The organism is Serratia sp. (in: enterobacteria) (assembly GCF_051654945.1).
GTDB lineage: Bacteria > Pseudomonadota > Gammaproteobacteria > Enterobacterales > Enterobacteriaceae > Chania.
This window is the reverse complement of sequence record NZ_JBOFZA010000023.1, coordinates 173015-230685: the sequence shown is the minus strand read 5'-3', so window position 1 is coordinate 230685 and position 57671 is coordinate 173015. Positions and strand designations below refer to the sequence as shown.

At 53.6% G+C, this 57671-nt stretch carries 49 protein-coding genes and 1 tRNA gene (1 of these 50 cut by a window edge); 23 read left to right on the top strand and 27 right to left on the bottom strand.

Features of this window, described 5'->3' with window-relative positions; translation table 11 throughout:
• The 10 genes from ACRDCA_RS01450 to ACRDCA_RS01405 all read left to right on the top strand — a co-directional run.
• A protein-coding gene (locus ACRDCA_RS01450) for a tape measure protein (protein ID WP_438687989.1) crosses the window boundary here: on the top strand, nucleotides 1–2956 show its 3' portion. 455 nt of this gene lie to the left of the window's left edge; the window shows 2956 of its 3411 coding nt (coding positions 456–3411); the start codon falls outside the window, past its left edge; the stop codon is at nucleotides 2954–2956.
• The gene (locus ACRDCA_RS01445; protein WP_438687988.1) at nucleotides 2956–3309 is read left to right on the top strand and encodes a phage tail protein; all 354 of its coding nucleotides are present in this window, start codon (nucleotides 2956–2958) and stop codon (nucleotides 3307–3309) included. The genes ACRDCA_RS01450 and ACRDCA_RS01445 overlap by 1 nt, the downstream gene beginning before the upstream one ends.
• An 8-nt stretch (nucleotides 3310–3317) precedes the next feature.
• Complete coding sequence (locus ACRDCA_RS01440) at nucleotides 3318–4070, top strand: phage minor tail protein L (protein ID WP_438687987.1); 753 nt, start codon at nucleotides 3318–3320, stop codon at nucleotides 4068–4070.
• Nucleotides 4071–4072: 2 nt separating this feature from the next.
• Complete coding sequence (locus ACRDCA_RS01435; protein WP_438687986.1) at nucleotides 4073–4771, top strand: C40 family peptidase; 699 nt, start codon at nucleotides 4073–4075, stop codon at nucleotides 4769–4771.
• 77 nt (nucleotides 4772–4848) lie between these two features.
• Nucleotides 4849–5073, top strand: a complete 225-nt coding sequence (locus ACRDCA_RS01430) for a YebO family protein (protein WP_438687985.1) — start codon at nucleotides 4849–4851, stop codon at nucleotides 5071–5073.
• 53 nt (nucleotides 5074–5126) lie between these two features.
• The gene (locus tag ACRDCA_RS01425) at nucleotides 5127–5549 is read left to right on the top strand and encodes a hypothetical protein (RefSeq protein WP_438687984.1); all 423 of its coding nucleotides are present in this window, start codon (nucleotides 5127–5129) and stop codon (nucleotides 5547–5549) included.
• 52 nt (nucleotides 5550–5601) lie between these two features.
• Nucleotides 5602–6198 carry a tail assembly protein gene (locus ACRDCA_RS01420; RefSeq protein ID WP_438687983.1) on the top strand — a complete coding sequence of 199 codons (597 nt, stop codon included), beginning with the start codon at nucleotides 5602–5604 and terminating at the stop codon, nucleotides 6196–6198.
• 65 nt (nucleotides 6199–6263) lie between these two features.
• On the top strand, nucleotides 6264–9644 hold the full coding sequence (locus ACRDCA_RS01415) for a host specificity protein J (protein WP_438687982.1): 3381 nt from the start codon (nucleotides 6264–6266) through the stop codon (nucleotides 9642–9644).
• A gap of 51 nt (nucleotides 9645–9695) precedes the next feature.
• Nucleotides 9696–11492 (top strand): prophage tail fiber N-terminal domain-containing protein, encoded by a 1797-nt coding sequence (locus ACRDCA_RS01410; RefSeq protein WP_438687981.1) that lies wholly within the window; start codon nucleotides 9696–9698, stop codon nucleotides 11490–11492.
• 140 nt (nucleotides 11493–11632) lie between these two features.
• Entirely contained in the window at nucleotides 11633–11890 is a 258-nt protein-coding gene (locus ACRDCA_RS01405; RefSeq protein ID WP_438687980.1) for a hypothetical protein, read from the top strand.
• A gap of 125 nt (nucleotides 11891–12015) precedes the next feature.
• Here the strand turns inward: ACRDCA_RS01405 and ACRDCA_RS01400 are convergent.
• The 3 genes from ACRDCA_RS01400 to ACRDCA_RS01390 form a co-directional block, all read right to left on the bottom strand.
• A tRNA-Pro gene (locus tag ACRDCA_RS01400) sits at nucleotides 12016–12092 on the bottom strand.
• 75 nt (nucleotides 12093–12167) lie between these two features.
• On the bottom strand, nucleotides 12168–13955 hold the full coding sequence (gene yejM, locus ACRDCA_RS01395) for an LPS biosynthesis-modulating metalloenzyme YejM (RefSeq protein ID WP_438687979.1): 1788 nt from the start codon (nucleotides 13953–13955) through the stop codon (nucleotides 12168–12170).
• 9 nt (nucleotides 13956–13964) lie between these two features.
• Entirely contained in the window at nucleotides 13965–14192 is a 228-nt protein-coding gene (locus ACRDCA_RS01390; RefSeq protein ID WP_438687978.1) for a YejL family protein, read from the bottom strand.
• 161 nt (nucleotides 14193–14353) lie between these two features.
• On the opposite strand from ACRDCA_RS01390, the gene yejK reads away from it, so the two are divergent.
• Nucleotides 14354–15358: a nucleoid-associated protein YejK gene (gene yejK / locus ACRDCA_RS01385; RefSeq protein ID WP_438687977.1), complete on the top strand. Its 1005-nt coding sequence runs from the start codon at nucleotides 14354–14356 to the stop codon at nucleotides 15356–15358.
• An 84-nt stretch (nucleotides 15359–15442) separates the two neighbouring features.
• Here yejK and rplY read toward each other — a convergent pair whose 3' ends face one another.
• On the bottom strand, nucleotides 15443–15727 hold the full coding sequence (gene rplY / locus ACRDCA_RS01380) for a 50S ribosomal protein L25 (protein WP_025120596.1): 285 nt from the start codon (nucleotides 15725–15727) through the stop codon (nucleotides 15443–15445).
• A 150-nt stretch (nucleotides 15728–15877) separates the two neighbouring features.
• Nucleotides 15878–17635 carry a DEAD/DEAH box helicase gene (locus ACRDCA_RS01375; protein WP_438687976.1) on the bottom strand — a complete coding sequence of 586 codons (1758 nt, stop codon included), beginning with the start codon at nucleotides 17633–17635 and terminating at the stop codon, nucleotides 15878–15880.
• Nucleotides 17636–18186: 551 nt separating this feature from the next.
• Here ACRDCA_RS01375 and rsuA point away from each other — a divergent pair.
• The 3 genes from rsuA to ACRDCA_RS01360 all read left to right on the top strand — a co-directional run bounded on the left by rsuA (nucleotide 18187) and on the right by ACRDCA_RS01360 (nucleotide 21204).
• Nucleotides 18187–18900, top strand: coding sequence for a 16S rRNA pseudouridine(516) synthase RsuA (gene rsuA / locus ACRDCA_RS01370; RefSeq protein ID WP_438687975.1), 714 nt, complete (start codon nucleotides 18187–18189; stop codon nucleotides 18898–18900).
• Nucleotides 18901–18930: 30 nt separating this feature from the next.
• Nucleotides 18931–20127, top strand: coding sequence for a Bcr/CflA family multidrug efflux MFS transporter (locus ACRDCA_RS01365; protein ID WP_438687974.1), 1197 nt, complete (start codon nucleotides 18931–18933; stop codon nucleotides 20125–20127).
• Between the two features lie 732 nt (nucleotides 20128–20859).
• Nucleotides 20860–21204 (top strand): YejG family protein, encoded by a 345-nt coding sequence (locus tag ACRDCA_RS01360; protein WP_021805874.1) that lies wholly within the window; start codon nucleotides 20860–20862, stop codon nucleotides 21202–21204.
• Nucleotides 21205–21214: 10 nt separating this feature from the next.
• On the opposite strand, the gene yejF is transcribed toward ACRDCA_RS01360, so the two are convergent.
• From yejF to ACRDCA_RS01320, 8 genes are all read right to left on the bottom strand, one after another.
• Nucleotides 21215–22810 carry a microcin C ABC transporter ATP-binding protein YejF gene (yejF, locus tag ACRDCA_RS01355; RefSeq protein ID WP_438687973.1) on the bottom strand — a complete coding sequence of 532 codons (1596 nt, stop codon included), beginning with the start codon at nucleotides 22808–22810 and terminating at the stop codon, nucleotides 21215–21217.
• Between the two features lies 1 nt (nucleotide 22811).
• Complete coding sequence (locus ACRDCA_RS01350) at nucleotides 22812–23837, bottom strand: ABC transporter permease (protein WP_438687972.1); 1026 nt, start codon at nucleotides 23835–23837, stop codon at nucleotides 22812–22814.
• Nucleotides 23834–24928: a microcin C ABC transporter permease YejB gene (locus tag ACRDCA_RS01345; RefSeq protein WP_438687971.1), complete on the bottom strand. Its 1095-nt coding sequence runs from the start codon at nucleotides 24926–24928 to the stop codon at nucleotides 23834–23836. The genes ACRDCA_RS01350 and ACRDCA_RS01345 overlap by 4 nt, the downstream gene beginning before the upstream one ends.
• Before the next feature lie 11 nt (nucleotides 24929–24939).
• Nucleotides 24940–26748: an extracellular solute-binding protein gene (locus tag ACRDCA_RS01340; RefSeq protein WP_438687970.1), complete on the bottom strand. Its 1809-nt coding sequence runs from the start codon at nucleotides 26746–26748 to the stop codon at nucleotides 24940–24942.
• A gap of 89 nt (nucleotides 26749–26837) precedes the next feature.
• A complete protein-coding gene (locus ACRDCA_RS01335) occupies nucleotides 26838–28427 on the bottom strand; it encodes a cyclic di-GMP phosphodiesterase (RefSeq protein ID WP_438687969.1) in 1590 nt (529 codons plus the stop codon).
• A gap of 341 nt (nucleotides 28428–28768) precedes the next feature.
• Nucleotides 28769–29350: a bifunctional murein DD-endopeptidase/murein LD-carboxypeptidase gene (gene mepS / locus ACRDCA_RS01330; protein ID WP_414825304.1), complete on the bottom strand. Its 582-nt coding sequence runs from the start codon at nucleotides 29348–29350 to the stop codon at nucleotides 28769–28771.
• 409 nt (nucleotides 29351–29759) lie between these two features.
• Nucleotides 29760–30470: a phosphatase PAP2 family protein gene (locus ACRDCA_RS01325; RefSeq protein WP_438687968.1), complete on the bottom strand. Its 711-nt coding sequence runs from the start codon at nucleotides 30468–30470 to the stop codon at nucleotides 29760–29762.
• Nucleotides 30471–30515: 45 nt separating this feature from the next.
• The gene (locus ACRDCA_RS01320) at nucleotides 30516–31490 is read right to left on the bottom strand and encodes a CobW family GTP-binding protein (protein ID WP_438687967.1); all 975 of its coding nucleotides are present in this window, start codon (nucleotides 31488–31490) and stop codon (nucleotides 30516–30518) included.
• A 290-nt stretch (nucleotides 31491–31780) separates the two neighbouring features.
• Between ACRDCA_RS01320 and ACRDCA_RS01315 the strand changes: the two genes are divergently transcribed.
• Both ACRDCA_RS01315 and ACRDCA_RS01310 read left to right on the top strand, forming a co-directional pair.
• The gene (locus ACRDCA_RS01315) at nucleotides 31781–32089 is read left to right on the top strand and encodes a type 1 fimbrial protein (RefSeq protein ID WP_438687966.1); all 309 of its coding nucleotides are present in this window, start codon (nucleotides 31781–31783) and stop codon (nucleotides 32087–32089) included.
• Between the two features lie 306 nt (nucleotides 32090–32395).
• The gene (locus ACRDCA_RS01310; protein ID WP_438687965.1) at nucleotides 32396–32707 is read left to right on the top strand and encodes a type 1 fimbrial protein; all 312 of its coding nucleotides are present in this window, start codon (nucleotides 32396–32398) and stop codon (nucleotides 32705–32707) included.
• Between the two features lie 64 nt (nucleotides 32708–32771).
• On the opposite strand, the gene ACRDCA_RS01305 is transcribed toward ACRDCA_RS01310, so the two are convergent.
• On the bottom strand, nucleotides 32772–34253 hold the full coding sequence (locus tag ACRDCA_RS01305; RefSeq protein WP_438687964.1) for a mannitol dehydrogenase family protein: 1482 nt from the start codon (nucleotides 34251–34253) through the stop codon (nucleotides 32772–32774).
• Nucleotides 34254–34593: 340 nt separating this feature from the next.
• On the opposite strand from ACRDCA_RS01305, the gene uxuA reads away from it, so the two are divergent.
• Nucleotides 34594–35784: a mannonate dehydratase gene (uxuA, locus tag ACRDCA_RS01300; RefSeq protein WP_438687963.1), complete on the top strand. Its 1191-nt coding sequence runs from the start codon at nucleotides 34594–34596 to the stop codon at nucleotides 35782–35784.
• 39 nt (nucleotides 35785–35823) lie between these two features.
• On the opposite strand, the gene yeiP is transcribed toward uxuA, so the two are convergent.
• The 6 genes from yeiP to ACRDCA_RS01270 form a co-directional block, all read right to left on the bottom strand.
• Nucleotides 35824–36396, bottom strand: coding sequence for an elongation factor P-like protein YeiP (yeiP, locus tag ACRDCA_RS01295; protein WP_021805861.1), 573 nt, complete (start codon nucleotides 36394–36396; stop codon nucleotides 35824–35826).
• Nucleotides 36397–36583: 187 nt separating this feature from the next.
• Nucleotides 36584–37828, bottom strand: a complete 1245-nt coding sequence (gene mtr / locus ACRDCA_RS01290) for a tryptophan permease (RefSeq protein WP_438687962.1) — start codon at nucleotides 37826–37828, stop codon at nucleotides 36584–36586.
• Between the two features lie 383 nt (nucleotides 37829–38211).
• A complete protein-coding gene (locus ACRDCA_RS01285; protein ID WP_438688001.1) occupies nucleotides 38212–38505 on the bottom strand; it encodes a DUF1240 domain-containing protein in 294 nt (97 codons plus the stop codon).
• 192 nt (nucleotides 38506–38697) lie between these two features.
• Nucleotides 38698–39177 carry an Hcp family type VI secretion system effector gene (locus ACRDCA_RS01280; RefSeq protein ID WP_438687961.1) on the bottom strand — a complete coding sequence of 160 codons (480 nt, stop codon included), beginning with the start codon at nucleotides 39175–39177 and terminating at the stop codon, nucleotides 38698–38700.
• Nucleotides 39178–39203: 26 nt separating this feature from the next.
• Complete coding sequence (locus ACRDCA_RS01275; RefSeq protein ID WP_438687960.1) at nucleotides 39204–39599, bottom strand: DUF1240 domain-containing protein; 396 nt, start codon at nucleotides 39597–39599, stop codon at nucleotides 39204–39206.
• A 2-nt stretch (nucleotides 39600–39601) separates the two neighbouring features.
• The gene (locus tag ACRDCA_RS01270; protein WP_438687959.1) at nucleotides 39602–40555 is read right to left on the bottom strand and encodes a hypothetical protein; all 954 of its coding nucleotides are present in this window, start codon (nucleotides 40553–40555) and stop codon (nucleotides 39602–39604) included.
• A gap of 142 nt (nucleotides 40556–40697) precedes the next feature.
• Here ACRDCA_RS01270 and ACRDCA_RS01265 point away from each other — a divergent pair, with 142 nt between their 5' ends.
• Nucleotides 40698–40952, top strand: coding sequence for a YkgJ family cysteine cluster protein (locus ACRDCA_RS01265; protein ID WP_438687958.1), 255 nt, complete (start codon nucleotides 40698–40700; stop codon nucleotides 40950–40952).
• Here the strand turns inward: ACRDCA_RS01265 and setB are convergent.
• The 4 genes from setB to ACRDCA_RS01245 all read right to left on the bottom strand — a co-directional run bounded on the left by setB (nucleotide 40916) and on the right by ACRDCA_RS01245 (nucleotide 46631).
• Nucleotides 40916–42127, bottom strand: coding sequence for a sugar efflux transporter SetB (gene setB / locus ACRDCA_RS01260; RefSeq protein WP_438687957.1), 1212 nt, complete (start codon nucleotides 42125–42127; stop codon nucleotides 40916–40918). The two genes, ACRDCA_RS01265 and setB, sit on opposite strands and share 37 nt — an antisense overlap.
• 161 nt (nucleotides 42128–42288) lie before the next feature.
• Complete coding sequence (gene torA, locus ACRDCA_RS01255; RefSeq protein ID WP_438687956.1) at nucleotides 42289–44769, bottom strand: trimethylamine-N-oxide reductase TorA; 2481 nt, start codon at nucleotides 44767–44769, stop codon at nucleotides 42289–42291.
• Between the two features lie 12 nt (nucleotides 44770–44781).
• Entirely contained in the window at nucleotides 44782–45942 is a 1161-nt protein-coding gene (locus tag ACRDCA_RS01250) for a NapC/NirT family cytochrome c (protein ID WP_438687955.1), read from the bottom strand.
• A 227-nt stretch (nucleotides 45943–46169) separates the two neighbouring features.
• A complete protein-coding gene (locus tag ACRDCA_RS01245; RefSeq protein WP_438687954.1) occupies nucleotides 46170–46631 on the bottom strand; it encodes a nucleotide triphosphate diphosphatase NUDT15 in 462 nt (153 codons plus the stop codon).
• Between the two features lie 209 nt (nucleotides 46632–46840).
• On the opposite strand from ACRDCA_RS01245, the gene fruB reads away from it, so the two are divergent.
• From fruB to fruA, 3 genes are read left to right on the top strand one after another with little or no spacing between them, the layout of a single operon-like run.
• Nucleotides 46841–47974, top strand: a complete 1134-nt coding sequence (gene fruB, locus ACRDCA_RS01240) for a fused PTS fructose transporter subunit IIA/HPr protein (protein ID WP_438687953.1) — start codon at nucleotides 46841–46843, stop codon at nucleotides 47972–47974.
• A complete protein-coding gene (fruK, locus tag ACRDCA_RS01235) occupies nucleotides 47971–48909 on the top strand; it encodes a 1-phosphofructokinase (protein ID WP_025120619.1) in 939 nt (312 codons plus the stop codon). Before fruB ends, fruK begins: the two co-directional genes overlap by 4 nt.
• Nucleotides 48910–48923: 14 nt before the next feature.
• Nucleotides 48924–50612, top strand: coding sequence for a PTS fructose transporter subunit IIBC (gene fruA, locus ACRDCA_RS01230; RefSeq protein ID WP_438687952.1), 1689 nt, complete (start codon nucleotides 48924–48926; stop codon nucleotides 50610–50612).
• Between the two features lie 63 nt (nucleotides 50613–50675).
• Here fruA and nfo read toward each other — a convergent pair whose 3' ends face one another.
• Nucleotides 50676–51515, bottom strand: a complete 840-nt coding sequence (nfo, locus tag ACRDCA_RS01225) for a deoxyribonuclease IV (protein WP_438687951.1) — start codon at nucleotides 51513–51515, stop codon at nucleotides 50676–50678.
• A 111-nt stretch (nucleotides 51516–51626) separates the two neighbouring features.
• A complete protein-coding gene (locus ACRDCA_RS01220) occupies nucleotides 51627–52706 on the bottom strand; it encodes a YeiH family putative sulfate export transporter (protein WP_438687950.1) in 1080 nt (359 codons plus the stop codon).
• 270 nt (nucleotides 52707–52976) lie between these two features.
• Here ACRDCA_RS01220 and yieE point away from each other — a divergent pair, with 270 nt between their 5' ends.
• Together yieE and ACRDCA_RS01210 are read left to right on the top strand one after the other, a co-directional pair.
• On the top strand, nucleotides 52977–53870 hold the full coding sequence (gene yieE / locus ACRDCA_RS01215) for a DNA-binding transcriptional regulator YeiE (protein WP_438687949.1): 894 nt from the start codon (nucleotides 52977–52979) through the stop codon (nucleotides 53868–53870).
• A gap of 129 nt (nucleotides 53871–53999) precedes the next feature.
• The gene (locus tag ACRDCA_RS01210) at nucleotides 54000–55481 is read left to right on the top strand and encodes an amino acid permease (RefSeq protein WP_438687948.1); all 1482 of its coding nucleotides are present in this window, start codon (nucleotides 54000–54002) and stop codon (nucleotides 55479–55481) included.
• A gap of 199 nt (nucleotides 55482–55680) precedes the next feature.
• On the opposite strand, the gene ACRDCA_RS01205 is transcribed toward ACRDCA_RS01210, so the two are convergent.
• On the bottom strand, nucleotides 55681–57666 hold the full coding sequence (locus tag ACRDCA_RS01205; RefSeq protein WP_438687947.1) for a ligand-gated channel protein: 1986 nt from the start codon (nucleotides 57664–57666) through the stop codon (nucleotides 55681–55683).
• Between the last annotated feature and the right edge of the window lie 5 nt (nucleotides 57667–57671).

Genomic DNA, 57671 nt, shown 5'->3' with positions numbered 1-57671 from the left:
ACTTACCGATGCACTGGCCACCGGCCTGCAAGTGTCCGGTGCGTCAGCAGACGAAACGGCATCACTAATCACCCAACTATCGCAGGCTCTGGGGCGTGGCGTTCTGCGTGGGCAGGATTTTAACTCTGTTGCGCAGTCTGGCCAGCGGATCATGAAAGCGTTAGCTGATGGTCTGGGTGTGGCTCAAAAAGACCTGAAAGGCTTGGCTGATGCTGGCGAACTGACCACGCCGAAGATCGTGCCTGCACTGATCAGCCAGCTCGGGCAGTTGCGTAAAGAGTTCGACACGATGCCAAACAGCGTTAGCGCGGCATCAACCCGTATCAATAACGCATTTATGGAGTGGATTGGCGGGCAGAACCAGGCGGCAGGGATTACAACCACCCTTGCCGGTGTTATGGATGGGCTTGCGGGTAATATCGATAATGTGGCCACTGGTTTAGGTGTGCTCGTCGGGATCGGCGCGGTGCGTTACTTCGGCAATTTGGCCTTGGGTGTGCAAACCGCTACGGGAAGAATGTTGGCAGCATATCGCACGGAGGTAGCTGTTGCGGCGGCTCAGGTTGAAGGAGCAAAAACAGCGACAGCAGCAGCTCGAGCCACGCTTTACCGTGCTCAACAAGCCAGGGCTGCGGCGGTAGGGATTGAGGCGCAAATAGTTGCCGAGCGACAATTAGCTATAGCTCAACGTCAGGTGTCCGCAAGCGTGGCAGCAAGAACTACCGCCCAGGGTAGTCTGAATGCGGTTACATCACTGGGGACTCGCCTGGGTAGTGGTTTATTAAGTGCCGTCGGCGGGATCCCTGGAATTGTGTTGGGGATAGGTGCGGCCTGGTACTACACGCATCAAAAAAATGAGCAAGCCAGGAAAACAGCGCTGGCATACGGGAATACTGTTGAGCAAGTCCGCAAACAGATGTCTGATATGTCGATCGCCGGGCTGCAATCAACAGCTGTAGACGCTGGGAAGTCCATAACGGCCCAAAGGACAGAAATAGCTAAGACGGAAGAGGAAGTTCGTAAGCTGAAAGACAGCCTGTCTGCACTGAAAAAAATGGAGGCAGATGCTAAAGAAAGCCCGTGGATGAGCCGGATAAATACGCTGATGTCACTTGAAGACATTCAGCAGGCAATGATTGAGACGCAGGGGCAGTTAAGCCAGAAAAATTTCGCACTCGAGCAGCAAACGGAAACATTACGTAATACCGAAGCCCTCCGTACTCAGGCGCTCAATGAGTCGATAAATAAGACCGCATCGCTGGCGGGAGCTGTTGGCGGCCTTGCGGAAATGTACGCACAGCTTAACAGGGTAACGGGCCTGGCTACGTCAGCAGCTCCTGCGGCATTTTCAGGTATGCAATTGCCGAAACTGGACGATAAGCAACAAAAGGCAATGCTCAAGGTACAGCGAGATCAGGTGCTGGCCGGATTGAAGGGGATTGCAAAGGCCGAACAGCAGGCAGTTTATGAGGCTGATGATCTAAAGCTTCCTCCTGGTCACTATGAGGCTTATGTTGCGGGCAAGGTTGATGCCGAGCGGAAAACCGAAGCCCTCACTGCTGCGACGAAAGCTCAGCAAAAAGCCGAGCAAGACGCCGCATCCGCAGGTAAACAATCTGCGAGTGTGGCGGCGGATTACCAGCAAAAAATCGCCAACCTGAACAAGGAAATTCAGATTGAAGGTGTCCGATTAAAAGAAGGTGATGCGGCGGCATCGCTGTTTTCTGCGTCATTGGAAGCCGGTACAAAGTGGACTAACGAACAGCGGGCAGGGCTGGAACGTTTGAACAAGACGTTAGCAGAGGCAAAGCAACGGTGGGAAGACCACAACGCGGCTATAGCCTCCGATCCCTACCGAGCGGCTGCGGATACCCAGAAAAAGGCTAACGAGCAGCTACAGCGCCAAATTGCTGACGGCGAAATCAAAAGCGCCGAGGAACTCTCCCGCCGCAAGCAGGATATCAACACGACCTACTTGCAGGCGAAGGCCGAGGCCGATCAGCGTTACGCTGTTTCCGGTACCGCAGAGCTGGCCGGTAATGTCGATCCTATCCAGAACCTCGAAAACCAGCTTGCTAAACGGCATGCACTGATCGAGAGCTATGCCACGGCGGGTGTAGTGTCGCAAAGCCGCGCCAATCAGCTCATTGTGGCGGCGGATCGTGAGGCGATGCAAGAGCGTTACCAGGCATCACTGCAACTGTACGCTGCGCAAGGTGATATGCAGAAGATGGCCGTCGATATGTTCCAGGCCACCACAGAACGGGCAAGCAATATGCTTACCGGTCTGCTGACAGGTACCCAAACGTTCAAGGAGGGGGTGACTAACCTCTTCGCTTCCCTAACTCAATCCATCGTTCAAAACCTTATCGATATGGCCGCGCAGGCGCTGGTTACCAGCTCCATTATGCAGACGATCACCGGTGTAGTTGGTGGGCTTGCTGGTGGTATCGGCGGGGCGGCATCCGGAGTTAGTGGCGCAGCAGGATCGGCAAGCACTGGCGCAATGGGGCTGAGTACAAACTTTGCAGCGTATGATCTTGGCGGTTACACAGGCGTTGGCGGTAAATATGAACCCGCTGGTGTGGTACACCGTGGCGAATTCGTGATGACCAAAGAGGCTACGGAACGGATCGGCGTGGATAAACTTTACGGCATGATGCGTGGTTATGCTGATGGCGGGTTGGTTTCTTCTTCACCGGTTGCAGGTGGTTCGCTGGGAGTTCGGGCGCTAACAGCCAGTCAGCCTATCGGTTATGGGGGTGGCGGTGGTACCGGTGGAAATGTTTACGTAACGATTAACGAAAACGGCTCTACATCGGTCTCTGGCGGTGGAGAGAACGAGAGCTTTGCGCGTGAGTTTACGGCAATTATTCAGAGGGAATACGTCAAACTGCGCAATAAGGATTTGAGCCAGGGCGGGGCAATCAATAGCGCAATCAGAGGGGGCAGATAATGGCGCTGGAAACGTTCACTTATGCCGCCAGGGTAAACCCGACAGGCGAGCACTCCTTTCGTGTACGTGAAGTGCAATTTGGCGATGGTTATAAACAGCAAGTTGGCGATGGGCTGAATACTGAGCTCCAAAGCTGGTCTTTGACTTTCGTCGGTAACTGGAAGCGCACTTTTGAGATTAGAAGTTTTTTCAAGCGCCATGCCGGTTATAAATCCTTTAAATGGATGACGCCAAATTTTGAATTGGGGTTGTTCACATGCAAAACATACCAGGTAACCGCGCTGGGAAAAAATGACCGCGGCGATCAGATGTACCAGCTCGCGGCCACGTTCGAAATCGCATTCCATCCGTAGGTTAAATTATGTCTATAAATGCTGATCACCAGGTTCTGGAACCTGGGAGTAAAATCCGCCTGTTCGAAGTTGACGGTAGTCAGTTCAGCGGGCCTGAGTTGTATTTTCACAGCCACCCAATCCCCTTCACCCCGGCAGAATTGGAAAAGGCCGGTGATGATCCGGCCAAACTACCTGCAAAATCCATCTGGTTCGGAGGCCGAGAATATAAGCCGTGGCCGGTAGAGATCGAAGGGCTGGAAGTCACGAGCGACGGCACAGCACCGAGTCCTACGCTGTCTGTAGGTAATATCGATGGCACCGTGGGTTCAATGTGCCTTGCATACCAAAACCTAGCAATGTTTAAGGTTACGATCCGCGACACGTACGCTCACTACCTCGATGCCCGAAATTTTCTGGAGGGTAACCCGGAGGCTGACCCGACGCAGGAAAAGGTTGCTGTGTGGTATATCGATCGCAAGATCAGCGGCAGCAATACCGGCATCCAGTTTGCACTGTCTTCGCCCGCCGATCTGCAAGGCATCATGATCCCCACCCGGCAAATTCACAGCCTTTGTACCTGGTGCATCCGTGGCCAGTATCGCGGGGCATCATGCGGGTACACCGGTACAAAGTATTTTGACGCTGACGGCAAGCCAGTAAGTGACCCGTCGAAAGATGCTTGTTCTGGCCTGCTGTCCACCGGCTGCGAACCGCGCTGGGGTAAGGGTAATCCGTTGCCGTTCGGTGGTTTCCCAGGCTCCGCATTGTTGAAGAGGTAGCTATGAGAAAGCACATTATTAGCGCCATCATGGCGCATGCCGAAGAAAGTCACCCGGCAGAATGTTGTGGGCTGGTGGTGCAACATGGCCGCAGCCAGCAGTATCTTCGCTGTCGAAACACCGCTCCGGAGCCGACAGAGCAATTCAGCATGCATCCGGGGGACTACGCAGCAGCGGAGGATGCAGGGGAGATCGTCGCTATCGTTCACAGTCATCCGGATGCAACCACGCAGCCGAGCCAGCTCGACCAGGCACAATGTGACCTGTCACAGTTGCCGTGGATTATCGCAAGTTGGCCGGAGGGCGATATCAGAACAGTTATTCCCACCGAGGGTGTTAAACCGCTACTGGGCCGCCCGTTTGTACACGGCATATGGGACTGCTACGCGATCGTGCGTGATTGGTACCGGCTGGAATGCGATATCGATATCCCCAACTTCGACCGTTCAGATGGCTGGTGGAACCGCGGTGAAAACCTCTACATGCAGCACTATGGTGAAGCTGGGTTTAAACCGGCAACTAGCGACCTGCAGATCGGCGACGTAATCATTATGCAGGTGCGAGCAGATGAGCCTAATCACGCAGGGGTGTATCTTGGTGATGGGGTGATGCTCCATCACATGTATGGGCAGCTTAGTAAACACGTCCCGTATGATGGTTATTGGCAGGAAAGAACGGTTATTGTTTTGAGGTATCGCTGAACGGAATGATTTTTAACCTTTTTTCATTGAGAGAAAATTGTTACGATTAACGTCCTATTTATAGAGAGGGTAGAACAATGGAAGGGGCTTTTTTTCTCTGGTATCTTGTCTTTACAGTTATAACTATAGTTATCTGGTACTTCCTGAATAGGGCAAGCGTCAGGGCGAATAAACAAATTGAGCTGTTGGAGTCAATTGATAGTAAGCTATCAAAAATACTCGATCCAAACTTTGAAGCAACAAAATGCGATAACTCGGCAGAGGGATATCTTGAAGAGGCTAGAAAGAAAGCCGGGTTGTGATAAATAGTTACTGTGAACCATGTTTTTGTGGATGAATCTGGAGGGATAACAGAATGCGGAAGTTACTTTTAGCCTTTGCGGCTACAGCTCTATTATCTGGATGTGCATCATCTCCGGTACCTTTAAGTGAAGCTAAATATGCACCTGCAGATAGGGTTTTTTTATTCCAATCTCCGATAGCTGAAGGCGCTCAAATTACCATTATCAGAGACGGTGGCTCTATCGGCATGGCATGCTCGATTGGTGCGTATATTGATGGAAAGCTTGTAGCTAACCTTGATATGAAGGAGAAAGCCACTTTCTATGTTAAACCAGGTGAGATAATGATAGGCGCCGCGCATGATGGGAAGGGATTGTGCTACAGCGGAAAAGGGATTCAAGAGCGAGAAACTATTGTAAAAACTGGTCAGCATAAGGTTTTCCGAATTTATACAGGTGCTGATGCTGAGTTAGATATAAAGCCATCAAGCCTTTAAGTTTAATAAATAAGTTGAGCCCGCCATGCGCGGGTTTTTTTATGGGGTTTATATGAAAAATATATCTGATGAGTGTAGGGTTGTTAGACTCTATGGTGTGCTTGGGGTAATGTTTGGCCGCGTTCATAACCTCGTTATTGATACACCGAAAGAAGCTATAAAAGCGCTCTCAATAACCACTCCGGGATTTGAACGATTCTTACAGACAGCAAAGGGAAGGGGGCTGACATTCTCCGTTTTCGTTGGGAGAAATAATATTGGTAAAGATGAGCTAGAGTTTTCCGGCTGTGATGATATCAGGATCGCACCAATAATTATTGGCAGTAAAAAAGCGGGAATTTTTCAAACCATTCTAGGGGCCGTTCTTGTTGCAGTTGGGTCTATAGCTGCGGGTGTTTACGGTCAGCCGTGGGGTGTTAATATGGCGATGATGGGCGGGGCCATGATGCTTGGCGGCGTAGTGCAAATGTTGTCCCCCATGCAGGGCGGTCTGGCGCGACGCGAAAGCCCGGATAATAAGCCATCGTATGCCTTTGGTGGGCCAGTGAACACTATTGCTCAGGGCAACCCTGTGCCGATTCTCTACGGCAAGCGGCGGATCGGTGGTGCCATCATCTCAGCGGGGATCTTCGCCGAAGACCAGCAGTAAACAATCCAATCTGAATTCCTTAATGACCAGCCTCGAGCTGGTTTTTTTACACCTGGAGAAAATCAATGTCTGTGATAGAAGGCCGCAAGGGGGGCGGCGGTGATGCCCACACGCCTGTCGAATCCCCCGACTCCCTGCAATCTACCTCTTATGCAAAAATCCTCTTGGCGTTGGCAGAGGGTGAATTGGCCGGTGGCTTGGATGGTAAAAATATTTTTCTCGATGGCACTCCGATCATCGGCCCTGATGGCACGGAAAACTTTCCCGGTGTGAAGTGGGAGTTTCGTTCTGGCACCCCCGACCAGGACTACATTCCCGGCATGCCGGATGTCGAAAACGAAATCACAATCGCGACAGAGCTGACTAGTGCTAACCCTTGGGTGCGTTCGTTGACCAATACCCAGCTTTCCGCCGTTCGTGTGCGCTTTTCGTGGCAGCAACTTCAGCGGCAGGAGGAGAACGGCGACGTGAACGGTTATCGCATCGAGTACGTGATCGACGTTGCGACCGATGGTGGTGCATATCGTGAAATGCTGAAAACGGCGGTTGATGGCAAAACTACGACAAAATACGAGCGCAGTCACCGCATAGATTTACCCAAAGCCAGCACTGGCTGGCAGGTGAGGGTGCGCAGGATCACGCCGAACAGCACCAGTAACCGCATCGCCGATAAAATGGTTATTGAGTCGATTACAGAGCTGATCGACGTGAAGCTCCGTTACCCAGAAACCGCGCTGCTTTTCGTCCAGTTCGACGCAAAGCAGTTCCAGAATATCCCACAGGTTTCCTGCGAGCCGAAAGGCTCCGTGATCCGTATCCCCACGACATACGACCCGATCAAGCGCACCTACACCGGCACTTGGAACGGCAGCTTTAAATGGGCATGGACGAATAACCCCGCCTGGGTGTTTTACGATCTGCTTATCAACGACCGCTACAGCATCGGCAGCCGCGTTAAGACTGAGAACCTGGCGCTCACCAAGTGGGATTTGTACGCCATTGCGCAATATTGCGATCAACTGGTACCCGATGGTCGCGGTGGCAGCGGTACCGAGCCGCGTTTCCTCTGTGATGCCTACATTCAATCGCAGGAGGAAGCCTGGACGGTACTGCGCGACTTCGCCAACATTTTCAGGGGCATGACCTACTGGGCCAATAACAGCATGAATGCGCTGGCGGATATGCCCCGCGATGTCGATTACATCTACACCCGCGCCAACGTCAAAGACGGGCTGTTTACGGACAGCAGTGCCAGTGAGAAGACACACTATAGTGTGGCAATGGTGAGCTGGAGCGACCCGGCAAACGGCTATCAGGACTCTGTAGAACCAGTCTTTGATAACGGGCTTATCCGCCGCTACCAGGTCAAACAGGCTGATCTGACTGCTATCGGCTGTACCCGTCAGACTGAGGCCATTCGCCGCGGCAAGTGGCTGCTGCTGACCAACGACAAAGACCGGGTGATATCCTTCACTGTGGGCATGGATGGTAATATTCCGCTGCCGGGGTGGATCATCGGGGTTGCAGATGAAGCGATGGCAGGGCGGCCACTTGGCGGACGTATCAGTGCAGTATCTGGCCGTAACCTCACACTGGATCGCGTGTCTTCGGCGAAAGTCGGCGAGCGGTTAATCGTGAACCTACCCAGCGGAAAATCACAGGCCCGGACGATCAGCGCAGTGAGTGGCAAGGTAGTAACGGTCTCGACCAACTACAGCGAAGTGCCAGCGGCAGAATGCGCGTGGGCTGTCGATGCTTCCGACCTCGTTATTCAGCAATTCCGTGTCACCGGTATTACGGAAAACGAAGACGGTGTTTCGTTCGATATCACGGCCATCGAGCACGACCCGGACAAGTACGCACGTATCGACACCGGCGCACGTATCGAAGACCGCCCGATCAGTGTGATTCCTCCGGGCGTACAGGCACCACCGGCTAACGTCCGGATCAGAGAGAACTCTGCGACGATCCAGGGGTTGGCGGTGGCCACGCTCTATGTGACTTGGGACAGAGCCGAGAGCGCTATTGCATACGAAACGGAATGGCGCAGGGATAACGGCAACTGGATCCCCGGTCCGCGTGTTTCAACACTGGGCTTTGAAGTGCAGGGCATTTACGCTGGCCGGTACCAGGCGCGTGTCCGGGCAATAAACCCGGCAGAGATTTCGAGCGTGTGGGCCAATGCCCCGGAAATGGTCTTAAAGGGCAAAATCGGAGAGCCGCCAGCACTTGCCAGCTTCACGACTACCGGCCAGGTCTTTGGCATCGTTTTGAATTGGGCTTTCCCGCCTGGTGCTGAAGATACGCAGCGGACGGAGATCTGGTATAGCCGAACCTCAAACGGTAGCGGCAAAATGCACTTGGGCGATTACGCCTACCCGCAGCGCAGCCACACCATGACCGGCCTCGCCGCTGGCGTGAATTTCTGGTTCCAAGCTCGCCTGGTTGACCGGCTGGGTAATGCCGGGCCATGGACAGCGTGGACGCAAGGCACATCAAGCAGCGACGCTAGTGACGTTCTGGACTACCTCACAGGCCAAATCACCCAAACGCAGCTCGGCCAGGACTTACTAGGGCCGGTTGAGGATGCCAGCAAACTGCAAGATATGTGGTCTGTCAAAGTGGGTAAAACGCAAGATGGCAAGCTATACACGGCAGGGATCGGCGTTGGTGTCGAGAACACTCCGGAGGGCATGCAATCGCAGGTGCTGGTAGTCGCTGACCGTTTCGCCATTCTGAATACTGCCAGCGGCACCGGCTCGGCGGTATCGAGTCCGTTCGCGGTCGAGGGTGGTCAGGTGTTCATGAACTCTGCATTCATAAAAGATGGCTCAATTATGAATGCGAAAATCGGGGAGTATATTCAATCCGATAATTATAATTGGGATAATCAAACAGGGTGGTCTATTAATAAGAATGGTAATGCTGTTTTTAATGGCGTAACTATTCGTGGTCATCTTGAAGCCTGGAGCGGCTACTTTGCTGGTGAGCTACGGGCATACAATGGTTACTTCGGTGGTGAATTACGCGGAGCGGATGGGTACTTTACCGGTACTGTCTACGCAGAAAAAATCCTAGGCGATGTCGTTTCCGCTGGTGTGTGGGATGCAATAAACGTTGTGGGCGTGAATGGATACAACCACCGGTATTTTAGTGGTGGACTACCTTATGATTCTATCGTGGTTGTGCCGTATGTGAATATTGAACTCAATAGTCAGGGTTCCGGTTCCGGAACTGTGTTTATAAAAGTTAATGGTGTTGATTATTGGCGCGGTAGTGCTAACCCACTGTATGGAAAGTTTACCGGAGCTATCGTTATCAACGTTCCCCCAAATGGCACTTTAGATTTAGAGTTTGGAATTACCGGTGCGCAAAGCGGCCAAACATGGTCAAGCGGTAAAATGTCCGTGATGGCATTCCGGAAAGGTCAAAACCGTTTCTCTTAGTAGTTATGGAAAACTAACAATCACTATCACCCGCTTCGGCGGGTTTTTTTATTGGAGAGTAAAAATATGGCAGTAATCAGCGGTGTATTAAAAGGCCCAATGGGTGATGCACGAGTTGGCGTAGTAATCGAATTACGTGCCGTCAGAACGTCTGCAACTGTGGTTATCCAGGCACGTTCTCAATCTGTTACTGACGCCACAGGCCGCTATGCGCTGAGCGTTGAACCTGGTCAGTATGATGTAATGATTACTGCCGCAGGTCGCCAGCCTGAGCGCGTGGGCGGTATTCAGGTGATGGTAAACTCAGCAACAGGGACGTTAAACGACTTCCTGACGATCCCTGGTGAAACCGATCTAAACCCGGCGATTGTGGCCACTGTAGACCAGATGCGAGCAGACGCAGCAGCATCAGCAGCAGCGGCAAAAGTGAGCGAAACCAACGCAGCGGCAGCAATGACCAATGCTCTCAGCAAAACGGTTATAACAGACCAAACTGTTGCTGGGATGGTGACATTTAACAAAGGTTCGGTCTCGCTTGGTGCTGTAGATTCAAAGGCATCTAGCCCTACAAATAATCCTGCTATGCGTTTTATGACCGATGCGAATGTAGAAAAAGTAGCAATTATTGCCGAGCAAGATCCAGTTGGAATACAGATTCGGTGGGCTGGGAAATCTCAGAGTGCTTTGTTTTATAATGATGGAACTGTTCGGTTCCCTGGCGCGGTGCAGAGCGGCACAACGCCATTATTGAAAGCTGGTGAGTTTGGCGTGGGCGGTTCTGCATTACCATTCTCTGGAAATATTGACGAACTTACTCTTGCAAGTGGCTTTTATTATGCATTGCCGGTTTCAACAGGAACTAAGCCGCCAGGTTCACCGGGGGGGCATTTAACTATATCTAGAGAGGGGATCACAGGAACTACGGTTAGCCAGAAGTGGACTCCGAACAATGATGACACGCTATATGTCAGGCGTTTCTATCCGGGTGGCTGGTCTACATGGAAGAAAGTTTGGAGTGAAGGAAGTTTGCCAAACCCTCTTAAAGTTGGTGATTACGGACTTGGTAATCCATATACGCCAACAATAACTGACCTTGCGGCGCAGTTAACCAACCAATGGTGGCATACTAGCGGTATAGCTACAGCGCCTAATACTGGGCTGTGGGCTGGGATATCTGGTGGTTATGACGCCGTATCTCGCTGGAATATGGCCTTTCTTCAAGGTGGTACGACGGTAGACTTTCGTGTTCAAGTAGTAAAAAGCGGGACTGCCGGGGCGTGGGCTACGGTATGGCACACCCTAAACACCACCGTAGACGCCAACGGCTTTATCAAGAAAGCCTCCCCGATCGTTAAGCTGTTCGGTACCGGCGAGAGTGAGCTCAACGATCAGAGCCAGGGCGTGACCACCGAGCGGGTTTCCGAAGGGGTTTATCGAATCTCTGGCACTCTCGGTTTTAATGCGGATGCAGAGTGGGGCGGGGTTGATGGTGGTATCGAAATCCCGACAGACCGCAATAAGCTTCCGCTGGTCTGGGTAGATTACGAAGTGGATGCAACCGGTGATCTGCTGATCAAGACGTTCCACCGGGTTAACTCTTCAGCGCCGAAGTTCGCCCAGAACGTTAAGGTCGGATACAAGGAAGGTCAGCCGATCGACATCCCAGCCGGTCGCTGGATTGATCTGCGTGTCGAAATGCCTGGTGGTGATGAGCCGGAGTATGTCCCAGAGCCTGAACAGGAAGATGACGTTATGCTTGAACCTGAGCAGCCCGATGTAACCGAGCCGGAAGGTGGCGAAGAACCGGCACTAGGTGAAAGCGAGGCGACTGAAGAGCCTCAGGAGTAGTAACAGGGCCGGGAGAAATCCCGGTCATATATCTTTCTTTATCGATCAGCATCCTATCATTCACCATCCAAATCGATCTTCACACAATGATTACGGTATGTTTATACTGTATGCATGAACAGTGGTTGTGTGAGGGTTGTATGGGTAGCAAAGACCTTGGGTATGACATCCTGTATCGCGGAGAAACGCGGGATTACATCCCGCCCGGCAGGGTAATACTCATCGAGCGGACAAAGGAATGTGGCGGCGGTTACTGGTTGGGGAAAGCATATGATAATGCCTTTATCTTTGAGATTGAGAGACCGGTGTCACTTAGTGAGGGACTCAGCTATATCTCGGTTCTACGAGGTATTGAAAAGCATGCTGATGAGTTTGATGATAACTTCACGCTTTTTTGATTTTGAACGTCGTTAAAATGGCTTTTATGTCGGCAATTTTACCACCATTTTACCATCGTTTTACCATTTCCAAATTCCAGACATAAAAAAACCAACCCTAAGCGGTTGGTTTCTCTATAAAAGTTTGGTCGGCATGAGAGGATTCGAACCTCCGACCCCCGACACCCCATGACGGTGCGCTACCAGGCTGCGCTACATGCCGACGCAGAACCCTATACTACCCATTTCAGATGCAAATTCAAGCAGCTACCTTGCCGATCGCTTCAGATTTAAGCAGTTAGTTGGCAATAAAGCGTTTTACATCGGTCAGCACCTGCAACAGCAGGGCTAACTGGGGTTTCTCGTCTTTAAGCTCGTTATCGTCTTGATCGTAGGCACGATAGTTGCCGTTGCCATCCAACGTCAGCGTCTGGGTGGGCGTGGTGATCACCAACTGGCTGCCGGTACCGGTGGCGAGCCAATTGTTCTTACGCTGTGCGGCAAACAGGTCTTCGCCCTGTGAGTAGTCATTAGCTGGCGTTTTCACATGCAGCAGACGTTGCATCAGCGTACGCATCACATCGTTGTGATTGGTCAGCTTGTTGATGGTCTGCGCAGGCGTGCCCGGCCAGTGAATGACCAACGGAACTTGCAACTGGCTACGGTTAAAGCTGGTGCCTGCACCCCAGTGGCCCTTGCCCGTATCGTTGAACTCGATACCGTGCTCGGCGGTGATCACCACCACGGTTTTATCCAGCATGCCTTTTTCTTTCAGCGTGGCCAGCACCTGCTCAATCTGTGCATCGACGTCTTTAGCGCCGCTGCGATAGCGTTGGGTAAACGCCTCAGGCGAGAGCTTATTATTATCGCCCTCAGGCAATTTGGCTCCGCTGAAATTGATATAGGAGAACCAAGGGCTATTGCCGCTCTGGGTGGCCAGCCAGTTCTGCCACTGATGAGTGGTGGCGGCGTCGCTCTGCACGAAAGGTTCCGGCGGTAGCGAGAAATCGGTCAATAGCGCCTGGCGGTAAAGCGTGGCGTTGAAACCGTCTGAAGAGAACAGGCCGAACTGATAGCCTTGATCGCTCAGCGCGCTAATCAACGCGGCGGGTTTGCGACCAGCCAGGATCCCATCCAGATAGGTAGGCGAAATACCATAGAACAGGCCAAACAAACCGGTATCGGCGTGATTGCCGGAGCTGTAATGATCGCTGAAGCGGATGTTCTCCTCGGCAAAACGGCTCAGGCCCGGCATGTCTTGCGCCATATCCTGAGTACGAACACCGTTCACGACGATCATCAGCAGGTTATAACCGCTGCCTTTATCGCTGTAGTTCAGGTTGTTGAGTGGGTATTCCACGGCTGCCGCTTCCGGATTGCCCTGTTGCATCAGACGGCGTTCATACTCTTGCGGATCGAGCAGGCCGTGTTTTTCCAGGAACTTACGCGCGGTCATCGGGTAAGAAAGTGGCAGATTGGCGCGCTGCATGGTGATCGGCCGATAGAAATTGGCGTCTGCCCAGATATAAATCAGGTGCGAAGCAAAGAACGAACAGATGAACAGCACCGCCAGCGGCTTGCCGAAATTGCGCCGGTTCAGGCTGCGCAGTTTCTGCCAGCTCCAGGTGGCAAACAGCATTTCGACCAGGAATATCACCGGCACGGCGATAAATACCAACTGCCAGTCGCGTGCCAGCTCACTCTGGTCCGGGTTGACGACCAGCTCCCACACCACCGGATTAAGGTGCAGGTGGAAGTGGGTAAACACTTCGCTGTCGACCAGCAGCAACGTCAGCCCGGCGGTGGCCAACGTCGCGGAAATAAATCGCAGCAGGCGCTGCGACATCACCACAAAGGTGAGCGGGAAGATGATCAGCAGGTAGGCGGCAAAGACAATAAAGCTGAACTGCCCGATCAGGCTGACTAACGCATAGACGCGCCCCAACAAAGAGGACGGCCAGTCGGTAACAAACAGGTAGCGGCTGCCCAACCCGATACTGAGCAGAATATTAAATAAGGCGAACCAGTGCCCCCAGCCAATCATCTGGGAGACTTTTTCACGATAACGCTGACGGTTTGTCACCATAAGTAATTATTAATGCGCTTTATCTTCACGGATAGAAGCCTGTAGGGCTTCAGCAAAGGATCTGGCCAGTCTCTTCCGCTGGGCGGGAGCGATGCTGGTGTTGATCAAATTGGTTACCATGTTGCCCAACACCATCAAAGAGAGATCGGTGGGAGTATGGTGTTTTTCTAAAACATTGACCAGCTCAGAGAGCAGTTGTTCAACGTGTTCGTCACTATAACGAGATGATTGTGGCATAAAGATTGTGCTCAAAGCTCGACAAAGTCCCATATCTTACCGCATAGGGGCGTGATTTTCCGCTCTTTTATAGCGTGAAGATCGTTAAGGGATTGCCATGCCCGTTGTCTTTCGGCTTCTTCAGTGCTTGAATACGCGCTCAAAGAACAGGAGGAATGATCATGAGTGTGGATATCGAGCAGATTGCACTGCACCAGTTGGTAAAACGCGATGAGCAGACGCTGGAAGTGGTGCTGCGCGATTCCCTTCTTACCACCAATGCGGCGGTGGAAGAGATGATGGCAGAGTTGCATCGCGTATACAGCGCCAAGAACAAGGCTTATGGCCTGTTCAACGAGCAGAGCGAACTGGCGGATGCGTTGCGGAACTGCCGTAAGGGTGATGAAGACTTCCTCGCATTTAGCCGTGCCGCTACGGGCCGTCTGCGTGACGAACTGGCCAAATACCCGTTTGCCGATGGTGGCGTCGTGCTGTTCGCCCATTACCGCTATCTGGCGGTGGAATACTTGCTGATTACCGTACTGAACAGCTGCAACAGCACCCGCGTCAACGAAGAGTTGGATATCCGTACCACCCACTATCTGGATATCAACCACGCGGACATTGTGGCACGCATAGATCTGACCGAATGGGAAACCAACCCGGAATCGACCCGATACCTGACGTTCCTCAAAGGGCGGGTAGGGCGCAAGGTTTCCGATTTCTTTATGGACTTCCTGGCGGCATCGGAAGGGCTGGATACCAAAGCGCAAAACCGTGGCCTGTTACAGGCGGTGGATGATTACTGTGCCGATGCCCAATTAGGCAAGCACGAACGCCAGAACGTTCGTCAGCAGGTTTATACCTACTGCAATGAGCAGTTGCAGGCGGGGGAAGAGATCGAGTTGCAGGAGCTGTCGAAAGAGATTGCCCCGGTGGGCGAGAAGGATTTCCTGCAGTTTTCCAGCGAACAGGGCTACGAGCTTGAGGATAGCTTCCCGGCCGATCGTGGCACGTTACGCCAGTTGACCAAATTTGCCGGCAGCGGCGGTGGCATCAGCCTGAACTTTGATGCGATGCTGTTGGGCGAGCGTATTTTCTGGGATGCGGCCACCGATACCCTGACGATCCGGGGTACGCCACCGAACCTGCGCGATCAGCTGCAACGCCGTACGGGCGGTAAGTAAGCTGTTGCCGAATCGCAACCAATAAAAAACGCCGCAATTGCGGCGTTTTTCACTTCGGCGTCCCGAAAATCGAAAACGTAGCGATTAAACGCGAACGAAGTCGATGTGAGCCAGTTTTGGCTTGAACGGGTGACGCTGTACAGCCTGAACCTTAACTTTGGTTTCTTTACCGTCGACAACCAGAGTTACTGCTTCGCTGTAGAATTCTGGTTTAACTTCCATGTTCTTGACAGAATCATGGTCTAGTTCGATAGCAATCGCAGCTTCTTCGCCACCATAGATGATAGCTGGGAATTTGTTTGCTGCACGCAGGCGGCGGCTCGCACCCTTACCCTGGTCTTTACGTACTTGTACGTTGATAGTGAACATTGTTTTTTCTCTTGAAAGAAAATTTATCCTGCTACAGGCGACCCAGTAACAGGCTCGATAACCTGCTTTCACGCTGGGCGAACCCAGGTAAAGCGGGCGGCATTTTAACGGAAAGCCGCTCTGCGGGCAATCAAAACCTGCCGCACAGGCCTAATACAGCTCATTGGCACGGCGAAAGCGGCCCTGATAATCAAAAACTTTTTCGCGTATCTGCCAGAACTGGCCGCGTTTGCGGGCGACGACGAAGTCTGGATGGCGCAACAGCGCCTGTTGGGCCAGCACGTCTGCCGCGTTTTGCCAACCGAAGGGGATGCCGGGCGCCCGTTGGTGCGGGCGCAGGAACAGCATCTCGAAGGCCTTGCGTTGCGCGGGCGTTTGCAGGCGAAAACGTTCGCTGGTGCTGGTGCCATCTTCGTCATAATAAGTGGCCTTCAGCCACTCGCCTTTATCGTCTTTGCCGCTTTGCAGCTCCATGCCGCCACAGCGTAGCACCAGCGCATCTTTCAACTTCAGCGCCGCCTTCAGCATGTCATCCGGATCGACCAGCACTTCCTGGCATTGATGGCAGCGACGTGCCGCAATGTCATTCTCCGCGCCGCAGTGCGGGCAGCATTTGAAACGGAAGCGATAGTCACACTGTTCGCGATGCCCCTCATCATCTTCCAGCCAGCCCTGGCAGCGGCGACCGTAGTGCTCGATGATGTCGCCGCTCTCGGTGCATTTGCCCCAAAACAGGTTGGCAAAGCCGCAGCCGGGGCAAAATACCTGCACCGGTTGGCTGTCTGAATGAGGTTTGCTGACGCCCACTTCCGGCGTGAACAAATCGTGGGGATTACCGGCGTAGTCCAGGATCAGGCAGTCGGTCTTGCCCGGTGCCAGCCGTAATCCACGCCCAACGATCTGCTGATACAGGCTGACGGACTCGGTGGGCCGTAAAATCGCGATCAGATCGACATGGGGCGCATCGAAGCCGGTCGTCAGTACCGCCACGTTAACCAGGTAGCGCAACTGCTGTTGTTTAAAAGCTTCGATCAGCGCGTCACGTTCACCTGGCGGCGTTTCGGCACTTACCAGCGCCGCTTCTCCACTTGGCAGCAGGCCATAAACTTCGCGGGCGTGTTCCACCGTAGAGGCAAAAATCATTACGCCTTTGCGGGTCTCGGCGTATTCGACGATCTGGCTGATGATGTGCGGCGTAATGCGGTTTTGCTGCTTCAGCTCACGGTTGAGATCGACCTCGCTGAACAGGCCGTTGCTTCTGGCTTCCAAGCGGCTGAAATCGTACTGCACGATCGGCATATCCAGCCGTTCTGGCGGCACCAGAAAGCCGTGCTTGATCATATAGCGCAACGGCAGTTCATAAATGCAGTCGCGGAACAGGCTGTTGCCGTCGCCGCGGGTGATGCCGTGGTAGTGATATTGATAAATCCAGCCTTTGCCCAGCCGATAAGGGGTCGCCGTCAGGCCAAGCAGGCGCAGCTGCGGGTTGGTTTTTTGCAGATGTTGAATAATCTGCTGGTATTGACTGTCGTCATCGTCGCTGATGCGGTGGCATTCGTCGACGATCAGCAGTGAAAATGCGCCGTCGAACAGCGGGAGATTGCGCGCCACCGATTGCACGCTGCCAAACACCACTTTGCCGCTGCTCTCTTTTTGCTGTAGCCCGGCGGCGAAGATGTCTGCCTCCAGGCCGTAAGCGCAGTATTTGCTGTGGTTTTGCGCCACCAGTTCCTTGACGTGGGCCAGCACTAACACCCGGCCACGGGCGCGCTTCGCCAGTTCGGCAATCACCAGGCTTTTGCCCGCACCGGTTGGCAGCACGATCAGGGCCGGTTCGGGATGCTGACGGAAATGCTTGATGGTGGCGTCAACGGCCTCAACCTGATAGGGGCGTAGGGTAAAAGCCATGGGTTAGTATCGCTCGCTGAAGTGGGCTGTAACATTCCACTGAAATTGTGACATTTTGCTCCTCAGACGGCGGAAAAATTTCTATTATTATGCCCTCTGTGGCTACGCAGTGCGAGAAGCATGGAAATTACCCCTGTTATGGCATCGTTTCCGTCGCTATGCTAGGCTGTATCCCTTAATTGAACGTGGTGCCGTCGCAGTCCCAAAAGCCCGTAATCAAGGCGGAGGGTGCAGGGTCTAGTGGGTCTAAGTTCAAGCCCGACAACGCTGAGTACGGGCTTTTGGGGCGCGACCCTTCGGGCTGGGGCCATTTGGACGCGTATCTGCGTTTCTCCCCGCTTATTTGGGCCCACCAAACTGCGCGGCTCGTGCCTTGTTACGCGTCCAAATGACCTCCAGCGGCGCTCACGTGCAATTAAGGGATACAGCCTTAGGGCTTCCCACGCGAACAATCCTCTTCGATCCTGTTTTTGCACCAGGTGCGGCAACGGGGCGTCATATTCAGCAACCAGATCAATGCGATCATAACAACGACAGGCAAAGCAGATTCAATGCGACTGGACAAGTTTTTATCTCAGCAGTTGGGTATCAGCCGTGCGCTGGTAGCGCGTGAACTCCGTGCAAAACGTGTCACCATCGACGGTGAAGTGGTCAAAAGCGGGTCGCTCAAGTTGGCTCCGGAACAGGAAGTGCGGTTTGATGGCAACGTGTTGTCACAGCTGAACGGGCCACGTTACTTCATGCTCAACAAGCCACAGGGCTACGTATGCTCTACCGACGATCCGGATCATCCGACCGTACTCTATTTCCTGGAAGAGCCCGTTGCGTACAAGCTACACGCGGCAGGGCGCCTGGATATCGATACCACCGGCCTGGTACTGATGACCGATGACGGCCAGTGGTCGCACCGCATCACCTCACCGCGGCACCAATGTGAGAAAACCTATCTGGTGACGTTGGAACATCCGTTGGCCGCCGATACCGCTCAGCAGTTTGAGCAAGGGGTGCAGCTGCATAACGAAAAAGATCTGACCAAACCGGCGAAGCTGGAACAAATCGAAGATACCCTGGTTCGTCTCACCATCAGCGAAGGGCGTTACCATCAGGTGAAGCGCATGTTTGCCGCCGTGGGTAACCGGGTCATCGAATTGCACCGTGAGCGCATTGGCGCCATTGTGCTGGATGATGATTTGGCCCCGGGGGAATACCGCCCGTTAACCGAAGAAGAAATTGCCAGCGTAGGCGCACCGCACCTGCTGGATTAATTATTGCGACCGACCAAGGAGTCGTTGAACGTGCAACAGAACCGGACCTCCCACCTCGGTTTGATCTTTATTCTGGGCCTGCTGTCCATGTTGATGCCGTTGGCGATCGACATGTACTTGCCCAGCATGCCGATAATCGCCCAGGAGTTTGGCGTGGAGTCGGGCCGGGTGCAGATGACGCTCAGTGCCTACATGCTGGGCTTTGCTGTTGGCCAGTTGTTCTATGGGCCGATGTCCGACAGCATTGGCCGCAAGCCGGTGATCCTGTGGGGCACGCTGATTTTTGCTATCGCGGGCGGTGCCTGTGCAATGGCCCAATCGGTGGAGCAACTGATCAACCTGCGCTTCCTGCATGGGCTGGCTGCAGCGGCGGCAAGCGTGGTGATCAACGCCCTGATGCGTGACATGTTCACCAAGGACGAGTTCTCGCGCATGATGTCGTTCGTGATCCTGGTGATGACCATTGCGCCGTTGCTGGCGCCGATGATCGGTGGTGTGCTGCTGCTCTGGTTCAGCTGGCATGCCATTTTCTGGACGATGGGTGCGGCAGCGCTTTTGGGGTCAGTGCTGGTGGCGTTCTTTATCAAGGAAACGTTGCCCAAGGAGCGGCGGCAAAAATTCCACCTGCGCACCACGCTGAGGAATTTCGGCTCGCTGTTCCGCCACAAACGCGTGTTGAGCTATATGCTGGCCAGCGCCTTCTCGTTTGCCGGCATGTTTTCTTTCCTCAGCGCCGGGCCGTTCGTCTACATCGAGCTGAATAACGTTTCACCGCAGCATTTCGGCTATTACTTTGCGCTGAACATCGTGTTTCTGTTCCTGACGACCCTGATTAACAGCCGCAACGTGCGCCGCCTGGGAGCGGTGAAGATGTTCCGCCTTGGGCTGTTTGTGCAATTGACGATGGGCGTGTGGTTGCTGGCCGTCACCGCCAGCGGACTGGGTTTCTGGGCATTGGTGCTCGGGGTTGCGGTCTACCTCGGCTGCATCGCCATGATCTCGTCGAACGCGATGGCGGTGATCCTGGACGATTTCCCTCATATGGCGGGTACCGCCTCTTCGCTGGCCGGGACTTTGCGTTTCAGCATTGGCGCACTGGTTGGGGCAATACTGTCCTTGGCCCCTGGCAAAAGCGCTTGGCCGATGGTTTCATCGATGGCGTTGTGCAGCATCGTTGCGGTGTTGTTCTATGTCTATGCCAGCCGTCCGCGCAATAATCCCGCCTGATTTACCCCTCACCCTAACCCTCTCCCACAGGGAGAGGGGACTGTACGTGCCACAGGTTAAGTCCTGTATCTGACTTCAACACCGAATATGCTAAGCGGGCATGCACCGCCCCTACAAATGCTACAGATTGGCTTCCGTACCTGACAGCGGCTCCATGCTGGCTGCCTCTCCCTATGGGAGAGGGCTGGGTAGACTCCGTTTCTCCCTCCTGCAAGCTCAAGTTTGTTGCTAAATGTATGCAGACTAACTAAACGCCAACCAAACGAACTGTAGTTTTTTTGTTAAATATGGCGGCGCAATTTTCCCTGGTGGCCAGAGGTGCAACCCGCTGGCTGACAGGTGAGTCTCATCGCGACTAATTGAGCTAATATTATTTTAAATCAAAACATTATCGATTTTACCTGCTTGGGGTGTTTGAGCGATATGTTTGTACAATGTAAAATTATACCGATTGTAAAGTAACTGCATTGCAAGAAAAAAATGTTGAGATTGCGGCGGGAAAGGGTTACATATAACGCAAAAATGCGAGCTGAGTCGCAAAACACCTGATGAGAACCTTCTACGGTGAACAAAAACTGAGTGATATCAGCAAGCGCAGGGTGTAGTTAATTGTTTGTTGCAAATTTTACTTAAAAATAACATTTGTGGGCAGCAAAGTCGGGTGATCCCGGCTATAACTAAGTCATCCTGTGATGTAAAAAGTGTTTCATCTTTTCATACTAGGGATTTCATGTGGATAGTTTCCAGCTTTCGGTAGTGCATCGCTTGCCGCAAAGTTATCGTTGGCTATCAGGTTTTACCGGCAGCAAGGTTGAACCGATTCCGCTTAGCGGCATAGACGAAGATAACGATCTGATCGGCCTGAAGCTGCTCAGTCATGACGGGCGTGAGGCCTGGCGGGTCATGCAGCAGCTCAACCTGTCTCTACAAGAGATCCAGGTCAACTGCTCCATCGTCGAATGGGAAGGTGAACCTTGCCTGTTCGTACATCAATGCGATGAAAGTGCTGCCATGTGCCGCTTAAAAAATGTGGGTGCCGCGATTGCCGAGCAGCTCAGCGCGCAGTACCCCTTCTAGAATCATGCCGCTAATCGACCAACTGCAATAACTGCTGCGTATAGGCAGCAGCAGGTGCGTTGAAAATCGTCTGACAGTCACCCTGTTCTACGACTTCTCCCTGGCGCAGTACGATCACCTGATGGCACAGCGAGCGCACCACCTGCAAATCGTGGCTGATAAACAGATAGGCCAGCCGGTGGCGATGCTGTAGCGACTTTAGCAGCGTCAGGATCTGCGCCTGCACCGATTTATCCAACGATGACGTCGGTTCGTCGAGGATCAGCAACTGCGGTTGCAAGATCAGCGCACGGGCTATGGCGATACGTTGGCGCTGTCCGCCGGAAAACTCCGTAGGGTAACGATAGCGCAGTGCCGGATCCAGGCCGACCTCCTCCAACGCTTCTATCACCCGCTGTTCGCGTTGCTCGGCGGTCAGTTGCTGGTGGACCTCCAGCCCTTCGGCGATGATTTGCAGCACGTTCAGGCGTGGGTTCAGTGCGGAGTAGGGATCCTGAAATACGATCTGCATCCGGCTGCGGTAAGGCAACATCTGCTGGTTATTGAACTGATGCAGCGGCTGGCCTTCAAACAAGATTGTTCCTTTCGAACTCAACAAGCGCAGTAACGCCAGGCCGGTCGTGCTTTTACCCGAACCCGACTCGCCCACCAAACCCACGCTCTCCCCTGGCTGTATCTCAAAACTCAGATCTTTCAGCGCGTAATGATGATCGACAACGCGCCGTAACAGGCCACGCTTGATCGGGAAACTGACTTGTAGATTTTCCACTTTTAGCAGCGGCAGGGGTTTTTCGTTGGCCGGTAGTGGCAGAGGTTCACCCAGGCTTTCAGCAGCCAGCAATTGGCGGGTATAAGCGTGCTGTGGCGCACTAAACAGGCCATCGCGGCTATTCTGCTCCACGCACAAACCTTGGCGCATCACCGTGACGTTATCCGCCAAGCGGCGCACGATGTTCAGGTTGTGGGTGATAAACAGCAAGCCCATGCCCAGTTCCTGCTTTAACTCTTTCAGCAGCAGCAGGATCTGCGCTTGAATGGTCACGTCTAGCGCGGTGGTCGGCTCGTCGGCAATCAGCAGCTTGGGTTTGGTCAGCACTGCCATGGCGATCATCACACGCTGACGTTCTCCGCCGGAAAGCTGATGCGGATAATCCTTCAGACGTCCTTTGGCATTGCGTATGCCCACCCGATCCAGGCACTGAATGATTTCGGCGCGGGCGCTATCGCGGCGCATGCCACGGTGGAGCATCAGCACTTCGGCCAGTTGCTTTTCAATGGTGTGCAAGGGATTGAGCGACACCATCGGTTCCTGAAAAATCATTGAGATCTGGTTGCCACGCACCTTGCGCAGTTCGGCTTCCGGCGCGTGTAACAGGGAATTGCCGTTAAACAGAATATCCCCACCGGGATACACCACCGGAGGGGAAGGCAGCAGCCGCAACACGGACAGGGCGGTCACGCTTTTACCTGAGCCGGATTCACCCACCAAGGCCAGCGTTTCCCCTTGTTCAACCTGCAACGAGACACCGTTGACCACCTGATTCAAGCTGCCTCCCTGGCGGAAGGCGATGCTGAGATCCTGAATTGCGAGCAGAGGAGTGGTCATATTAATGCGCCTTGCTAGGGTCGAAGGCGTCGCGCACCGCTTCGCCGATAAAGATTAACAGTGAGAGCAATATCGCCAGCACCAGGAAAGCGGTGATACCCAGCCACGGCGCTTGCAGGTTGTTTTTACCCTGCAATAGCAGTTCGCCCAACGAAGGCGAACCGATCGGCAAGCCGAAGCCGAGGAAGTCCAGAGAGGTGAGGGTGGTGATCGAGCCACACAGAATAAACGGCAGGAAGGTCAGAGTAGCTACCATGGCGTTAGGCAGCATATGGCGATGCATAATTACCCGATCCGGTACGCCCATCGCTCTGGCCGCCCGAATGTAGTCGTAATTACGGGTACGCAGGAATTCGGCTCGTACCACGCCGACCAGGCTCATCCAGCCAAACAGGATGGTGATCCCCAGCAACCACCAGAAGTTGGGCTGGATGATGCTGGACAGCAGGATGATCAGGAACAGCGTCGGCATCCCCGACCAGACCTCGATCAGCCGTTGCCCCCAAAGATCGAAGCGGCCGCCGTAATAGCCCTGAGTTGCTCCCGCGCAGATACCAATCACGCTGGAACACAGCGTTAGCGCCAGCCCAAACAGCATCGAAATACGGAAACCGTACAGCACCCGGGCCAATACATCGCTGCCATTGCTGTCGGTACCAAGCCAGTTCTGGCGTGATGGCGGCGAGGGGAAGGGAACCTCGGTGGCAAAATTGATGGTGTTGTAGCTGAAACGGATCGGCGCCCAGACGGCCCAACCGTGTTGCTCAATCTGCTTGATGACAAAGGGATCCTGAAAATCGGTGGTAGTATGCAGTTCCCCGCCGAAGGTCGTTTCACTGTAGTTGATCATAAAAGGCACATACAGGCGGCCTTCATAGCGCACCAGCAACGGCCTGTCGTTGGCGATCAGGTTGGCGGCCAGGCTGAGCACAAAGGCCACCAGGAAAATCCACAGCGACCAGTAACCACGGCGGTTGCTGCGAAAACGTGCCCAGCGGGCCTGATTGATGGGGCTTAAGCGGCTCATTGACGGGCCTCGAAATCAATGCGCGGATCGACCAGGGTATAGGTGATATCGCTGAGGATATTCAGCAGCAGGCCGATCAGGGTAAATATGTAGAGTGTGCCGAACATCACTGGATAGTCGCGTTGCAGAGTGGCGTCGTAGCCCAGCAGCCCAAGGCCGTTGAGCGAGAACATCACTTCGATCAGCAGCGAACCGGTGAAAAACATGCTGATAAAGGTGGCTGGGAAACCGGCGATCACCAGCAGCATGGCGTTGCGGAACACGTGGCGGTAGAGAATTTTCTTCTCATCCAGCCCTTTGGCACGGGCGGTGACCACGTATTGTTTACGGATCTCATCCAGAAACGAGTTTTTGGTCAGCATGGTCAGGGTGGCAAAGCCACCGATCACCGTTGCCAGCACCGGTAGGGTAATGTGCCAGAGATAATCGGTGATTTTACCGTACCACGGCAGCGTGTCGAAGTTGCTGGACACCAGCCCGCGCAGCGGGAACCAGTCCAGATAGCTGCCACCGGCGAACAGCACAATCATCAGGATGGCGAACAGGAACGCCGGAATGGCATAGCCGATGATAATCAGCGTACTGCTCCAGGTATCAAAGGCGCTGCCGTTGTGAATGGCCTTGCGGATCCCCAGCGGGATTGACACCAGATAGATGATCAGCGTACTCCACAGCCCCAGAGTTGCGGAAACGGGCAGGCTCTGGCCGATCAGCTGCATTACCGAGGCACCACGGAACAGGCTGTCACCAAAATCGAGACGCATATAATTCCACAGCATGGTGAAATAGCGTTCGTGCAGCGGCTTGTCGAAACCGTAGCGCTTGGTGATCTCGGCGATCACCTCGGGATCCAGGCCGCGTGAGCCACGGTATTGGCCTTCGCCCACGTTGCCAGCGCCGGCTTTCATATGTCCTAGGCCTTCGCCTGCACCGCCGCCGCCAAACCCGCTGGTTTGCCCCATCTCAATGGTGGCAATGGCCTGATCGACCGGCCCGCCAGGGGCGATTTGCACGATGAAAAAGTTAATCGTGATGATTGCCCACAGCGTGGGGATCACCAGCAGTAATCTGCGGATCAGATAAGCGGCCACCTACAGGCTCCTTATTGCCGTTGCGCGGGCAAGCGTGCCGCTTTGTTGACGTCGAACCACCAGTTGTCGAACCCAATCGCATAGGCCGGGCGAACTGCTGGCGAAGAGAATTTGTCCCAATAGGCGTAACGGTCGTGATTGGAGTACCACATCGGCAGCATATACATGTTCCAGGTCAGCACCCGATCCAGCGCACGGCCAAGGGACAGTAATGCCTTTTCATCGCCTTGATGTTTCATGATCTGGGCGATCAACGCATCGACGGCCGGATCGCTGACGCCAGGGCTGTTGTAACTGGAGTCCAGGTATTCCGAGCCCCAGACAATCTGCAGATCGGCGCTGGGGAATGGCATGGCGGCATAGACTTTCGGCATCATATCAAAGTCGCGTTCGCGCATGCGGCGGGTGAATTGGCTGACGTCAATCTCACGGATTTGCATATCGATGCCCAACCGCTTCAGATTGTGCTGGAAGGGCAGCACATATTGGAAATTGCTGCCGCTCAACAGCATGAGTTCAAAGGTGAAGGGTTTACCGGTTTTGCTGTTGACCAACTGCTGGTTTTTCACTTCCCAGCCAGCCTGCTTCAGCAGTTCGGTAGCTTTCAGCAGGTTCGCCCGATCATTTCCGCTGCCGTCGGATGTCGGTGGCTGGTAGATTGAGGTGAATACTTCTGCTGGCACTTTTCCCTTGAGCGGTGCCAGCCAGGCCAGCTCTGCGGAGTCTGGGTAGCCGGTGGCCGCGTATTCGGTATTCTGGAAATAGCTGTTGGCGCGTTGGTAGGCATCGTAATACAGCGCCTTGTTCATCCAGTCGAAGTCGAAGGCCAGCGTAATGGCTTCCCGCACCCGGCGATCGGCGAAGATCGGCCGCTGGATATTGAACGCCAACCAGCGGGCATTCTGTGCTGCCTGATTGGTTTCATCCTGCTTGATGATAAAGTTGCGCGCGAAGTTACCGCCCTGATATTGGGTGGCCCAGCTTTTTGGTGAGCCTTCAATACGGAAATCGTAGGCTCCGGCCTTAAAGGCTTCCAGCGCCACTTTATCGTCCAGGTAATAGTCGTAACGCAACGTATCGAAGTTATAGCGGCCACGATTTACCGGCAGGTTGGCGGCCCAGTAGTCGCGTACGCGCTCATAGGTAATGTACTGACCTAAACGGTAACTGCCGACTTTATACGGGCCACTGCCGAGGGGGGGCGTACTCAGCGGCTCGTTGAGTTTGTGATCTTTCCAGAAGCTTTGCGGTAATACTCTGGTACTCAGCAGGCTGAGCATTTTTTCTTTGTCTGGCTCGGGCAGTTCAATCCGTACGGTCAGGCGGGAGATGGCTTTGACGCTCACCCCTTTGTAATAAGAACGGTATTGCGGCACCCCTTCGGTCATGAATTTATTGAAGGTGAAGGCCACATCGGCGGCGGTGATCGGGCTGCCATCCTGGAAGCGAGCGCGTGGATTGATATCCAGCTCCATCCAGCGCATATCTGCCGGGTAACGGGCCGATTCGGCAATCAGTGGATAGTAGCTGGAAGGCTCGTCGTCCGAACTGGTGAATAGCGTATCGTAGAGTTCCCCGGTTCTCTCACCCGGGACGCCGCGCGAGGCAAAACGGTTGAAGTTATCATAGGTGCCGATGGCTGCCAGCCGAACGTCGCCACCCTTGGGGGCCGCCGGGTTCACGTAATCAAAATGGCTAAAGTCGGTGGAGTATTTCGGCTCACCGAGCGTGGCGAAAGCGTAGCTTTCATTAAGGGTTTCGGCCTGCATGCTAAAACTGAGTGCCGAAAGCACCAAGGCAGCAAAAATGCGCACGGACATCTCTACGGTAAGCTCCTGCTGTGTGGTCAATTCATCCAGCCCGCAGCATACCATTTCAGGCTGGTGTTCTGAGTAAAGAAGTTTAAATATCAGGGATTAACTACGGCCTGATGATCAAAAACGGCGTTATTCTGGCAAAAGGCCACAAACTGCTCAATACCCAGTGGCTTACTGAAATAATAGCCCTGCATAAAATTAACGTCGCGTTCTTGCAGGAAACTCACCTGTTCGGCGGTTTCTACCCCTTCAGCCACGGTCTGCATTCGCAGTTTTTTAGCCAGTGAGATCACGGCATCCAGGACGGGAGCCGTCGCCGTATCCTGGCCGATAGTGTTGACAAAACCGCGGTCGATTTTCAGATAGTCCAGGGTAAAACGTTGCAGATAGATCAGGGCGCTGTGGCCGGTACCAAAGTCATCCACTGCGATTTCAACGCCCTGGCGGTGCAGCCAGTCAAACTCTTCCAGGGCGTTTTGTTCTTCCACCATGCCGCGCTCGGTGATTTCAAACACCACCATGAAATGGTCGGTCGGCATGTTCGCCAGCAGCTCGGTGATATCGTCATGGAACGAGGGCGCATGAAGGTGAGAAGGGGCGAGATTGATGCCCAGCTTGGCCCCCCGTGGCAGAGCTTGTGCCAACTGCGGGATATCCGCCACGATCAGGCGGAACAGGTGGCGGGTCAGTGCCACGATCAGCCCTTCGCTTTCGGCATAGGGAATAAACAGATCCGGTGGAATACGCCCCTCGCTTGGGTGCTGCCAGCGGATCAATGCCTCCAGGCCAGCGATGGTGGTGCTCGCGGTGTGAAACACCGGTTGGTATTCAATAAAGAACTCATTGCGCTTGATGCCCCTGATCAGGGCCCGTTCGGGACTTTGGCGCAGTATCTGCATGTAGTAATACAGTGCGCCGACCATCAGGGATAGCACCAGGCTGCCCAGCACGGTCAAGCGTACATCGTTAGCCGTTAGTGACTGGTAATAGAAGCTCAAGCTTAACGGATAGTTCGGGATCTGCAGGTGGCTGGCGTATTTTTCAGGTAACTGTGCCGCCGGTGTCAGATTCGGGCCGAAGGTGGTTGCAGCATGATCGCCGATCACGATGGCAAATCCGGGAGCATTACTATCGCGAGAATTGAGCAGCAAGAAGGGGGCCAGGGTGAGATCCAACGTGGCCAATACCCCAGTATTGTTTGCTCCTGGATGGCGTAGCCACACGGCCACCGCCGGCCTTTCCGGTACCATCGGCGTACCTTGTTGCAAGTCCATGTCCAGCGGCTTGTGCCAGTCGATGTCGGGGTACAGTTGGGATGTCCCCAGCATCATATTACCGGTCGCCGAAGAGCAGTAGGCAAAGTTATCCTTCACCAGCACGAAGGTGCGTACGCCGGTGGCAAAGGCGGCACGGTAGCTCAGATCGGCGAGCGCTTTATCGCAAGGCTGATTGGTGAGCGGCATGATCTGCTGCATGACTTCTTGCAGATGGTCGAGATAATTAACGGCAAATTTTTGTGTGCGGGCTTCAAGTAAACGCTGGTATTGAGAACGTTGATGATCGATGAGAAATAGTGTTACAGAGGTAAAAATGATGAAGAAAGACACGGCCACCATAATACTTTTCGTCAGGCTACGGCGTGTGTTGGCCGCGTGGCGTGCGAATGCTCCCTTCAATCCCATAACATGCCCCCTGAGCACAGCGTAAAAATATTCTTGTTATAGTGTGGGTTAATAATATATCCCACCGATCCTGCCTGCGTCATTATTCGTCCGGCTTGAACCAAGGGTTGGCTGTTTAGACACAGCGTAAATAGCGCGTGACGAAATGGAATGTCACTTGACGATAATAGGCTATTTTTTCAGCCACTGCGTGGTTCCTTGCCCTGTGACGAACGAAAATAGCGGTATATGCCTGTTTCTCGCGACGCTGACTACATGACCGCGAAAAAAAACGCTGCCCTGGGGCAGCGTTTCTCGTCTCGTTGGTTTGGCTTTCAGGACCAGATTCAGATACTACACCGTTAGCTGGAACTCTTGCCCAGTAACCGGCGGCCTTCACGATAACGTTTATCCCAATAGTTATCCGAAAGGCTGGAGATTGTCACGCCACTGCTGGTAGAGGCATGCACGAATTTGTCGTTACCCAGATAGATGCCGACGTGGCGACCGGTAGAGCCGGCGCGGAACAGCACTAAATCACCCGGGCGCAGTTTAGCGCGCTGGATTTGCTTGCCCATATCTTCTTGCTGATAGGTTGAGCGGGGCAGATCCATACCAAACTGTTCGCGGAAGGTACGCTGTACAAACGCAGAGCAATCAATACCACGTTTGCTTTCACCACCTAAACGATAGCGAACGCCTTTCCAATCAGCATACTGGTCCATAATCTTTGACTTGACGTCAACGTTACGTACCATCGCTTCGAATTCATCCTGAGAGGCTTGCAGTAAAAGACCGTTTTTGTCATTAACTGCATGCATCTCAGTTTGTGATCTATCTAACTTCGAAGTGTTTGTTGAGCTACAGGCGGAAAGCACCAGGGCTGCCGCAATTGCAGGTAATACCCGCAAAAAATATCTCAGAAAAGGTTGAGATTTGACCATTGTAATTGTTTTCCCTTGAAGTCCTTAACGACGCAAGTCGTTATCTGAAAAATACCAAACGGAACGAGACTAGTTGGCACCGGCAGGAAGGACAATCAGTTAGCATCAGAAATGTGCAGGAACGCACAGTTTTCGGAATTTTACCAATGAGCCAAGCTAAACCAGGCACAAACGCATCCGAGAGTACCGGAATGAGGTGAGGATTGCGAGCCTTTTTCCGACATTCTTTATATGAAATTGTGATGTAACATAATGTAAATCTTCATATAAAAAAACGCGATTTGCCGATTATGTTGGATTGGCGTTAATTAATGGGGTAGGCATGTTAACGGTATGGTTGTTGAGTAAACAGATTGCGGGAATTTAATAACCGGGGAGCGCTCGGCCTCCCGGTTATCATAATCAACACTTATGGCTGCGTTGGCCGATAGTTGCCGGGTAATCGGCAGTTCAACCAGCGGATAACGATGTCGCTGGCGGGCGTCATCAACCACCAACTGGTGCCAACCAGCACCACCGACAGCGAACCGACCGCGATATCGGTAAACCAATGTGCGCCGATCATGATGCGTGGCAGGCAGAAGACCACGGTAATCAGCAACGCGATGGCAAACGCCGTGCGGTTAAAGTAGCGCAGCATAAAGCAGGAGAAAATCATCAACATCATGCCATGATCGCCAGGGAAGCTGTCGCTGGAAGCGTCTTTGGTGGGGATGCCGGTCAGTTCGCTGACCCGATTGATATGCTCAAAGGTCAGGGTGGGGCTGGCATTTTTCACCGGCAGCAGATGGCCAAACTGGTTGAGCACCACCCCGGTTAACAACATCACGACGCCAGTGATGATCAGGCGGCGGCGGCCGAAGGCATCTTGCTTTAGGTAAAAGTAAAGATACAGCAATCCCATGGCGAGCAGCGAAATAACATCAAAGATGCGATTGTTGGTGATCGCCACCATTTTCAGAAACCAGGCATCGCTGGCCAGATGTTGGTTGAAGAAGAAAAAGATTGCTGAGTCAATCTTGAACCAGAACCCGTGATCCTTGGGTAAATACCAGGAAAAAAACAGTGCGATGCCCAAGACATTGAGCATGAGGATGAAGGGTAAATTACGGCGTGTCATGGCTAACCTGTAATAATTAAAAAAACAATACCAACGGTAAAAGCATCAACTTAAACGAACGTTAAACAAAGCCGATTGCAACGCATTCCAGTCGGCTTCGCCGCTGTGGATCAGTTCGATACGGCTGTCGAGGGGGGCGGTGGGGCGAGTTTCGATGCTGAGGTCTTGCCCTTGGCGATTGATCAACAGACTGCCTTCAGCAATGCGCACTACCGCTTTGGCCCGCTCAACCGGTGCCAACCGGATCCACTCCATCATGCCGACGGTATCAAAGACCGTTTCCCCATCAAAAATCCAGCCGCAACTGGTAAATCCCTGGCCTTGATTCAGGGCTCGGCGCCAGCGGGAGTTTTCCGGCAGCCGCAGCGCGGCCAAACCCCGAGTCTTGGCGTGACTATGATGATGCTGTGCGTCAGGTAATTCTGTGCAATTGGTGCGTGGCCGATCCAACAGCTTGATATCCATGCGCCCTTGCTCAATGGAAAAGACCGGCCGCTGGTGGCCATGCTGTGTTTGCCAGGCTTCCAGCGCCTGCTCATCTTGTGGCTGCCAGGTATCCATTTTATTGGCGATGATGATGTCTGCTGCGGCCAGCTGATCGCGGAAATTTTCATTTTCAGTGTAGCGAGGCTCACCGAGTTGGCGCGGATCAAGTACGCAGACCGTGGCCTGTAAATCGATCCACCCGCCATAGGTTTCCTGGGTCAATAACGCCAGGATCTGTTTGGGATGACCTAAACCGGTGGGTTCAATCAACAGCCGGTCGGGTTTGGCCTGTTGCAGCAACATATTCAAGCCAATTTGCATCGGTAGCCCGTTAACGCAGCACATGCAGCCCCCGGGGATCTCTTTTAACACCGCGCCGCTGTCGGCCAGCAGGGCACCGTCGATACCAATCTCGCCAAACTCGTTGACCAGCACGGCCCAACGTTCATTTTCCGGTTTATTCGCCAGCAGATGCCGGATGGTGGTGGTTTTTCCGCTACCCAGAAAACCGGTGATCAGATTGGTTTTGGTCATTTTATATCCCCACTAATATTGTGTTTAATTTTTTGATAATTAATGATTATTTATCTGCCTGCTGGCGAATTTTTTGGGCATAAAAGTGCCCATTTTTAATGCTTTTATTTTGTGTTCGCATTAAGACTTTTCCCATCAATAACCAGAGGTTAGCAATATCAATTGTACCGTACCGTATTGTTTCCACGGCCTTAATACGCCGATTAGCCCTAAAAAAAACTCCCTATCCTTGCGATTATTCCTAAGAAAATGACCTATGTTTAAGTTGGCTTAACAAAAGTGAGGTTGCCATGAATAGCTTACGGTTATTTTTGATCGCAGGAGCGTTGTTTTCATGGATGGCAGCAAGTCATGCGGGTTCCACAGGTGGCGTTATCAACTTTGTGGGTGCCATTGTCGAAGGTCCTTGTACGGTAAATGTTAGTAACTCAACGGCGAATACCCAATGTTATCGTAACGGACAAAACTATACGGGCACGCAAAGGTTGGCAAGTTTTGATGCCAGCAGTAAAGAACTTCCGCTGAATATCGGTACCACCGAAATGAAGTGGGTAGATCAGCAGAAAAAACTCGCAATTATGACAGTAGTCTATCGTTAAGTCGCAAGGTCATGCCGAGTGGGGCTCGGCATGACATCTCCCAGATCTTGACCTCGGTTTGCCACTCTGCCGCCACACCTTTCACTGTTAAGCGTTTGACCAGGATTACGCATCGTAAGCCGTTGTCGGGTTTTTAAATTGAGACTTTTCTGACTTGAAATCCGATTTTTGCGGCAATAAATTATGCGTCGCCGAAGAGGGTGTTTCTATATAACTCAATGATTAATAAATAAAACCTCTCTACCTTGCGCTTAATCCAATAACTTTTTACGGGTTTAAATTGGCTTAATAACAAGTGAGGTGACCATGAAAAGCTTACGGTTGTTTTTGATCGCAGGAATGTTGTTTTCATGGCTGGCTACAGGCGTGGCCAATGCGGATACCGGGGGCGTGATCCACTTCTACGGTTCAATTGTGGAAGGCCCTTGCTCGGTGGAAGTTGCCGATTCAACGGCGAAAACACAATGTTATCGCGACGGGAAGAACCACACCAGCCAGCAATCGTTGGCGAACTGGGATGGGAGCAGCAAAGAACTGCCAAGAAAGCTGGGTAAGAGCGAAATCAAATGGCTCGACCAGGAGAAAAAACTGGGTATTTTAACCCTGGAATACCGTTAATCCATTTACCCGCGTCTTTCAGACCGTCATGCCCGAGACGTTTTGGCATGACGGTCTCTACCGATTAGCCTAACTGAGTGCTAACCCAATCCTTTACCGTCTGGCAAGCTCCCCGATCGCGCAATGACAGATAGGCCCGTGTGAGCTCCGCCACAAAGGCTGCATCTGCTGGTAACTGCTCGCCAAATACGCTTTTCAACGCCAGCAAGGCAGCCACGCGGGGTTCACCATCTTGTGAGCTGCTGACAGCCTGCTGCAACGTGGCCAGCATCGGATCACGGATATCAATCGGTTGCCCGGCATCATCTATCCCGCCGACATAACGCATCCAGCCTGCTACACCCAGTGTCAGCCCCGCATGGCTGCCACCCTGTTGCCGATGCCAGCGGATCGACTCCAGCAGGCGCTGAGGCAGCTTCTGCGTGCCATCCATGGCAATCTGCCAGGTGCGGTGTTGCAGCGCAGGGTTGCTGAAACGTTCGATCAACTGCTCGGCGTAGGCAGCCAGATCTATACCTGCGACCTGCAGCGTTGGAGCCTGTTCGTTGAGCATCAAATAGCGTGCAGCGCGACGATAATTCTCATCGGCCATGCAGTCAAAAATGTACTGATAACCGGCCAGATAGCCGAGATAGGCCAGGAAAGAGTGGCTGCCATTGAGCATTCGCAGTTTCATTTGTTCGAACGGCAGAACATCGTCCACCAGTTGTACGCCGACATCTTCCCATTGTGGGCGGCCAGCGACAAAATTGTCTTCCACCACCCATTGAATAAAGGGTTCACAGGCGATGGCGCATTCATCACGCACCTCTCCCAGAGCGGTGGCAATCTCATCCAACGTTTCTGGCGTGGCGGCCGGAACGATGCGATCGACCATGGTACAGGGGAAGGTGACTTGCTGAGCGATCCACGCGGCCAGTTGTGGATCGCGTGCTTTGGCCAGCCCGGTCACCGCATTGCGCACCACGTGGCCGTTCTCAGGAATGTTATCGCAGGACAATACGCTAAAGGGGGGCAGGTTGCGCTCGCGGCGGCGGAACAGCGCTTCCACCAGGATCCCCGGTACCGTGGTGGGTTGGGTCGGGTTAGCCAGATCGGCTTTGATCGCATCTTGTTGCAGATCCAATTGTCCGCTGCCAGGTTCGATGCAGTAACCTTTCTCCGTAATGGTCATTGAGACGATCGCCACCTGCGGTTCGGCCAGCTTCTCCAACACGGCGTCGATGCCTTCCAGTTTACGATGCACGCTCTCGTGAACGGCTCCCACCACGATAGCCTGATTACCCGCCGCCCCCTTTTCCAACACGGTGTAGAGATGATCCTGGGCACGCAGGGTTTGGAACAGCTTATCGCCACCGAACAGGCTGATCTCGCAAATCCCCCAATCGCCACCGTTACGGTTGAGCACTCGGTCGGTCAGCAATGCCTGGTGTGCGCGGTGAAAAGCACCAAACCCCAGGTGAACGATGCGGCTGCGCAGGCTCTGGCGATCGTATTGGGGCAGCTGTGTCTTGGCGGGTAACGGTGTGTTGGCGATAGTTTTCATTAAAGGCTCCGTGACGAGAACAAGGTTTGGTTGCTAGCTTGCTTAAAGCTATCAGACCAGTTGGCGCAGGTGAATGCCCGGTTCTCGCATGTCTGTTAACCACCGCCTGGGTAGGGCGGTAGAGAGGTGAATAAAATTGGTCAGTCCAAAATAGGCCAGGATCGTGAGTTGGATCAATCAATCGACGTTTCTGTTTTGACAGCATGCCGCTAATCAGTAAGGTTAAAGGTGAATGATATCTACTGCAATGTGGTATAACAGGATTGATTTGATTTTGCGATCTACCTCACCACCGATGCATCTTCAACGATGAAAGAGCGACTTTTACAAGGATAAATCAATGGAACAAACATGGCGTTGGTATGGGCCGAACGATCCGGTTTCGCTGGATGATGTCCGTCAGGCAGGAGCTACTGGAGTAGTGACTGCGTTGCACCATATCCCTAATGGTGAAGTGTGGCCGGTTGAACAGATCAAGGCGCGTCAGGCTCTGTTGGCGGAGAAAGGGCTGGTGTGGTCGGTAGTGGAAAGTATCCCGGTGCATGAGGAAATTAAAACCCATAGCGGCAACTATCAACGCCATATCGCCAACTATCAGCAATCGCTGCGCAACCTGGCGGCTTGCGGCATTGATACCGTTTGCTACAACTTTATGCCGATCCTCGACTGGACGCGCACCGATCTGGAATACCTCCTGCCGGATGGCTCCAAAGCATTACGCTTTGATCAGATTGCCTTTGCGGCTTTCGATTTGCATATCCTGTGCCGCAACGGGGCGCAAAAAGATTATACCGCTGAAGAACAGGCACAGGCGCAAAGCTACTTTACAGCCATGAGCGCAGCGGATATTGCCAAACTGACTGGCAACATCATTGCGGGGCTGCCAGGGGCGGAAGAGGGCTACACGCTCGATCAGTTCCGTGCCCGGCTGGCGGAGTACGATCATATCAATAAGGCACAACTGCGTGAGAATATGGCCGTCTTCCTGCGCGCTATCGTACCGGTAGCAGAAGAGGTGGGAGTCAGGTTGGCGGTGCATCCAGATGATCCTCCTCGCCCGATCCTTGGTCTGCCGCGCATTGTTTCCACCATCGAAGATATGCAGTGGCTGAAAGAGACGGTAGACAGCATCTATAACGGTTTCACCATGTGTACCGGTTCTTACGGCGTGCGTGCGGATAACGATCTGGTGCGGATGATTGAAACCTTCGGCGATCGCATTCACTTCACCCACCTGCGTGCCACCTGCCGTGAGGAAAATCCAAAAACCTTCCACGAAGGGGCGCATTTGCAAGGGGACGTGGATATGGTGGCGGTGGTCGAAGCGATCCTGACTGAAGAACAGCGGCGTCATAAGGCAGGCGATCTGCGGCCGATCCCGATGCGACCCGATCATGGGCACCAGATGCTGGACGATCTGAAAAAGAAAACCAATCCGGGCTATTCGGCCATCGGTCGTTTGAAAGGCTTGGCGGAGGTACGTGGGGTCGAGCTGGCGTTGAAGCGGCGGTTTTTCCCTGAGTTACTGTAGCAAAGCAGGGCGCAATCAGGTTGCGCCCCCTACCGTTGACTAGTCTGCGCGGCTCATATAGCGGCGTTCTGCAATATGAATGCGGATTTTGTCACCGCTGCTCAGATATTCAGGCACCAGAATAGTCAGGCCGGTCGCCATGGTGGCCGGTTTGTTACGCGCACTGGCAGAAGCGCCCTTGATGCCCGGTGCTGTTTCCACAATTTCCATATCCACGGTCTGCGGCAATTCCAACGCCAGTACCTGGCCATCCAGAGTCAGCACCTGCATACCCGGCAAGCCCGCTTCAGGGATGAACAGCAGCTCATCTTCGATCTGATCTTTCTTGAAGATATATGGGGTGTAGTCTTCATCGTCCATGAACACATATTCTTCGCCGTCAATATACGAGAAGTTGACCTTGCGGCGGGACAGGCTGATGGTGTCCAGAATATCATCACCTTTAAAACGCTCTTCGACCTTCAGCCCGGTGCGGACATCGGAGAAGCGCATTTTATACAGCGTGCTGGCACCACGGGCGCTTGGGCTCTGGACATCGATGTCCTTCACCAGCAGCAGTTTGCCGTTGTAATTGATCGCCATACCGCGCTTGATTTCGTTCGCTCTTGCCATTGCAATACCCTGTCAAAATAGATTTTAGGAAGTTGCGACAAGTTACTCGCGCCGTGCTTTTCAGGCAATAGCCACGCGTAAAAAGAGTGGGGAAAAGGGCGGCCATGGCCGCCCTGATACTGATGACATTGCCAAGCAGAGTAATGGCGTAGGGGCGCAGCATGCTGCGCTCGTGTAGATTTGGCGATTATTCAAACACTGGCAGCAGATCTAACAACGTCAGCACGTGGGCTACGGCGTTGATCGCGCCAAACAAGATGATGAACAGGATCATGCCTTGGCCGCCGGGAGCACGATAGCTCGCCTGTGGAAACCGGCGGCGGCTGGCTCGCGCCATCATGGCAGGGACGATCACCGCCCAAATGGTGGCAGCCAGGCCGGCAAAGCCGATGGCGTACAGAAAACCGTTCGGGAACAGTAACGCGGCTACGGTTGGCGGTACAAAGGTAACCAACGCCGATTTGGTACGGCCTGCCTGGTTATCCTTGAACTTGAAGAAGTCGGCGAGGAAATCGAACAGCCCCAGTGACACCCCCAGGAACGAACTGGCCAGCGCCATATAAGAGAAGGCGTTCAGCAGTTGGCCCACCGCATAGCTGCTGGAAACGTTACCCATCTGCTTGAGCAGGCTACCAATATTGCCCCCTTCGGCGATCACCTGTTTGAAGGCGTCACGGGCAATATTACCCTGGATCACATACTGCCACAGGATATAGATCGCCAATGCCAGCAGGGTGCCATACACCAGGCTGCGCACCACGGCACCGCTGTCTTTCTGATAATACTTCACCAGGCCCGGCACGTTGCCGTGATAGCCGAACGAGGTCAGCAGGTAAGGCAGTGCAGCTAGCGCATACGGCAGGTAGCTGGCGTCGTTATCGTTCAGGTTGAATAACACGGCAGGCTGTACGTGGGTAAACATATCGCCGACGGACAACACAAAGGTGATCACCATACCGCCAATCAGAATGGTGCTCAGGCGGTCTACGGCGCGGGTGGATAACCAGACGATAAAGGCCACGACGATGGCAAACACCAAACCGGACAGCGTTTGGTTGGCCCCGAAGACGCCTTCCAGCGTATGGGCAATGATCGAACCGCCCGCCGAGATATAGGCATAGGTCAGAATATAGAGGACGAAGGTGATCGACAGGCCGTTAAGGGTATTCCAGCCCTTGCCAAGCAGATCTTTGACCACGGTGTGGAAGCTGGCACCCGCCGGATAATTCATGGTGGCCTCAAGGATCATCAACCCGGAGATCAGCATACAGAACCAGGTATAAATCAGCAGCGCCACGGAGCCGCTGAACCACACGCCAGAAGTTACGATTGGGATGGAGAACATACCTGCACCTACGGCGGTGCCGGCAATGATCATCGCGCCACCGAGTACGGAAGGGCGGGTAAGCTTCTGGATGGTGTCCGCAGACATGATTGCTCCTGAATGGCCGTTGGCCTTGAGTTCTTTTGTACTAGCTCAATGGTACGTGCGTGATGTGTGCATGTAAAGCGAAGATTTTGCTGGGTTGGTGCAATATTCAGCGGTTAGGAGCGCTATTTGGCGGTTGTTCCCTTCGTCCCAATCCTCTCCCAAAGGCGAGGGAGCTGGTACGGCGCTGCCTTCAGGTGCAGGAGTTAATTTCATACACCAGCCAATACGATGCTACATTCGTCGCTGAAGTTAATCGGTATGCACATTCGGTTCCCTCTCCTTGTGGGAGAGGGTTAGGGTGAGGGGTGTCACTTTACCTGTTGTGATGTATTGCTTCGCGTAGACTTTGAGGTTGGTGGGAGTTAACAGCACCGCGATGCAGATTACTTGCAAAGGGATAAATCTTTCACATACGTTGTCGGCGACATCCAAGAAATTCTGTCACACGTTAAATAACCATCTTGCTTAAGTTTGTAGTTAACATACAGAGATACAGGCAGACTAATAACAATTGATGCCAACGCTAATCTAGTCAAGTTTGTAATAATAATCATATTATGCTTAGGCGATCGATTAAAAATAAAGGAAAAAATAGAGCCAGACATAGCATAAAGTATCAAGGGAGAACCAAATAAACACATAAACACTGAGGCTGAAAATGTTATTTCATCTTCCATCAAGACTAGTGATTTTATATAGCCATAAAACAACAATGTTCCGAATGAAAATACTATTAGTAGTATTGTTGCTAAAAATATTCCCCAGTATTTATTTATCATAATCTAGCTACCCAATCCATTGTGCGTTCTACGTGACCATGCGCCATTTTGATAAGTAACCACCAAGAAATCCAGCAGTTACTCACTAAATCAATAAACTTGCTCGTCCCAAATGCTATAACCCGAGGTGCCGGAAATATTATGCTGCCAATCAATGCTTTTATAAGACAATGAAATAATCTCGTAGGGTTGACCATCATTTTGTGTCAGCGCATTTGGGCAGTGTTGGGATATATCAGAGATATAAGCGTCCTTAAGCTTGATGGTATAAAATACCTCTAAAGCTCCAGACGGGTTGACACGATACATATACAATACAATTTGTAGTTTTTCATTGTTTGATATTGCCATGCCAAGCAAGGGTGATGACTTGTCAATCGGCTTGGTTATTCTGACTGGCTGGTGGGAGACATTTTGCATTCTGGATATATTATGATCGAAAGCAAGAATGTAAACTTGATCCTCATGTCCTTTTTGACATCTATTACCAATGGAGTCAAGAGTCGAGCAACCAGCGGAAATCAAGCCCTGTTTAATACCGTTGATACTTGCATAAATCAAATTAGCCATAAGTCCCTCTATATAGTAGATAAAATTTACTTACAAAGTGATAAGTTCGTAACATAAGTAGTTGGTGACTGCCATGATATTTTGTCACACGTTAAATAACCGGCATTCTTCAGCTTATAATCAACATAAAAAGAAATAGGTAAGCTGATAGCAAATGATAAGAACATTAGATAAACCAAATATCGAGTAATTCCTTTATCATATTTTGGGCGCTTATCAAAAGCAAAAAAATATATGCCACTGAGAATGGCGTAAAATATTACTGGGCTAGAGAGAAAAACAATAAGTATAGATGCGGAGAATGTGATTTCATCCTCCATAAATACTAATGATAAAACATAACGGCAGATTAGTAATGCTGCAAGTGAAAACAGTATTAATAGTATTATTGAAAGTGCTATTTTAGTGTATTTGTTATTCATTTTTATTTCCCTAGGCCATTTAGGATGAAATGAAAGTTAGCTTCGGGTGTTCTTGGTTTTACTCTGTTTTTTTCTTTTAATAATGCTATTAATTTTTCACTTATTCCATATTTTTTATCTATCGCATCTAAGATGATGACGGTGACTAATCCAACAACAAAAACGATCGCGGCAACAGCAATAATACTGCTGACAGCAAAAACAGTTGTAGTCAAAAATACGCCTGCAACAAAGGATGTAGCAGCAGCAATCGCTGTCTTGGCCATATCCACAGTTATATTTCCGATAAAGTCGGCCAAAGTATATTCATCTTTGAAAATACTTTCTAAAATGCGATATCCCACAGAGAAAAGGATACAAAAGCGTGCGCCTCTTACTATCCCTGTATTAATGCCTTGCTGCCCGATGCCCATCGCTAACATCTGCGGATGGTTGGCGGCATACCGCGTGCCAGTTATGGTTCGCCGAAGCCCGGCATAACCTGATATATGAATAAGGTTCACGCCATTTGCTCCTGTGAACAGCGTGGCCGTTATGCCTATTCTCTTAAACTCAATGATGACATCAAATAGCCCACGCGCATCATAGATATTGCCTGCATAAGTGGAGATAGGATCGGTAACCTTAAACACGGAAGATATGGCATTTCTCGGCTCAAAGCCTCTGGAAAATGCATCGCCACGGCTGGTACTTTGTTGCTCAAAGCCCCGAGCGAACGCTTCACCACGGCCCAGATCTGGGTTTCCAGGGCGGCGAGAGTCGATATCATCAATAATACCTTTTGCCTCAGCGATCGTGAGAACGACGTGGTATTGCGTATTATCGCTTAAGGCTTTCTCCAGCCCGATAGAATCAAGAAACTCATGCTGGGGTTTTAGCTGGTTGATCCCGACATTACCCTTCAGGAAGTCCCCCATGTAGCCTTCCCAACTCGGGTTGAAATTTTTATCTGACATGAAATCACTCCATTGATAGTTCTAAGTTTTCCGTTCCATGAAAAATAAACTCTAGCACCATTGGTAAGATTTGTGAATGAGTATAACTTAATGCGGCGTTCTGCTATTGTCTCGCCACATAATCAGCCCTAGAGAATCGTAGATGGACTGCCGTCCCGACTGTGGTGCCTGCTGTATCGCACCTTCGATTTCCAGCTCGATCCCGGGTATGCCTAACGGCAAACCGGCTAATACCCGCTGTATTCATCTGGACCAGCAATTGCGCTGTGGGTTGTTTAATTCGCCGCTACGCCCTAAAGTCTGCGGCAGCCTCCAGGCCAGCCGTGAGATGTGTCATGACCGCCGTGACGAGGCGCTGATCTATCTGGCCAAGCTGGAGGCGGATACCGCGCCTTGAACGTCCTTTAGCCGCCACATGCACAGTACGGCACCCAGTACCATCGCCAGCGCGAAGTAAAATACCGCGTGATAACTCCACATCTCGGCCACGACCCCGGCGATCGAACCGGCAATAATCCAGCCAACGCGGGTGGTGTTGGTAAATAGCGTAGTGGCCGCACCGGCTTGCCCAGGCATCAGATCCTGGAAATAGAGCATACCAATCCCTGCCAGCACGCCGATAAACACTGCGTTCAGCAGTTGCAACGCAATCAACTGCCAGGTACCGCTAATAAACAGCAGCCCGGCATAAAACAGCACCCCGGCAATTACCGCACAACGCATCAGGAAACGCTTGCCAAAGCGTTGGGCAACCATCCCTGCCAGCAACATGGTCGGGATTTCCAGCCCGGCGGCGGTACCCATCAGTATCCCGGCCAGCTTTTCCGGCAGGTGCAGTTCCCGCACCATATACAGCGGCATATTGATCAAATACATGCTGTTGGCGGTCCACATCAAAGTACAGGCCATAAACAGCAATAAGGTATCGCGGCGGTTCTGACGTGGGGCTTCCAGCGTAGCCCCGCCGGAACTTTGCACTTTTGGCATGGAGGGCAACATCTTCCATACCAACGCTCCGCAAAGAATAAAGGCAGCGGCGGCAGCCAGGTACATCACCTTGAAACCAAACCCCAATGCCAGCGCAAAGGCGATCGGTGGGCCAATCACCCAGGCCAGGGAAACCTGAGCACGCAGGATAGAGCTGAACATCACCGTTTCCCGCCCGGTATGCTCGGCATGCTCCCGTGCCAGGGCAAACATCTGCGGGTTGGCGGTGGAGCCGAAGCTGCTCAACAGCACGCCGACGAACAGCAACAGGTAATAGTTACGGTTCCAGGCGAACAGCGCGCAGGCTAATGCGCCTAACATGCAACAGAGAAAGATCAGGGACTTGCGATCGCCCCGTTTATCTGAGCGGCTCGCGAGAAACTGGCTGACCAAAATGCCGATCACCGCGCTGCCGGTAAAGAACAACCCGACCATTGTTGGCCGCACGTTCACTTCGGTGGAAAGGAACAGACTCAGCGTGGGTGTCTGTAAGGCACCGGCAATCCCGGTGAGAAAAGCCACGACCAGAAATGCCAATGAAGTTAAATCGGGCAAGCGTCGCGTTGCCGCAGTTGAAGTACGCATAAGGGTGAATAACTAGCCAAAGAGAAAGGAGACGCGCGAATAATACGCTCGTTTAAAAAAAACAAAAACCGGTTTCAATCAAGGAAAGGGTAACTAGATTTTATCTTTTGGCAGGAAAAGCGCGGGGCGATGTCACCATCACCCCGCGGTGTGTCTGGCGGCTATGCGCCAGCAGGAACGTCGTGCGCGGTATTCTTCAGCACTTCGCCCTGATATTTCTCAATTTCCAATTGCGCCATCTGGCCGCAGTTGCCCTGTGCCAGACTGGAGGAGCCGATGTCGAAAGTCAGGCAGTTGACGTTGCCGTTCTTACAGATCGACCCCGGCGTTGCCGGATCGGCCGGATCGTACCAGGCACCTTCGCTGATCCGCACCGCACCTGGACGCACATCTTCACTGACAATGGCGCCCACCAGGATCTGCCCACGGTCGTTAAACGCCCGCACCAAATCGCCGTTGGTGATATTACGCGCTTTGGCATCCTCTGGATGGATCAAGATAGCCTCACGGTCCGCTACCGCGTATTTCTTACGCAGCGGCGTGTTGTCGAGCTGTGAGTGCAGGCGGTTGGTTGGGTGCGCGGTATTCAAGGACAGCGGATATTTGGCTGCCTCTGGGCCACGGTACCATTCATGTGGCGGCATCCAGGTTGGAATGCCTTTGCAATCCAGGTACTCCATCTTCGAGATGGCATCGGAATAGATTTCAATCTTGCCGGATGGAGTTCCCAACGGATTAAGCAGCGGGTTTTCACGATAATCGGCGAAACGGATCCACTGTTTGTTTTCCTGTGGGATCGGGAAGCGAATGTAGTTGTTCGATTCCCAGAACATGTCAAACGGCGGCAGGGCAACGCGTGCACCACGGGCCTGCAATTTCATGTCGTCGTACATGCCTTTCAGCCATTGGGTTTCGTCTTTGCCTTCGGTAAAGGCATCCAGCACGCCAATCTTGGCAGCCAGCGCAGCGAAGATATCGAAGTCGCTACGTGACTCATGCTGTGGCGGAACGCACTGGTGCATCGGGAAGACGTACAGTTGCGAATAGTCGCCGCCCATCTCCAGATCGTTACGTTCGTAACTGGTGGTGGCCGGCAGCACGATATCGGCATGCTTGGCGGTGGCCGTCCAGTACGGTTCGTTGACCACGATGGTTTCCGGCCGCTGCCAGGCTTTCACCAGATTATTGGTGTCCTGATGCTGGTGGAAGGTGTTACCACCGGCCACGTAGACCATCTTCACGTCTGGGTAGGTGACATCGGTCCCGTTAAAGTGAATGGTCTTGCCTGGATTGGTCAGACATTCGGCAATACGAGCTACCGGAATTGGCGTTGGCGAGTTCTTCGGCGCATTCCCGGCAGAGATACCGGAGAGGATGCCGCCTTTGGCCGTTGGGCTACCGCCGGAAGAGTAGTGATAGCTGAAGCCAAAGCCGCCGCCCGGCAGGCCGATCTGGCCCAGCATGGCCGCCACGGTCACCAGCAACCAGTGCTGCTGCTCACCGTGATGTTGACGCTGGATCCCCCAGCCGCCCATGATCATGGTGCGTTGTTTGGCCATATCGCGAGCTAACTGACGCAGCACCTCGGCGTCGACGCCGCTGATATCGGCAGCCCACTCGGCGGTTTTTGGCGTACCGTCGGTTTCACCCAGCAGATAGGCCTGGAACTTGTCAAAACCTACGGTATAGGTTTTCAGGAAGTCCGGGTTATGCAGCTTTTCGGTCAGCAGGGTATGGGCGATACCGATCAGCATCGCGCTGTCGGTGTACGGACGTGGAGCGATCCACTGTGCGCCAACATATTTGGCGCTGTCGTTGTGCACCGGATCGATACTGATGATACGGGTGCCTTTCTTCTTCAGCGCCTCAAAGCCGGTCTGGCCGACGTGGTCGGGGACGTTCCAGCTGTTTTTCAGCGTGATCATCGGGTTACAGCCCCACAGGATCACCAGTTGGCTGTTGTCGATCACGTTTGGCCAGGCGGTCTGCTGTTCGTAAACCTCCATTGAACCCATGACGTGTGACATGATCACCTGTGCGGCACCGGTAGAGTAGTCACCGGCATAGCCCAGGAAGCCACCGCTCAGATTCATCAGGCGTTGCAGCAGGGTACGGCTGTTGTGCAGCATGCCCACGCTTTTCCAGCCGTAAGAGCCCGCATAGATGGACTGCGGGCCGTGATCTTTCTGCAACCGCATGATTTCGTTACCGACCAGATCGATCGCTTTATCCCAGCTAACGCGCACCCATTCATCGTTGCCACGCAGTTCGGTGCGGCTGCCTGGGCCGCCTTCCAGCCAGCTTTTACGCACCATCGGGTATTTGATGCGGTTTTCCGCATGGACCTGATGGGGAGCCATGGTGATCAGATCGTTCGGGTAAGGATCGTCCTTGACTGGTTGCACACCGATCATCTTGCCATCTTGCACGATGGCTTCAAATGCGCCCCAGTGCGCGCCGGTCAGAATGCCTTTTTGCGCCTGACGTAATGCCACGAACTGCGGCAATGCCTGGCTGATGGCTTCCGCCAACGCCGATTTAGGCCACAGGCCTGCAAACAGTGGCACGGCAGCCAGGGCGCTGGCACCGGTCAGGAAACGACGGCGGCTCATGGCCAGTGGTTGTTGTTGATACTTGCTCATTTCGCTTCTCCCTTAATTCTTGGCCGGTGTGGCAGGTTGCATATCGCTGGCATGTTTCTGAACGTACTGTGTCAGAACGCGCAGTTGTTCCTGCGACAACGAGGTGCGAGGAGCCATACCTTTAATCACGCCGATCCACTGGTTGGCGTTGAAGCGATCAAGGGCAGTCAGACCGTGACAGCCGGTACAGTTGGCGGACATTATATCGGCGGTGTAACGCCAGATTTTCTGCTGGTCGTCGATCAGTTGCTTACGTGGCAACCAGACCTGCAGCGACACCTGATGCCAGACCAGGCCGGTTTCGGCATCGGTCATGGTGCTGGTGGTTTTCAGCAGTTTACGTGCGTCTTCGCCCAGCAATACGCTGAGGATACGTTTACCTTGCGCGGCGTAGAACACTTCGCTGACGCCATCTTGCTGCCAGCCGCTGACGTCGACCAGCACTTTGTCGCCTTCCTGTTTCACCACGTGCACTTCGGTTGAAGGCATCAGGTTACCGGCGTTGTGCGTCTCGTCGGCTTTCAGGAAGAACGGTTCGGTGGCGATGGTGAACAGCGTGGTCGCGGTTGGTGACGTTTCCGCCGCGGCTTTCGCCAGTTCGGCAGCACCGGCCTGTGCGGCACCGCTCATATCCGGCAGGATATGCGCTACACCTTTATGACAATCGATACAGGTTTCGCCCTGCTTGATAGCCACCGGGTGCTGAATACGCGCTTCAGGACGCTGGGCGGTGATATCCATGGCATCGAAGCTATGGCAAGAACGGCAAGTTGCCGAATCGTTTTCTTTCAGCGTCTTCCAGACCGATTGCGCCATGGCGAGCTTATGGGCTTCGTATTTTTCCGGGGTGTCGATCTTGCCGGTCATTTCGCCGTATATGTCTTTCACCGCGCGGATCTTGGTCCACAGGTAATCGAGCGGCTCATGAGGGACGTGGCAGTCGGCGCATTCGGCGCGGATACCTTTGGCGTTCTGGAAGTGGACACTGCCTTGATATTCGGCCAGCGGCTGTTGCATGGTGTGGCAGGAAACACAGAAGGCGGTATCACTGGTTTTATGGAAGACGGTTGCGGTCCCCGCCAGCAGTGCGGCACCGAGAATAATCCCAATAACCAAAATCCATAGCCATCCCCACCGGCGTCGCTTTTCAAAGCCAGTTTGTTTTTTGCTCATATTGAACCCACTTATAGTTATGAAATACCAAGGAAAATCTTGCCAAAAAAATTTCGACACCGGGCCGAATTATCCGAATAAGTATAGATATTTTCGCCAAATAAACCTAATACCTTAGGGGTATTTACAGTGAAAAATAGACCAATTGAGCAATAAAATAGCGTTATATCTTGATGTATATAGCGATATTTATTGACGGGCAGGGGAAAATAGCGGGAGGAATAACGTCAAAATACAGGCAGATAGACCTGTTGGCTGAGCCATAGGTGGATTGCCGCTCTGCTCGCTTCAAAATGGGGCTCCGGCAGATCGTTTGGGGAACACCAGCGCCATTCGGCACACTTTTCCGGCTCTTTTAATTCCGCTTCGCCTCCTGGATGCTGAACCAGCATACAGATCGACACCGTATGTTTTCCTTCTGCGCGCCAGGTTTGCAGATTGTTGCTGACGCCAATAAAGCTGGGCGTGGCAATCTGCAAGCCGGTTTCTTCGGCGATTTCGCGCTGGGCGCACTGTTCAAAGGTTTCCCCCGCGTCCAGATGGCCCCCGGGGATCGACCAGAAAGGGGCGTGGGTCCCGCAGCGTTTGCCCAGCAGGATCCGCCCTTGGGCATTAACGATAATGACTCCAATACCGGTTGCGACCATTTGGTTTTTCTCCTTCAGCTTGGTTTCAGCACAGTATGCCATTTTCCCCTGTTCGTAGGGGAAACAGCGAGAAAAGTGTGCGTAAGGTCAAAAAACTATCACGTCAAGATTAAGAAAACTTGCTTTCGGTGATGGCTGCTTACACACTCATTGAAACGTTTCAGCGTTATCGATGGCTTGAGCAGGCGATGGGTAACGCTCCTTTTTCTTAACGTGGCTGAAACGATTCAATTCGGCAGGAGAGGAGAACCATGTTCCAGTTGTCACAGCAAGATATTCACCTGGGAGCTGCGGCTAGCGGCAAACAGGAAGCCATCCGGCAGGTAGCGGCAGCGCTTACCTCTGCCGGGTGCGTCAGCGCCGCCTATGTTGACGGCATGCTACAGCGTGAGCTGCAAACGTCCACCTATCTCGGCAACGGCATCGCCATTCCCCATGGGACTACCGATACCCGCGATCTGGTGCTGAATACCGGTGTACAGGTATTCCAGTTTCCGCAGGGCATCGAATGGGGCGAAGGCCAGACGGCCTATGTGGTGATCGGCATTGCCGCGCGCTCCGATGAACACCTGGCGCTGCTGCGTCAGCTCACGCACGTGCTCAGCGATGACAGCGTTGCTGAACAGCTGGCAAAAACCACGTCAGCCGAAGAATTGCGCAGCCTGCTGATGGGGGAAAAGTCAGCGGCTGAGTTCAAGTTTGATGCTTCATTGATTTCCCTCGATGTGGCTGCCGATTCACTGATGACGCTCCAGGCTTTGAACGCAGGCCGTCTGCAAAAAATCGGTGCGGTCAACGCCCAGTTTGTCAGCGATGTGATCACCCGTAAGCCACTGAATCTGGGGCAGGGGATCTGGTTGAGTGACAGCACCGAAGGCAACCTGATCAGCGCTGCCACCGTCAGCCGTCCGGCGCAGGCATTCGATGAAGAAGGCGAAAAGGTCGCATTGTTGCTGACTGTCTCCGTGGCCGATCAGCAACCGCTGACGGTGCTGAACTACTTAAGCGATCTGTTAGTCAGCCAAAAAGCTGAACGCTTGCTGAACGCCGATGCGGTTGGCGTGCTGGCATTACTCACCAGCGAAGTTGCTGAAGAGAGTGCGGTGCTGACTGCAGAATATGTGGTGCGTAACGAACATGGCCTGCATGCCCGTCCGGGCACGGCGCTGGTCAACGTGATCAAACAGTTCTCCAGTGACATTACCGTCACCAATCTCGATGGCAGCGGTAAACCGGCCAACGGTCGCAGCCTGATGAAGGTAGTGGCACTGGGTGTGAAAAAAGGTCATCACCTGCGCTTTACCGCCAGTGGTGACGATGCTGAAGCGGCGCTGAAAGCCATTGGTGAAGCAATCAGTGAAGGTCTTGGCGAGGGTGCAGCATGAGCAGAAGAGTAGCCACCATAACCCTGAACCCGGCTTACGATCTGGTGGGCTTTTGCCCGGAGATCGAACGGGGTGAGGTTAACCTGGTAAGAACCGCCGGTCTCCATGCGGCAGGTAAAGGGATCAACGTTGCCAAGGTACTGAAAGACTTAGGTATCGACGTCACCGTTGGCGGTTTCCTTGGTAAAGACAACCAGGATGGTTTCCAACTGCTGTTCAGCGATTTGGGTATTGCCAACCGTTTCCAGGTGGTCCCTGGGCGTACGCGTATCAACGTCAAGCTGACGGAAAAAGACGGCGAGGTGACTGACTTCAACTTCTCCGGTTTTGAAGTGACACCACAGGATTGGGAACGTTTTGTAACGGACTCCCTGAGCTGGTTGGGCCAGTTCGATATGGTGGCAGTCAGCGGCAGCTTGCCAGCCGGGGTTGCGCCGGAAGCCTTCACCGAGTGGATGACCCGCCTGCGTGCGCAGTGTCCGTGCATCATTTTTGACAGCAGCCGTGAAGCGCTGGTAGCCGGGTTGAAAGCCTCTCCGTGGTTGGTAAAACCTAACCGCCGCGAACTGGAAATCTGGGCCGGCAAACCGTTGCCGAAGCTGGACGATGTGGTTGAAGCCGCTCACGCCCTGCGTGAACAGGGCATTGCCCATGTGGTGATCTCTCTGGGTGCTGAAGGAGCACTGTGGGTTAACGCCTCTGGTGCCTGGATCGCCAAACCACCAGCCTGTGAAGTGGTCAGCACCGTAGGTGCCGGTGATTCTATGGTTGGCGGGTTGATCTACGGCCTGCTGATGCGTGAATCCAGCGAACATACCTTGCGCTTGGCGACTGCCGTGGCTGCACTGGCCGTTAGCCAGAGCAACGTAGGCATCACCGATCGCCCGCAGTTGGCCGCGATGATGGCCCGTGTCGATCTGAAACCCTTTAATTAATCGCAGGAGGCAGAATGAAAACGCTGCTGATGATAGACAGCTCGCTCGGGCAGGCTCGTAGCCACCTGGCGAAACGCATACTTGAGGCCGCTGCGGCCAAAACCGGCCTGACGCTGGTTAACTCGCTCAGCGAGGCTGAACTGGTCGTGGTGGCGGGTGCTTCCGCTCCTGCTGACGCCGAGCTGAACGGCAAACAGGTTTATATCGGTGATGTGGAACACGCGGTGCGTGAACCCGAAGCCTTCCTGACCACGGCCCAGGCGCAAGCCAAATCGTATCAGGCCCCGGCTCAGTCTGTGGCCCTGGCAAAAACCGCCGGTCCGAAGCGTATTGTTGCAGTTACCGCTTGCCCGACCGGCGTAGCGCATACCTTTATGGCGGCCGAAGCCATCGAGAGCGAAGCCAAGAAGCGCGGCTGGTGGGTGAAAGTGGAAACCCGTGGCTCCGTAGGTGCCGGGAACGCCATCACGCCAGAAGAAGTGGCGGCGGCCGATCTGGTGATCGTCGCGGCAGATATCGAAGTGGATCTGGACAAGTTTGCCGGTAAGCCGATGTACCGCACCTCGACCGGTTTGGCATTAAAGAAAACCGTGCAGGAACTGGATAAGGCACAGGTCGAAGCCGAGATCTTCCAGCCGCAAAAAAGCGGCAGCCCCGCGGGCTCAGGCAAGAAGAAAGAGAGCGCAGGCCCATATCGCCACCTGCTGACCGGCGTGTCTTACATGCTGCCGATGGTCGTGGCGGGTGGTCTGTGTATCGCGCTGTCGTTCGTGTTTGGTATCAAGGCGTTTGAAGTGAAGGGGACGTTGGCTGCGGCGCTGATGCAGATCGGTGGCGGTTCGGCCTTCGCGCTGATGGTGCCGGTTCTGGCGGGTTATATCGCGTTCTCCATTGCGGATCGCCCAGGCCTGACGCCAGGTCTGATTGGCGGTATGTTGGCGGTTAGCACCGGTGCCGGTTTCCTCGGCGGTATTATTGCCGGTTTCCTGGCGGGTTACGTGGCCAAGGCCATCAGCAGTAAGCTGCATCTGCCACAGAGTATGGAAGCGCTTAAGCCGATCCTGATTATTCCGCTGGTTGCCAGCCTGATCACCGGTTTGATCATGATTTACGTGGTGGGTACCCCAGTTGCGAAAATCATGGAAGGCCTGACCAACTGGCTGCAATCGCTGGGCACCGCTAATGCGGTACTGCTGGGCGCCATTCTGGGTGCAATGATGTGTACCGATATGGGCGGCCCGGTGAACAAGGCGGCCTATGCCTTTGGCGTGGCGCTGTTGAGTTCCTCGGTCTACGCACCGATGGCGGCGATTATGGCAGCAGGTATGGTGCCACCGCTGGCGATGGGGCTGGCAACCATTCTGGCACGCCGCAAGTTCGAGAAATCCGAGCAGGAAGGGGGCAAGGCTGCGCTGGTGTTGGGGCTGTGCTTTATCACCGAAGGGGCTATCCCGTTTGCGGCTCGTGATCCAATGCGCGTTCTGCCGTGCTGTATCGCCGGTGGTGCCTTGACCGGCGCGCTGTCGATGGCCTTCGGTGCAAAACTGATGGCGCCACACGGTGGTCTGTTCGTGCTGCTGATCCCAGGGGCAATCTCACCGGTACTGCTGTATCTGTTAGCGATTGTGGCGGGTACGCTGTTGGCGGGCGTGGCCTATGCGGTCATCAAACGCTCTGAAGTGCCGGCAGCCACGGTGGCATAACGGTTACGCAAAACAAAAAAACCGGCATCTGAACAGTGCCGGTTTTTTTATCCTCACAGCAAGCTATTGCTGCGCTTTCAGCCAGGCAATCTCCTCGGCCCAGATATCCGGGTTCACCGTCTCCAGGATCAGCGGGATCCCATCAAAGCGCTCGTCGCGCATGATATAGCTGAATACGGTCTTACCGATATTGCCCTCGCCCAGACTGTGGTGGCGGTCAACCCGGCTGCCAAACTCGCTCTTGGCATCGTTAAGGTGCATGCCGCGCAGGTAGTTAAAGCCGACTACGTCGCCCAGCTCTTTAAACGTCTTTTGGCAATCTTCTTCAGTACGCAGATCGTAACCGGCGGCGAAAGCGTGGCAGGTGTCAATGCAGACGCCGACGCGACTCTTGTCTTCCACACCGTCGATAATGGCTGCCAGGTGTTCAAATTTGAACCCCAGATTGCTGCCTTGCCCGGCGGTATTTTCGATCACGGCGGTAACGCCCTGGGTTTTATCCAGCACAATGTTAATCGACTCGGCGATCCGTGCCAGGCACTTGTCCTCCTCGATCTGCATCAGGTGGCTGCCCGGGTGGAAGTTCAGCAGCGTCAGCCCCAGCAGCTCGCAGCGTTGCATCTCGTCAAGAAACGCCTCGCGGGACTTCTCTAATGCCTCTGTTACCGGATGGCCAAGGTTAATCAGATAGCTGTCGTGCGGCAGGATTTGCCCTGGGCCGTAGCCGTACAGGGCGCAGGCACTTTTAAACTTATCTATCACGTCGGCAGGCAGCGGGGCTGCTTTCCACTGACGCTGATTTTTGGTGAACAGGGCGAATGCGGTCGCCTCTAATTCGTGTGCGCGGATCACGGCTTGATCCACACCACCTGAAGCGCTGACATGTGCACCGACAAACTTCATTTCGATTCTCCTCTGATATCGGGACCATTATGGCATTGATAAGCGAAGGATTGAATGGCGGTGAAAAGAAGCGAGCCTGGAACCCAGGCCCGCCGTAGTAAAAGAAGGGGATTACAGCAGGTGTTGTACCATCAGGTTGATGGCACCACCACCGATCACCAGCCAGACAAACAGCAGCGTCGCCAGCAGGATAGGTTTGACACCCGCTTGACGCACTGCACTGATATGAGTGGTCAGACCCAGCGCTGCCATCGCCATGGCCAGCATCCAGGTATCGATGGTGATCAGATGCTGCACCAGCGTCGTCGGGATCAGGTTGAACGAGTTCAGGCCGGCCACGGCGATAAACAACACCGCAAACCACGGAATGGTAATGGCCGATTTTTCGCTCTTGCTAGCGTTCCCAGCTTTGCGGCTGATGAAGCCAGACAGCAGCAGCAGGAACGGGGCCAGCATCATGACGCGGATCATTTTGGCGATCACCGCCGCATTTTCCGCATCCGGGCCGATGGCATGGCCAGCAGCCACTACCTGAGCCACCTCATGGATCGTTGAGCCAGCGTAGATGCCGAAGGTTTCCTGCGTAAACGGCAGCCACTGGAAGTGCTCATTCAATTGGTATAGCCATGGATAGGCAAAGATCGCCAGCGTACCAAATACCACCACGGTAGAGACGGCGACGGCTACCTTACTGGAGTCTGCCTTGAGCACCGGCTCGGTGGCCATCACGGCAGCGGCCCCGCAGATGCTGCTACCGGCACCGATCAACATGGTGGTCTGGCTGTCCAGGCCAAACACTTTTTTCCCCAACCAGCAGGCCAGCAAAAAGGTACTGCTCAGGGTGAGGGCATCGATAATGATCCCGCTGGCCCCCACGTCGGCAATTTGCTGGAAGGTCAAACGAAAGCCATAAAGGATGATACCCAGGCGCAGCAGCCGCTGTTTGGCCAACTGTACGCCGGTGTGGCAGCTAGGTTGCAACCACGGATACAGCGTGTTGCCGACCAGAATGCCTAGCAGGATCGCCAACGTCAGGGCGCCTAAACCTAGTCCGGCAATCCAGGGAACATCACCTGCCCAGACCGAAAGCGCAGTCAGCGCGCCGGTCAGCAGCAAGCCTGGTATCAGCCGCGGTAGTCCAAACAGGGGAAAGCGCTGTTCGGGATAGGTATGAGTGCTGTCACTCGCCATGATGATTTTGTCCTCTGCTAAATTCCTGAACGTAATGATAAAAGCAGTCGACCTAAAAGAGAAATTGATTATATATTTATAACTTATCGGAATAAGTGGTTTAACGGCAGGGCAGATTGGCTAAGCTGCCAAGCCTGATGCTGTAAACGTGATAATCTTATAAGGCCGGGGCGTTAACTTAGCGACGCCCCGTGGCTGATGTTTTGGTGTTTTCATTTAAATGGTTTGGTCTGACTTCTGGCTAACCATTCTCTTTATGTCGAGGCTGCTATGCATATCACTTTGCGCCAACTGGAAGTCTTTACTGAGGTACTGAAAAGCGGATCAACCACTCAGGCCTCAGTGGTATTGGCTTTATCACAATCGGCGGTCAGTGCGGCGCTGGCCGATCTGGAAGGGCAGTTGAAGGTATTGTTGTTCGATCGCGTGGGCAAGCGCCTGGTGATCAACGAACATGGTCGCTTGCTGTACCCCAAAGCCCTGGCTCTGCTGGAGCAGGCAGGAGAAATAGAACAGCTGTTTCTGCATGACAGCGGGGCGCTGCGTATCGCCGCCAGCAGCACCATCGGCAACTATATGCTGCCGGAGATGATTGCCCACTATCGCCAGGATTTCCCTGCAACTCCGTTGGAGTTGAATGTGGGGAACAGCCAGGAGGTGATTGTTGCAGTAGCCGATTTTCGTGTCGATCTGGGGTTGATCGAAGGGCCGTGCCACATGCCTGAACTGGTCACCCAACCCTGGTTGGAGGATGAGCTGGTGGTGTTTGCCGCACCAGATAACCCCTTGGCACAGCAACCGGTGACCTTGGAGACATTGGCCAGTGCCCCTTGGATTTTGAGGGAAAGGGGGTCAGGTACGCGCGAAGTGCTGGATCACCTGTTGCTGGCCCACTTGCCTAATTTTCAACTGGTGATGGAGTTGGGCAACTCGGAAGCGATCAAGCATGCGGTACGTCACGGCATCGGCATCAGTTGCCTGTCACGCCGCGTAGTCGAGGAGCAATTGGCCAGCGGGGTGTTGGTGGAGTTGAGTATCCCTCTACCGCCATTGCTGCGTACGCTGTACCTGATCCACCACCGGCAAAAGCATATTTCCAATGCACTACAGCGTTTTTTGAGCTACTGCGTCGGAGCGAAATCCGATCAGGATCACATAAAGTAACCATTAGGGCCGTTGCTAATAATTAGCCGTGGATTATGAAGCTATCTTATATCAGGGCAATGTTGCTAGTTCGCTGGCAGGTATTTGTTACAATCCGGCCCTCATTTTTGACGAGCAGATAGGGTAAGAATGGCTCAGCAGGATATAAAAACAGCGGGGCAGCAAGCACCCGGATTACGCCGCGAGCTGAAAGCCCGGCATTTAACCATGATTGCCATTGGCGGTTCCATCGGTACCGGCCTGTTTGTGGCCTCTGGCGCAACGGTTTCCCAGGCAGGCCCAGGGGGCGCGCTGCTCTCCTACGCATTGATTGGTCTGATGGTGTATTTCCTGATGACCAGCCTGGGCGAGCTGGCGGCATTTATGCCAGTTTCAGGGTCGTTTTCCACCTATGGCGCCAAATATGTTGAAGAAGGCTTCGGCTTCGCGCTGGGCTGGAACTACTGGTACAACTGGGCGGTGACCATTGCGGTCGATCTGGTGGCATCGCAGTTGGTGATGAACTACTGGTTCCCGGACACGCCGGGCTGGATCTGGAGCGCCTTGTTCCTGGGCCTGATGTTCTTGCTTAACTACATCTCGGTCAAAGGCTTCGGTGAAGCGGAATACTGGTTCTCACTGATCAAGGTGAGCACGGTGATTATCTTTATCGGCCTTGGCGTACTGATGATCTTCGGTATCCTGAAGGGCGGTGAGAATGCCGGTTGGCATAACTGGACGATCGGCGATGCGCCGTTTGCCGGTGGCTTCTCGGCCATGATAGGCGTGGCGATGATCGTCGGCTTCTCGTTCCAGGGCACCGAACTGATCGGTATCGCGGCGGGTGAGTCGGAAGATCCGGGCAAGAATATTCCACGTGCGGTGCGTCAGGTGTTCTGGCGTATTCTGTTGTTCTATATCTTCGCGATCCTGATCATCAGCCTGATCATTCCTTATACCGATCCGAGCCTGCTGCGTAATGATGTGAAAGACATCAGCGTCAGCCCGTTCACGCTGGTATTCGAACATGCTGGCCTGCTCTCTGCGGCGGCGGTGATGAACGCGGTGATCCTGACGGCGGTACTGTCTGCGGGTAACTCCGGGATGTATGCCTCCACCCGTATGCTGTTCACGCTGGCTTCGGAAGGTAAGGCTCCACGCATTTTCGCCAAGCTGTCAAAAGGCGGCGTGCCGCGTAATGCGCTGTATGCAACCACCGTGGTGGCGGCGCTGTGCTTCCTTAGCTCGATGTTCGGCAACCAGTCCGTTTACCTGTGGCTGCTGAATACCTCGGGTATGACCGGCTTTATCGCCTGGTTGGGGATCGCTATCAGCCATTACCGTTTCCGTCGCGGCTATGTGATGCAAGGCCATAGCCTGAACGATCTGCCGTATCAATCCGGTTTCTTCCCGTTGGGGCCAATGTTTGCCTTCGTGCTGTGCTTGATCATCACGCTGGGGCAGAACTATCAGGCCTTCCTGGCGGACCGCATTGACTGGTACGGCGTGACGGCAACCTATATCGGTATTCCACTGTTCCTGATTATCTGGTTCGGTTACAAGCTGACACGCGGCACTAAAGTCGTGAAGTACAGTGAAATGGAATTCCCGAAGTGGAACCCAGACAAGTAAGTCATTAGCTCTAAACGCGGCGGGCAACCGCCGCGTTATTTCTCCCCTCACCCCAGCCCTCTCCCACAGGGCGAGGGAGCCGATCGGTGTGGGAGTAGAACTTTGGCAGAGCACGGCGTAGTGGCTAAGTACAGAAGCTAAAATGTGGCACGGTAGGTCCCCTCTCCCTGTGGGAGAGGGTTAGGGTGAGGGGCGGTAATCAGAAGTTGTAAGTCATACCCACGGTGTAACGACGGCCATCCAACGTGGTGTTGTAGTGCTCGTAATCCACGGTTTTATCCAGAATGTTGTAAACTCCGCCGCTGAGTTGCAGGTTTTTCAGCGCCCGATAACTCACCCCGGCATCAACAAAGGTATAGGATGGTGTGCTGACTGCCATTGAAGTACGGCTCAGGTATTCCGAGGTTTCGCTGCGGAAGTTGACGCGTGACCACAGGCCCAGATCCTCAGTAGCTTGCCAATCCAGCACGCTATTGATCATGTGCTTCGGCATCTGGTTTAGCGCCTTGCCCTGGAACTCGCCGCTCTTTTGTTCAGACTCGGTAAAGGTGTAGTTGGTGCTCAGCTTCCAGTCGTCGGTGATTTGCCAGCCCGTGGTCACTTCGATGCCGCGCATATTGGCTTTGTCTACGTTGACGCGGTCGCTGACGAAATCATAAGTCGTGTCACCGATGGTGCAGGCCGGATCGCTTGAACTGTTGCAGCGGCGAACTTCGGTGATCTTGTCTTTGAAATCGGTGTTATACAGGGTGATGCCAGCGTTCAGCCCCTCCTGGTTGTCCCACAGAATGCCAACTTCTTCACTGATGCTTTTCTCCGGCTTCAGATTCGGGTTACCCACGATGATGCCGTTGCTCACACCGCCGCCGGTGATTTGGCCCCAGTTGGCTGAGGATTGACGCAGATCCGGTGAGCGATAACCCGCAGACACGCCGCCTTTCACGGTCCACATCTCCGTCAGGTGCCATACGCCGTACATGCGTGGTGTCCAGTGGCTGCCGTAGTTCTGATCGCGATCCATACGGATGCCGGTGGTCAGGCTGAAATCGTTGGTCAGCGCCCATTCATCTTCGGCGAACAGCGCCCAGCTCCAGCGGGTCAGTTGATCCAGGCCATCTGCTGCTTCGAGTTGGTTGCCGCCGTCACTCAGCTTCTCGTAGCGGTATTGCCCGCCGAGGTTCAGCATGTGGTCGCCAAGATCAAACTGGGTCTGAGTGTTGAAGATAGTGTTGTACATCTTCATGTCGCGCCCTGGGTTATTGGTCTCTTCGCGCTGAATGTAGCTGGTGCTGTTACCAAAGTCGTAAGTACCGTTATGGGTGATCGAGTAGTTATTACGGGTATACAGGTTGTCGCTGGAGGAGTTGGGTTTACAGACGCCCTTGCGGCAGTTTTCTGTTGCCACGGACTTGCCCGGCGTGCTGTTGCGATCCTGCAGGGAGCGGCCGATTTCGAAATCAAAATCGTTCTGCTCGTCCGGCGTCAGGCTGAAGACTGCCGTGCCACTGCGCATCCGCTGTTCATTAAAGCCGTTGACGAAGTGATCTTCACCACGGTGGGAAAACAGGCCATTCACTCGCAGGCCAAGCAGTCCATCGATCAGCGGGCCAGCGGCGTAGGCGTTGGTCTGGTAGATATCGCCGGAGTCCCGGTCTTCCTGGATGGTGGCATCGCCTTGCAGAGAACCGGTCCAGGCTTTAGTGGTGGAGGTTTTGCGCGTGATGATGTTGATCACCCCACCCATGGCGTCGGAACCATAGAGTGAAGACATTGGCCCGCGCACCACTTCAATACGTTCAATCGCCTGCAACGGTGGCAACCAACCCTGCTCGATACCGGCGTTATCGCTGTTAGGGCGCGTGCCACGGGTATCGACGCGCTTACCGTCGATCAGGATCAGCGTGTATTTGGAGGACATGCCACGGATGCTGATATCACTGCTGCTGCCACCGCCGGTAACGACCACGCCTGGCACGTCTTTTAACGCATCGGTAACGTCACGATAGGCTCTGGTTTCCAACTGTTGGCGAGGGATCACCGAAATGGTGGCCGGCGAGTCTTGAATTCTTTGCTGGAAACCGGAAGCGGTGACCACCATGGTATCCGCCGGTTGGGCCAGGGCGCTGCCGCTGGCGAGTGATGCGAGGATTAATGCAGTTAAAGTGTTATAGCTTGGCTTTTCCATGAGAG

Excerpts from the sequence above, each read along its gene's own strand:
- ACRDCA_RS01445 (WP_438687988.1), top strand. The coding sequence starts at position 2,956 with ATGGCGCTGGAAACGTTCACTTATGCCGCCAGGGTAAACCCGACAGGC.
- ACRDCA_RS01440 (WP_438687987.1), top strand. The coding sequence starts at position 3,318 with ATGTCTATAAATGCTGATCACCAGGTTCTGGAACCTGGGAGTAAAATC.
- ACRDCA_RS01435 (WP_438687986.1), top strand. The coding sequence starts at position 4,073 with ATGAGAAAGCACATTATTAGCGCCATCATGGCGCATGCCGAAGAAAGT.
- ACRDCA_RS01430 (WP_438687985.1), top strand. The coding sequence starts at position 4,849 with ATGGAAGGGGCTTTTTTTCTCTGGTATCTTGTCTTTACAGTTATAACT.
- ACRDCA_RS01425 (WP_438687984.1), top strand. The coding sequence starts at position 5,127 with ATGCGGAAGTTACTTTTAGCCTTTGCGGCTACAGCTCTATTATCTGGA.
- ACRDCA_RS01420 (WP_438687983.1), top strand. The coding sequence starts at position 5,602 with ATGAAAAATATATCTGATGAGTGTAGGGTTGTTAGACTCTATGGTGTG.
- ACRDCA_RS01415 (WP_438687982.1), top strand. The coding sequence starts at position 6,264 with ATGTCTGTGATAGAAGGCCGCAAGGGGGGCGGCGGTGATGCCCACACG.
- ACRDCA_RS01405 (WP_438687980.1), top strand. The coding sequence starts at position 11,633 with ATGGGTAGCAAAGACCTTGGGTATGACATCCTGTATCGCGGAGAAACG.
- yejM (WP_438687979.1), bottom strand. The coding sequence starts at position 13,955 with ATGGTGACAAACCGTCAGCGTTATCGTGAAAAAGTCTCCCAGATGATT.
- ACRDCA_RS01390 (WP_438687978.1), bottom strand. The coding sequence starts at position 14,192 with ATGCCACAATCATCTCGTTATAGTGACGAACACGTTGAACAACTGCTC.
- yejK (WP_438687977.1), top strand. The coding sequence starts at position 14,354 with ATGAGTGTGGATATCGAGCAGATTGCACTGCACCAGTTGGTAAAACGC.
- rplY (WP_025120596.1), bottom strand. The coding sequence starts at position 15,727 with ATGTTCACTATCAACGTACAAGTACGTAAAGACCAGGGTAAGGGTGCG.
- ACRDCA_RS01375 (WP_438687976.1), bottom strand. The coding sequence starts at position 17,635 with ATGGCTTTTACCCTACGCCCCTATCAGGTTGAGGCCGTTGACGCCACC.
- rsuA (WP_438687975.1), top strand. The coding sequence starts at position 18,187 with ATGCGACTGGACAAGTTTTTATCTCAGCAGTTGGGTATCAGCCGTGCG.
- yejF (WP_438687973.1), bottom strand. The coding sequence starts at position 22,810 with ATGACCACTCCTCTGCTCGCAATTCAGGATCTCAGCATCGCCTTCCGC.
- ACRDCA_RS01350 (WP_438687972.1), bottom strand. The coding sequence starts at position 23,837 with ATGAGCCGCTTAAGCCCCATCAATCAGGCCCGCTGGGCACGTTTTCGC.
- ACRDCA_RS01340 (WP_438687970.1), bottom strand. The coding sequence starts at position 26,748 with ATGTCCGTGCGCATTTTTGCTGCCTTGGTGCTTTCGGCACTCAGTTTT.
- ACRDCA_RS01335 (WP_438687969.1), bottom strand. The coding sequence starts at position 28,427 with ATGGGATTGAAGGGAGCATTCGCACGCCACGCGGCCAACACACGCCGT.
- mepS (WP_414825304.1), bottom strand. The coding sequence starts at position 29,350 with ATGGTCAAATCTCAACCTTTTCTGAGATATTTTTTGCGGGTATTACCT.
- ACRDCA_RS01325 (WP_438687968.1), bottom strand. The coding sequence starts at position 30,470 with ATGACACGCCGTAATTTACCCTTCATCCTCATGCTCAATGTCTTGGGC.
- ACRDCA_RS01320 (WP_438687967.1), bottom strand. The coding sequence starts at position 31,490 with ATGACCAAAACCAATCTGATCACCGGTTTTCTGGGTAGCGGAAAAACC.
- ACRDCA_RS01315 (WP_438687966.1), top strand. The coding sequence starts at position 31,781 with ATGAATAGCTTACGGTTATTTTTGATCGCAGGAGCGTTGTTTTCATGG.
- ACRDCA_RS01310 (WP_438687965.1), top strand. The coding sequence starts at position 32,396 with ATGAAAAGCTTACGGTTGTTTTTGATCGCAGGAATGTTGTTTTCATGG.
- ACRDCA_RS01305 (WP_438687964.1), bottom strand. The coding sequence starts at position 34,253 with ATGAAAACTATCGCCAACACACCGTTACCCGCCAAGACACAGCTGCCC.
- uxuA (WP_438687963.1), top strand. The coding sequence starts at position 34,594 with ATGGAACAAACATGGCGTTGGTATGGGCCGAACGATCCGGTTTCGCTG.
- yeiP (WP_021805861.1), bottom strand. The coding sequence starts at position 36,396 with ATGGCAAGAGCGAACGAAATCAAGCGCGGTATGGCGATCAATTACAAC.
- mtr (WP_438687962.1), bottom strand. The coding sequence starts at position 37,828 with ATGTCTGCGGACACCATCCAGAAGCTTACCCGCCCTTCCGTACTCGGT.
- ACRDCA_RS01285 (WP_438688001.1), bottom strand. The coding sequence starts at position 38,505 with ATGGAAGATGAAATAACATTTTCAGCCTCAGTGTTTATGTGTTTATTT.
- ACRDCA_RS01280 (WP_438687961.1), bottom strand. The coding sequence starts at position 39,177 with ATGGCTAATTTGATTTATGCAAGTATCAACGGTATTAAACAGGGCTTG.
- ACRDCA_RS01275 (WP_438687960.1), bottom strand. The coding sequence starts at position 39,599 with ATGAATAACAAATACACTAAAATAGCACTTTCAATAATACTATTAATA.
- ACRDCA_RS01270 (WP_438687959.1), bottom strand. The coding sequence starts at position 40,555 with ATGTCAGATAAAAATTTCAACCCGAGTTGGGAAGGCTACATGGGGGAC.
- ACRDCA_RS01265 (WP_438687958.1), top strand. The coding sequence starts at position 40,698 with ATGGACTGCCGTCCCGACTGTGGTGCCTGCTGTATCGCACCTTCGATT.
- setB (WP_438687957.1), bottom strand. The coding sequence starts at position 42,127 with ATGCGTACTTCAACTGCGGCAACGCGACGCTTGCCCGATTTAACTTCA.
- torA (WP_438687956.1), bottom strand. The coding sequence starts at position 44,769 with ATGAGCAAGTATCAACAACAACCACTGGCCATGAGCCGCCGTCGTTTC.
- ACRDCA_RS01250 (WP_438687955.1), bottom strand. The coding sequence starts at position 45,942 with ATGAGCAAAAAACAAACTGGCTTTGAAAAGCGACGCCGGTGGGGATGG.
- ACRDCA_RS01245 (WP_438687954.1), bottom strand. The coding sequence starts at position 46,631 with ATGGCATACTGTGCTGAAACCAAGCTGAAGGAGAAAAACCAAATGGTC.
- fruB (WP_438687953.1), top strand. The coding sequence starts at position 46,841 with ATGTTCCAGTTGTCACAGCAAGATATTCACCTGGGAGCTGCGGCTAGC.
- fruK (WP_025120619.1), top strand. The coding sequence starts at position 47,971 with ATGAGCAGAAGAGTAGCCACCATAACCCTGAACCCGGCTTACGATCTG.
- fruA (WP_438687952.1), top strand. The coding sequence starts at position 48,924 with ATGAAAACGCTGCTGATGATAGACAGCTCGCTCGGGCAGGCTCGTAGC.
- nfo (WP_438687951.1), bottom strand. The coding sequence starts at position 51,515 with ATGAAGTTTGTCGGTGCACATGTCAGCGCTTCAGGTGGTGTGGATCAA.
- ACRDCA_RS01220 (WP_438687950.1), bottom strand. The coding sequence starts at position 52,706 with ATGGCGAGTGACAGCACTCATACCTATCCCGAACAGCGCTTTCCCCTG.
- yieE (WP_438687949.1), top strand. The coding sequence starts at position 52,977 with ATGCATATCACTTTGCGCCAACTGGAAGTCTTTACTGAGGTACTGAAA.
- ACRDCA_RS01210 (WP_438687948.1), top strand. The coding sequence starts at position 54,000 with ATGGCTCAGCAGGATATAAAAACAGCGGGGCAGCAAGCACCCGGATTA.
- ACRDCA_RS01205 (WP_438687947.1), bottom strand. The coding sequence starts at position 57,666 with ATGGAAAAGCCAAGCTATAACACTTTAACTGCATTAATCCTCGCATCA.